We start from the raw sequence: 57,671 nt of genomic DNA, 5'->3' as shown, positions 1-57,671 counted from the left end.
AGGCTGCCGGCGCCGGCCCACGGTACGACCGGCACGCCGTGCTCGCGTAGTTGCGCGATCATCGTGTCCCGGTCCAGCCGCCACAGCCGGTACGCCACCTCGGCCCAGCCCCGGTCCTTGGGTGGCGACAGGTCGGCCGGCAGGGTGTCCACGGCGACCACGAACCGTCCCGAACGGGCCAGCCGGGCAAGCATCTGCGCGGACCGCTCCTCCAGCAGCGGGGTGAGCACCACCACCAGGGCGTCCGCGGAGAGCAGCTGCGAACCGAAGACCTGGTCGTACGGCTCGTGCGGGGAATGCTGTGCCTTGACGTCCAGCAGCCATTCCAGGACTGTCAGGTACTGCCGCCGGCCGGTGGCCGGACGCAGTCGCCGGGCGTTCGGGCCGTACTCCAGCAGCGCCACCCGGTCGCCCCGGTGCAGGTAGTGCTCGGCGATGGCGGCGGCGGCCCGGACCGTGGTGTCCAGCACCGTGGCCTTGCCCGCGATGCCGCCGGAGCGGCCCGCCTCGGCCAGCACGTCCAGCAGGACCACCACCTCGGCGTCCCGGTCGGAGAGGGTGGCCGCCACGTGCAGTTGCCGGGCCCGCAGCGACACCCGCCAGTCGATGCGACGGAGCCGGTCACCGGGGGCGAAGACCCGTACCCCGGCCAACTCTCCCCCTTCCCCGGCCCGCCGCGAGTGGTGCGCGCCGACCAGCCCGGCCGCCCGCGGCATCGCGTTGACCGCCTCGAAGGGCTCGGTTTTCGGGTACACCGGGTTGACGACCGGTTCGGCGATCACCGCGCGGGAGACCAGCAGACCCTGCGCGGCGGCGACCCGGGCACCGGCCGGGCCGAACGGGTGCCGTCCCCAGCGCAGGGCGGTGCCGGTCAGTTCCAGATCCACAGCGGTGTCCGGGTCCACCGAGGTGACGAACGGCCGGTCGGTCACCGAACGGCGGTCGCCGCTGCGCCCGCTGACCGCGCCACCAGCCAGGGTGGCCCGGTCGATGCGCAGCCAGGGCGACACCCGGGTACGCAGCACGGCCACGTCGTACGGGGTCGCGTCCGGGTTGCCGACGCTGACCCGGCCGACCAGTTCACCACCCTCCACCAGGTGCCCCTCGTCGACACTGACCCACACCCGGGGCAGCTCGGTGGGGCGATTGCGCAGCGCGTACGCCGTGCCGAGGGCGAAGGGGGCGGCCAGCACGATCAGGTCCACCCGGCCCAGCAGCACCGCCGCGACCAGCAGCAGGCCGGTGAGCAGCACCGCCCGACCGAGTGCCGCAGTGGGCGCCCAGTTGGCAGGTGCCGATCGATCCGCGAGCCTCACGTCGGGTCAGATCCCCTGCCGCCCGGCGGCGTAGCTGGGCAGTGCCCCGCTGGCCGGTGCCGGGGTCTGGTCGAGGACCTCACCGACCACGAAGGACGGATCGACCCGACGCAGCCACATCTCCGGCCGCAGGGTGATCCGGTGGGCCAGGGCCGGTGCGGCCACATCCTTGACGTCCTCCGGCACCACGAAGTCCCGCCCGGAGAGCACCGCCCGTACCCGGGCCAGCAGCAGCAGGGCCAACGAGCCGCGCGGCGAGGCGCCGACCAGCACCGAGGGATGTTCGCGGGTGGCCGCGGTCAATGCCACCATGTAGCGGCCCACCGAATCCTCCACGGTGACGTCCTCCAACGCCCCCTGCATGGCCCGCAGGGTCGCCGCGTCGACCACCGGCTTGATGTCTGCCTCCTCGCGGCGGCGGGCCATCCGGCGGCGCAGCACCTCCCACTCCTCGTCCTGGGGCGGATAACCGAAGGACACCCGCAACAGGAACCGGTCCAGCTGCGCCTCCGGCAGCGGATAGGTGCCCTCGTACTCGATGGGGTTGGCGGTGGCCAGCACGTGGAAGGGCTCGTCGAGCCGGTAGGTCACGCCCTCCACCGAGACCTGCTTCTCCTGCATCGCCTCCAGCAGGGCGGACTGGGTCTTCGGCGGCGTCCGGTTGATCTCGTCGGCGAGCAGCAGGTTGGTGAAGACCGGCCCGGCCCGGAAGGCGAAGTCTCCGCTGCGCTGGTCGTACAGGAAGGAGCCGGTGACATCGGCCGGCAACAGATCCGGGGTGAACTGCAGGCGGCGGAAGTCCAACCCGAGCGCCTGGGCGAAGCACCGGGCGGTGAGGGTCTTGCCCAGGCCGGGCAGGTCCTCCAGCAGCACGTGGCCACCGGCGAGGATGCCGGCGAGCACCAGTTCCAGGGCGTCCCGCTTGCCGACCACGACCTGGCCCACCGCGTCCAGTACCGCCCGGGCGAGGTGACCGACCTCGGTGGGGGGCATGGTCCGGGCGGCGTCGTTCATCAGATCTTCTCCAGTTCGGCGACGATCACCGCGAGGTCGCGCGGTGAGGGGGTACGACGAGGCGGGGTTTCCAGGAACATCCACAGGCGGTCACCGAGCAGGGCACGGGCCCGGGTCGGGTCCGACTCACGGGTCACGCCGTGCTTGAGGCGGAGCCGCTCGTCGGCCAGTTCCGCCAGCCGAGGCAGGACCAGCGTGGTGAACCGCTCCGGACGGGACTTCGTCCACTCCAGCGGCATTTCCCAACCGTTGATCGCGGCACGCAACGCGTCCCGGGCGTCCCAGTTGTACATGCCGTCCTCCTCGCCACCGGAACCCGAGGTGGACCGTGGGGGCTTCGGCGGCGGGGCGAGCAGGACGACGATGCGACGCACCAGCAGCAGGGTGACCACCGCAGCCACCAGCACCAGCAACGACACCCGCAGGCCGACGGCGCGGAGCCCGGCGACGAGCACCACCGTGCTGGCGGCCGCGACACCGAGGAAGGTGGCGACGGACCGTACCCGCCCGGCTGGGCGCTGCTCGGGCTGGACCGACCGGTCCTCCTCGGAGAAGCTGAGCAGGTCGTCGATGCTGGTGCTGCTCATGTCGGCACCTGCTCGACGGTGGCGGCGAGTTCACCGCGCAACCGACGCAGGGCGGCCCGCGCCTGGTCGCGGGTGTGTTCGTCGACCGGCCGGGTGGCGTAGCGGGCCTCCCGGTAGACGTTCGCGAACTCGGCGAGCACATCGGCGCTGACGATGGCCGGCACACCGGCGGAGGGGTCGCCGCGTAGCAGCCGGGTGACCAGGTCGGTCGGGGTGTCCCCGGCCAGCCGGGGCACCCCGGCCGCGGCGGCGGCCTCTTCGAGGCGTACCCAGCAGGCGATCACCGCGGTCCGGGGGTCGGTGGCGCGATCGTCCAGTTCGACCAGACCGGCGTCGACCGCGGCGACGACCTCCCGGGCGGTGCCTTCGGCGTTGCGCCGGTTGATGCCGACCGGCAGCCGCCGGGTGACCCGCCGGGCCACCGACCGCGCCACACTCCACCCCAGATAGCTGAGGGCGGCCAGCAGCGCCATCCCGAGCAGCACCACGGCCACCGTGCCGAGCCAGGCGGGCAGGGCGGTGCTGGCCTGCTCGGCGGCTTGCCGCGGCTCGGCCGGGATGGAGGGTCTGGGGTCGCCGGTCGGGTATTCCAGCACGAAGGGAGCGTCCTGCACGGCGGGCGGGATCCGGCTGGCTCCGATGGAGGAATGGGTGGCGGCCAACGCCACGGCAGCGAGCAACCCGGCCACCAGTGCGACCGACCACCACCTGCGTACGAGGTCCATCCGGCCTGCCTCCGGGCCACCGGGGCGTACGTCGGGCAGGTCAGGGGTCCTGTCCGTCATCGCCACCACCCCGCAGCCTCAGTCCACCTCGGCCAACCGTTTCGCCTCGGTGAACACATCGTCCAGCATCCCTGGTGTCAGCCGTCCCGTGAAGGTGTTCTGCTGGCTGACGTGGTAACAGCCGAGCAGTTCCGGTACGGCCGTGCCGGACCAGTGTGCCCCATGGCCGAACGACGGTCGCGGGCTGGGCGCGGCGACGCCATAGACGTCCCGCGACACCGGCCACCACGCGGCCCAGGCGAAGGCGCCCAGTGCGACCACCACCCGCAGGGTCGGTCGGATCAGCGCCACCTCTCGATGCAGCCAGGGCGCGCAGGTGTCCCGCTCGGCGGGGGTGGGCTTGTTGTCCGGTGGGGCGCAGCGGACGGCGGCGAAGATCCGGGTGTGCCGCAGGGTCAGCCCGTCGTCGGCGGCCACGCTTGTCGGCTGGTTGGCCAGCCCGGCGCGGTGCAGGGCGGCGAAGAGCACGTCGCCGGAACGGTCACCGGTGAAGATCCGCCCGGTGCGGTTGCCGCCGTGCGCCGCCGGGGCCAGCCCGAGAATGCCGATCCGCGCCGCCGGGTCGCCGAAGCCGGGCACCGGTCGACCCCAGTACTCCTGGTCGCGGAAGGCGGCCCGCTTGGTACGCGCCACCTCCTCCCGCCACTGGACCAGCCTCGGGCAGGCGAAACAGTCGCTCACCGCCGCGTCGAGGTCGGCCAGGTCGGTCGCCCGCGCGGCGCGGGCGACCACCTCGGCGGGGGTACGTGGCTCAGCCAAGCTTCGCCCGGAAGAGTTCGAGGCTGCGGGCCCAGGCGCTGGTGGCGGCGCGCTGGTCGAAGTGCTCCGGCCGGTCCTCGTTGAAGAAGGCGTGCGAGGTGCCCGGGTAGTCGTGCAGGTGGCAGGTGCCACCGGCGTTCTCGATGGCCCGGCGTACGGTCTGCACTCCCGGGTCGGCCGAGGTGCCGTCCGCCTCGGAGCAGTGCACCAGGGCGTCCTTGCCGGCGTACTCCGTCCACTCCGACCGCATGCCCTCCCAGGGCAGGCGGGGGTAGAACGCGGTGGTGGCGACGATCCGCTCGGAGAAGTTCCCGGCCCACAGGGCCAGGCTGGCCCCGGCGCAGAACCCGGCACAGCCGATCTTGCCGGTGACCTCGTGTCGGCCGGCGAGGTACTCGGCGGCTGCGGCGATCTCCCGCGCCGCCTCGTCCATCTGCGGCCCGTTCAGCATCTGCTGCGGCTCGCTCGGTTTGCCGGCCGGTTCACCGTGCCGGAAGTCCGGGGCGAGGGCGACGAAGCCCGCCTCGGCGAACCGGTCCACCACCGACCGGATGTGCGGCGCGAGCCCCCACCAGTCCTGGATGACGATCACCGCGGGACTTGCCGTACCGGTGGCAGGTATCGCGAGGTATCCCTCACCCGTACCGCCACCGCCACGGTAGGTCACCATTTCGCCCATCGGCCCGTCCTCCTAGCGGTCAGTCATCGTTGGCTGGTCGCCCAGTGGTCCTACGTGCCGGTAGCCTGCCACGCGGTGACCTCCCGCCGGAAGATGCCGAAACAGTGGCATTCACCTCCTGTTCGCATCCGCGCTGGCCGCTGCGGAAGACGTGTCAACCGGCGAGATTCCAGGAAATACCGTCCGGCATCTGCGACAGAGGTTCTGTCGAAGGCTCAGACATAGAGCTTGCGGAGCTCGCGGGCGATGTCCGAAACCTCGGTCAGGGTGCCGCTGGCCACCGACATCACGAGAGCCTCGGCCTGATCAACGTCGACATCCTGGATCGGCACCTCGTTGAGGGCCAGAAACACCCGCGCCGCCGCCCAGGCGAGACGCTTGTTCCCGTCGATCAGCGCGTGGTTCATGCAGACCGAGTGCAGCAGCGCGGCGGTCTTGGCCCAGAGGTCGGGATAAGCCTCCTGGCCGAACGCCACGGTGGCCGGGCGGACCACCGCCGAAGAGAGCAGACCGAAATCACGGACCTGCGGCGTCTCACCCAACACGATCGAGGCGATCTCCACGAGGTCGTCGACCTCGAATTAGTTGATCACTCCGCCAACCGCCGCAGCAGCTCGGCGTCACGCTCGGCAACCTCCCGCGCAAGATCCCGCACGCGGGCACGATGATTGCGCGCCGAGACGTACTCCTCGACGGCCACAACGATGGTGGCGTTCATCGACCGGTGCTCCTGCTCGGCAAGCTGCTTGAGCCGTTCGTGCAGTCCGTCAGGGAGATTGACCGTGGTGATCATATGGAAATGATACCGGCCACACGCAGGGGAAGCACCTATCTCGAGGTCGCCGCCAGGCTCCAGGCGATGCCGTCGAGGATGTCGTGCTCGGAGGCGACCACCGAATCCATGCCGGCCCGCTCCATGATCACGCGGAGGACGAGGGCCCCGGCACCGATCACGTCGGCCCGACCGGGGTGCATCACCGGGATGGCCAGCCGCTGCTCACGGGTCAGGGTCAGCAGCCGCGCGGTCACCTCGGCCACCCGGTCGTACGACACGCGGGCGTGGTGGATGCGGGTCGGGTCGTACTCGGTGAGTTCCTGGGCGATCGCGACCACGGTGGTGACCGAACCGGCGAGCCCGACCAGGGTGGACGCCTCGCGTCCCGGCACGGCGGTCAGCGCCCGGTCCACCGCGACCGCGATGTCCGCCTGCGCGGCGGCGACCTCGTCGAGGCTGGGCGGGTCGCCGTGCAGGTGCCGCTCGGTCATCCGGACGCAGCCGATGTCCATCGAGATCGCGGCGTGCACGCCCGCGTCGCGGCTGCCGACGACGAACTCCGTCGAACCGCCACCGATGTCCACCACCAGGTACGGCGACTGCGCGTCGGCGGGCAGCCCGCGCACCGCGCCGGTGAAGGAGAGCCGGGCCTCCTCGTCGCCGCTGACCACTTCGGGCGGTACCCCGAGGGTCTGCTCCACCATGGCCCGGAAGTCAGCCGCGTTCTCCGCGTCCCGGGTGGCCGAGGTGGCGCACATCCGGACCCGCTCGGCGCCCAGCTTCGCGATGTCGGCGGCGTAGTCGGTCAACGCGACCCGGGTCCGCTCGATCGCCTCCGGCGCCAGCCGGCCGGTCGCGTCGACCCCCTGCCCGAGCCGGACGATTTCCATTCGCCGACTCAGGTCGACCAGGGGCGCGGTCGAGCCCGCCGACGGGTCGGGTAGGTCGGCGACCAGCAACCGGATGGAATTGGTTCCGCAGTCGATGGCGGCCACACGCGTCGTCACGTCGGTCACCCTATAGCGCCGGCAAGCCGCGAACGCCTGCTCGCCGGTACCGGCCACGACCCGACCTGACCGCGCTCGCGGGCGTCCCGCCCCGCCGAGGTCAGAGCCGCAGCAGCATGCGGGTGTTGCCCAGGGTGTTCGGCTTGACCCGTTCCAGGTCGAGGAACTCGGCGACACCCTCGTCGTAGGAGCGCAGCAGCTGCTCGTAGACCGCGTGCGGCACCGGCGCACCGTCGATCTCGGTGAAGCCGAACGAGGCGAAGAAGCTGGTCTCGAAGGTCAGTACGAAGATCCGGGCCACGCCCAGCTCGCGGGCCGCGTCGATCAGCTCGGCGACGATCCGGTGCCCGATCCGCCGTCCCCGGCAGGACGGGTCGACGGCGACGGTACGGATCTCGGCCAGGTCCTCCCACATGACGTGCAGCGCGCCGCAGCCCACCACCCGGCCGTCGCTGACCCGGGTGGCCACCCGGAACTCCTGCACGTCCTCGTAGAGGGTCACGGTGGCCTTGCTGAGCAGCCGCCGATCGTCGGTGTAGGTGTCCACCAGCCGCCGGATGGCCCGTACGTCGGCGGTGCGGGCCCGCCGGATCACGATGTCGTCGGGCACCGCCTGGGTCGCCTCGGCGGTCACTCGCTCTCCGGCACGTCGACGCAGCGCCCGGCCGTCCACCAGGGCTCGACCAGGTCGAGGGTCTCGTCACCGAACGGGTTGACTCCGGGCCCGGCGCCGAGCGCGTGACCGAGGTGCACGTGCAGGCACTTCACCCGGCCCGGCATGCCGCCGGCCGAGATGCCGGCGATCTCCGGCACCTCGGCGATGGCGTCCCGGCGGGCCAGGTAGTCCTCGTGCGCGGCGCGGTAGCGGGCGGCCAGTTCCGGGTCGGTGGCCAGCCGGTCCGCCATCTCGCGCATCAGCCCGGCCGACTCCAGCCGGCTGCACGCGGCGGTCGCCCGGGGGCAGGTCAGGTAGTACAGGGTGGGAAACGGGGTGCCGTCGGCCAGCCGGGGGGTCGTCTCCACCACGTCGGGCAGGCCGCAGGGACAGCGGTGGGCCACCGCGCGGGTCCCCCGGGGCGGGCGGCCGAGCTGCGCGGCGACCGCGGCCAGGTCGGCCTCGGTGGCCGGCTCACGCTCGGGCGGGGGTACGGAAGCCGCCGCCGGCTCCGGCGGTGGTACGACAGTCACGGTGCCATCTCTCGTTCGGTGCTCATTCGTCCAGCTGCGCGTCGGTCTCGACGTCGGTCCGCGCGGCGTCCGCGGCCCGCACACTCGACCAGAGGGTTTCGTACCAGGCGTCCGGTTCGACAGGTGCCGTCGGTTCCCCGCTCTCGCCCGCGTCCCGGGCCGCCCCGGCCGGATCCTCCAGCAGGATCACCATCTTCTCGCCGGGCCGGTGCATGAAGAACCGCTCCCGGGCCTTCGTCTCGATGTACGCCTTGTCCTGCCACTTCTCGGCCTGGGTGGTCAGCTCGGCGATCAGCTCCCGTTGGGCCGCCTGCGCGGCCTCCATCCGTTCGATGTCCGCCTGCTGATCCAGGTAGACCCGGACCGGATAGGTGTAGGCCAGCGCCAACGCGATCAACACCGCGATGAGGACGGTGGCGCGTCCGGTGAGACCTCGGGGTCGGGGGGCGGCCAGCCGGGTCACCCCGCCGGCCGCCGCCCGCCTGGCGGCAGGCCGCTTGGCGGAGCGTACGCCCTCGGCACCGCGAGCGGCCGACGGCGCGCGACCGGCGGTACGCGACTGCGCGCGCACCCCGCCGTCGCGGACCGTGCCCCGGCCGGTGCCAGGGCGAGCCGGCCGGCGGGCCGGTCGCTGACCACCCGGCGTGCGGCGCTGGTGCATCACACCCCTCCCCCGAGGTCTCGCATCGGCTCAGGCGGAACGGTAGCGCGGGAAAGCGCCCGCGCCGGCGTACCGCGCCGCGTCGGCCAGCTCCTCCTCGATCCGCAGCAGCTGGTTGTACTTCGCCACCCGGTCCGAACGGGCCGGGGCACCGGTCTTGATCTGGCCGCAGCCGGTGGCCACCGCGAGGTCGGCGATGGTGGTGTCCTCGGTCTCGCCGGAACGGTGGCTCATCATGCACTTGAAGCCGGCCCGGTGGGCCAGGTCGACGGCGTCCAGCGTCTCGGTGAGCGAGCCGATCTGGTTGACCTTCACCAGGACGGCGTTGGCGGCCTTCTCGGCGATGCCCCGGGCGATGCGCTGCGGGTTGGTGACGAACAGATCGTCGCCGACGATCTGCACCCGGCCACCGATCGCGGCGGTGAGCGTCTGCCAGCCGGTCCAGTCGTCCTCGGCCAGCGGGTCCTCGATCGACACGATCGGGTACGCGTCGGCGAGCTTGGTGTAGTACTCGCTCATCTCCTCGGCGGTCTTGGCGACCCCCTCGAAGGTGTACGTCCCGTCGGAGAAGAACTCGGTGGCCGCCACGTCGAGGGCGAAGACGATGTCGGTGCCGAGCCGGTAGCCGGCCTTCTCCACCGCCTCGGCGATCAGGTCCAGCGCGGCGGCGTTGGTGGGCAGGTTCGGGGCGAAGCCGCCCTCGTCACCGAGCCCGGTCGACAGGTCCTTCTTCTTCAGCACCGACTTCAGCGCGTGGTAGACCTCGGCACCGGAACGCAGCGCCTCCCGGAAGCTCGGCGCACCGATCGGCGCGATCATGAACTCCTGGATGTCGACGTTGCTGTCGGCGTGCGCCCCACCGTTGAGGATGTTCATCATCGGCACCGGCAGCAGGTGCGCGTTCGGCCCACCGAGGTAGCGGAACAGGCTCAGCTCGGCGCTGCCGGCCGCGGCCTTCGCCACCGCGAGCGAGACGCCCAGGATGGCGTTGGCGCCCAGCTCGGACTTGTTGTCGGTGCCGTCGATGTCGAGCATCTTCTGGTCGATGACCCGCTGCTCGCTGGCCTCGTAGCCGATCAGCTGGTCGACGATCCGGTCCTCGATGTTGGCGACCGCCTTCTCCACTCCCTTGCCCAGGTAGCGGCCCTTGTCACCGTCGCGCAGCTCGACCGCTTCGAAGGCGCCGGTCGAGGCGCCGGAAGGCACGGCCGCCCGGGAGATCGTCCCGTCGTCCAGCCCGACCTCGACCTCGACGGTCGGGTTACCCCGCGAGTCCAGGATCTCCCGAGCCTCGATTACCTCGATGGTTGCCACTGAGTCGCTCCTCTTGTGTGGTCTCGTCCGGTATCGGCCGCGACGGTGCGGCTGAGGCAGGTGTGTTGAACGCAGCGTATCGGTCACCGCCTGCCCACACCGCGACCGGGCCGCACTGGTCCGTAGGGACGGGTCGGACATTCCCGGATTCTCGTGCGTCAACCGACAACGGGTTTGCACGAGCGGGATCCGATCGATCAGGCTGGTCACCATGCCCGCCCCCTCGGCCACCCTTCGTGCGCTCGCCGCGTCAGTCGTCGTGTTGCTCAGCGTCACGGGCTGTCAGGCTCTGGACGACGCCGGGCGGGCCATGGGGCGGACCGACATCGTCAACGATCTGGCTGCCCGGATGAATCGGGCGCTGGAGCTGACCTACTCGGCGGAGTACCAGCTCGGCGGAGGGCGGACCGCCCTCATCGCGCAGGACCCGGACCGGTCGGCGTACGAGTGGCCGGGCGGGAAGCTGACGGCCACCGCCGAGGCGACGGCCCGCTGCGACACCGAGGGCAAGCGTACGGTCTGCACCCTGCACGCCCCGCCCGCCGCCGACAGCAACCCCTCGACGGTCGTCTACGCCGCCGCCGAGCGGGAAGGTCTGGTCACCCCGCCGATGGTGATGGGGTTGCTGACCGCCGCCGGCCTGGACCCGGGCGCGGTGATCACCCAGAGCGGCACCACCGTCGCCGGTCTCCTCGCCACCTGTGTCGAGGTGCAGCAGGCCGTCGAGAACTTCTCCGCCTGCGTGACAGGTGAGGGGGCGCTGGGCAGCTTCACCGGCCGGGTCGACGGCGAACCTGTGGAACTGGCGCTGAGCCGATTCCAGGAGCAGGTCGACGGGGCGACCTTCGAGCTGCCGCAGGGCGCCGGGATCGTGGACCGCCGTCGGGCCGGCTCCTGAGCCTCAGCACCCCAACAGGGTGCGCAGGTGGCGCGGCGGTGGGCAGTTGTGGGCCAACATCGCGTCGTGCCAGTCGCGGAGCGACACCTCGGCCGGACGGGCTGCGGCAATCTCCGCCACCTCGCTGTAGCCGACGAAGTAGGTGGACAGCTGAGTGGAGGTGAGCAGGGCACGTCGCCACTTGCCCGCCGCCTCGCCCTCCTCCTGGAAGCCGCGTCCGGTAAGCAGCGCCATCGCCTCGGCCTCGGGCAGCTCCTCGGCGTGCACCAACTGGTCGAGCAGCGCGTTGAGGGTCATCCGCAGCTGCATCTTGAGCTGCTGCAGACGCACCGGCAGACCACCGAAGCCGTGCTCGGACATCACCTGCTCGGCGTAGACCGCCCAGCCCTCCACGAACGGGCCGGAACGGGTCAGCGCCCGTACCCGGGTGGAGCCCAGGTGGCGGCGGGCGTGGGCGAGCTGCAGGAAGTGCCCCGGCATCGCCTCGTGCACGGTCAGATTGCGGATCATGTGGTCGTTGTACTCGCGATAGAACGAGTCCACCCGGTGCGCCGGCCAGTCCGCCGGGGTGGGCGCGATGCAGTAGAACGTGGGCACCTCGGCCGTCTCCAGCGCACCGGGCGCGTCGCAGTAGGCCACCGCCACGCCCCTGGCGAACTCCGGCATCACCTGGATCACGCACGGGTCCTCCGGCACGGTGACCAGGTCGTGGGCGCGGACGAAGTCGCTCGCCTCGTCCATGGTGATCGAGGCCAGGTCGACGATTGTGTGATCGTCCGGATGTTCGGCGGCGAGCAGGTCCAGGGCTCGGCGTACCGCCTCGTCGTCGGCCGGGCCGCCGACCAGTTCGACCGCCGCCGCGCGGATCTCCTCGCCGACCCGGTCCAGGTTCTCCCAGGCCCGGCGCTGGATCTCGGCGGCGCTCAGCTCGGTGTCGAGGGCGTACCACAGCCGCGCCTCCCACCGGCGGCGGCCCAGTCGCGGATCGCGGCCGGGCCCCGCGTCGGCGGCCAGACCGACGCGCAGCCAGGCGACGAACTCCTCCAGCGCGGCGATCGCGCCGGTGGCCGCCGGCTCGACCTGGTCCAGCAACGCCGGTGCCTGAGCGAGCAGCGCCGGCACCTCGTCACGGATCAGCGCGGCTGCGCCGGTGAACTGCCCGACGGCCGTCTCGGCGTGCACGCGGGGCATGTCACGCAGCGTCGCGCGCGCGGTGGCCAGGGCATCCGGTACGGCGGTCAGCCGGCCGACAAGCGCGGTCAGCCGTTGCTCGGCCGGCGCGTACGGCCGGACGAGGAGCCCGTTCAGCAGTGGCCCGGGGTTGTGCACGAGCGGATTCCACTCGTGTTCGCGAATCTCGGTCAGCTCGAACAGTTGCCGGTCGACGAGCGTGGACAGCAGCGCATGATCCACCCGCTCCTCGACATCGAGGGAATCTCCGTCGGTCTCACACAGCACACTCGCCGCGTCGACGAGCATCGCCCGGTCCCCCGCGACAGCGTCAGCACTCAGATCCGGCAACCGATCATCGAACCGATGATCCCCGGCCACCCCGGCCAACCCCGGCCGACTGACCAGCAGCGCCTCGACGATCCGCTCCGCCACCACCTCGAACCGCTCCATCCCCCGACCCTACCCACCGGGCCGACCCCCCGACGCCACGCTTGTCGATCAAGAGCTTTGCGTCTGACAGGGCAGCGATTCAGACGCAAACTTCTTGATCAACTCGACGGGGTGGGGGGTTGGGGTGGGGGTTCGGGGGTGGGGAGGGTTTTGGCGTAGGTGAGGGTGGTGTGGCGGAGGGCGGATTCCGGGTTGAGGCCGGCGGCGTGGGCATTGGCCACTGTGGAGAGGAGGGTGGCGCCCAGGGTCTGTTCGGGGGTTGGTTGGGTTTCGGGGGTGGGGAGGGGAGCGATGAGGTTGGCGCGGGTGGCGCGTTCCAGGATCTGGGTGGCCAGGGAGAGGGCCGGTTGGCTCAGGGCGACGCCGTCCAGCACCGACTTACGAGCCTTCTCGGCCTGCTTGATCCGCTCCCAGTTGGCGGTGATCTCCTCCAGGCTGCCTGCCTCGGCACCGGCGAAGACGTGCGGGTTACGGCGGATCATCTTGTCGACCAGGCCACCGGCCACGTCGTCGATGGTCCACCGCTCGTCCTCGGGCAACTCCTCGGCCAGCCGAGCGTGCAGCACCACCTGGAGCAGCACGTCGCCCAACTCCTCGCGAAGCGAGTCGGTGTCCGAGGCGACGATCGCGTCGTACGCCTCGTAGCACTCCTCCAGCAGGAAGCCGGCCAGGCTCTGGTGGGTCTGCGCCCGCTTCCAGGGATCGCCGCCGGGCGAGAGCAGCCGGTCCAGCACCGCCACCGCGTCGAGCAGCCGGGCACCTGGCGGATCCCAGGAGCCGTACATCAGCTCCATCTCGGCCAGGCCCGGCTCCCGGGCCAGCCGCAGGCCGAGTTCCCGGGCCAGCGCCTCGTCACCGGCCGGGCCGGCCAACCAGACCACCGTGTCGTGCGCCGCTGCGGCGTCCAGCAGCGCCGGCACCACCGGGCCGTCCGGCACCCGCACCTGCCCGCCCGCCGACCGGATCGCCGTGGTCAGCTCACTCTCCGCCCCGGCCAACACCACAGCGGCGCGTACGACATCCCAGGCGGCTGCCGTCAGCAGACCGGCCGGCAACCGGGGTGAGGTCACCAGCAGGACGATCCGAGGCATGCTCAGCCGTGCCCGTGACCCGCGTGGTCCCCTTCGTCCGCGTGGTCCGCCAACTGCGGCTTCGGGGTGGAGACGTCGGTGACCGCCGTGGAGGCCGGCTCACCGAGCGGCACGCCCACCGCGACGATCGGAGTCGCACCCGAGAAGCTCAACACCGGGAACACCAGCGGACGGTAACGGGGGTTGACCGTCACGTCGTACGCCTCGACCGCCTCGGCCAGCGAGTTGCGGTTGGCCAGCGCGTAGCGCAGCTGCTCACCGTCGAGCTGGCCGGCGGCCTCCTCGACGGTCACCTCGGCCGGCACCGCGCCGGCCCGCTTGCCCGCGTTGACCAGCTCGGTCAGCTCCTGCTGGGTCGGGGCCACCGGCTCGCCGACCGGAATGCCGGACAGGCAGCTGTAGAGCTCGGCGGTACGCCGCACGTACTCGGTCTCGGGGTTCATGCCGACACCCTGGGCGATCTGCGCGGGATCGACGACGTTCTGGGGCCGGTAGTTCTCGGCGGCGGAGACCCGCTCGCACACCTCGCTGAGCACCAGAACGCTCACCACCTCGCTGCGCCCGGGCAGCCGCGGCTGCTGCCCCGGCATGGCCGCGTCCTCCTCGGTCGGCGCCGGGTTCTTCGTCCGCGCGTCGTCGATGAGCGCGGTGACCGCATCCTCGGTGATCGAGTGATCACCGATGTAGGCGGCGACACCGGGTTCGGAACGACACGCGGAGAGGGCAACCAGGCCGACCGCCACGCTGGCGACGGCGACAAGACGGCGAGCACGCATTCCGTCACTCTCTCATGACCGGTTCCCGCCCTGCCTGGGAGGGTTCCGCCGGAGCCGACTGGTGGGTCAGCGGGCTCCGGCAGTCGCGGATCAGCGGGCTCCGGCGGTGGCGGGTCAGCGGGCTCCGGCGGTCGCGGGCTGGGCGGCGGTGGGGGCACCGAGGACGTCGGAGAGCAACTGGGCACACCAGTCCAGCAGGGCCTGGTCGCGCAGCGGCTCCCCACCGATCCGGCGGGTCGTCGGACGCGGAACGCTCACCTGGTCCAACGCGGTCTTGTAGACCGAGTCGGGGTGGTAGCGCTTGAGCCGCATCTGCTTCGAGTCGGGCAGCGGCAGCGGGCTGAAGCGCAGGTGTTTGCCCTGCACGCTGACGTCGGTCAGGCCGTAACGGCGGGCCAGCAGCCGGAACCGCGCCACCGCGATCAGGTTCTGCACCGGGGCGGGCGGTTCGCCGTACCGGTCGGTCATCTCGGCGGCCACCTCGCGCAGCCGCTCCTCGTCGCGGGCCTCGGCGAGCTTGCGGTACATCTCCAGGCGCAGCCGTTCCACACCTACGTAGTCGTGCGGCAGGTGCGCATCCACCGGCAGGTCGATCTTGACGTCCGTCTCCTCCTCGGGCTGCTCGCCCTTGAACGCCGACACCGCCTCGCCGACCATCCGGACGTACAGGTCGAAGCCGACGCCCTCGATGTGACCGGACTGCTCGCCGCCGAGCAGGTTGCCGGCGCCCCGGATCTCCAGGTCCTTCATCGCCACGTACATGCCGGCGCCCAACTCGGTGTGCTGGGCGATGGTGGCCAGCCGCTCGTGGGCGTGCTCGGTGAGCGGCTTGTCCGGCGGGTAGAGGAAGTACGCGTACGCCCGTTCCCGCCCCCGGCCCACCCGGCCCCGGATCTGGTGCAGCTGGGCCAGGCCGAGCAGGTCGGCCCGCTCCACGATCAGGGTGTTGGCGTTCGGGATGTCGATGCCGGATTCGACGATCGTGGTGCAGACCAGGACGTCGAACTCCTTCTCCCAGAAGCCGACCATGACCTTCTCCAGGGCGTCCTCGCCCATCTGGCCGTGCGCCACCGCGACCCGCGCCTCGGGCACCAGTTCCCGCAGCTTGCGGGCGGTCCGCTCGATCGACTCGACCCGGTTGTGCAGGTAGAAGACCTGGCCGTCGCGGAGCAGCTCACGGTGGATCGCGGCGGCCACCTGCCGGTCGTCGTACGCCCCGACGGCGGTGAGCACCGGGTGCCGCTCCTCCGGCGGGGTGGCGATTGTCGACATCTCCCGGATGCCGGTGATCGCCATCTCCAGGGTTCGCGGGATCGGGGTGGCCGACATGCTCAACACGTCGACGGCGGCCCGCATCGACTTCAGGTGTTCCTTGTGCTCGACGCCGAAGCGCTGCTCCTCGTCGACGATCACCAGCCCCAGCGACTTGAACCGGGTGGAGGCCGCCAGCAGCCGGTGAGTGCCGATGACGATGTCGGCCGTGCCGTTGGCCACCATCTCCAGCGTCTGCTCGGCCTCCTTAGGGGTCTGGAACCGGGACAGCTGCCGGATGGTCACCGGGAACTGGCTCATCCGCTCGGCAAAGGTGTTGTAGTGCTGCTGCACCAGCAGGGTGGTCGGCACCAGCACGGCGACCTGCTTGCCGTCCTGCACCGCCTTGAACGCCGCGCGTACCGCGATCTCGGTCTTGCCGTAGCCGACGTCGCCGCAGATCAGCCGGTCCATCGGGACGCTCTGCTCCATGTCCCGCTTGACCTCGTCGATGGCGGCGAGCTGGTCGGGCGTCTCCTGCCAGGGAAAGGCGTCCTCCAACTCCCGCTGCCACGGCGTGTCCGGCCCGAAGTTGTGCCCCTTGGACGCCTTGCGGGCGGCGTAGAGCTGGATCAGCTGGGCGGCGATCTCCTTGACCGCCTTGCGGGCGCGGGCCTTGGACTTCTGCCAGTCCGAGCCACCCATCTTGTGCAGGGTGGGCTGCTCGCCGCCGACGTACCGGCTGAGCTGGTCGAGCTGGTCGGTGGGGACGAAGAGGCGGTCGCCCGGCTGGCCGCGCTTGCTCGGGGCGTACTCGATGACCAGGTATTCGCGGGACGCGCCGTTGACCGTGCGCTGCACCAGTTCCACGTACCGGCCGATGCCGTGCTGCTCGTGCACCACGTGGTCGCCGGCCCGCAACTCCAGCGGGTCGATGGTGTTGCGCCGCCGGCTCGGCATCTTGCGCATGTCCCGGGTCGAGGCACCCCGACCACCTGTGACGTCGTTGCCGGTGAGCAGCACGAACCGGGCCGCCTCGTCGACGAAGCCACCGGTCAGGCTGCCGCAGGTGACCAGCAGCTCGCCGGGGGCGGGCGCGGCCGGCACCTGCTCGGTCAGCCGGGCACCCAGGCCACCGTCGCGCAGCACCTCCACCGCCCGCTGGGCGGGACCGTGCCCCTCGAAGACCAGCACGATCGACAAGCCTTCGCCGGCCCACCGCTTCAGGTCGTCGACCACCCGGGCCGTCTCACCGTGGTAGAGCGGTGCCGGCTGGGCGGCGAGCGTCACCGCGATCGCGTCGTCCGGGGTGACGTCGACCGTGTCCGGTGCGTCCTCCCAGGGCTCCCGGGCAGCCGCGGCACCCGGCTCCGCCAGCCCGAAGGGGGACAGCGTCCACCAGGGCTGGCGCAGGGTCGCGGCGTGCGCGCGTACGTCGGCCAGGGTTCGGAAGGCGGCGGCGCCGAGGTCGATCGGGGCCTTGCCTCCGACGGCGGCCGCGGCCCAGCTGGCCGCCAGGAACTCGTCCGAGGTACGCACCAGGTCGTGCGCGCGGGTGCGGATCCGCTCCGGGTCGCAGAGCAGGACGTGGGTGCCCCTGGGCATGCAGTCCAGCAGCAGTTCCATGGAGTCCGTGCCGATCAGCGCCGGGGCGAGGGACTCCATTCCCTCCACCGGTACGCCGCCGGCCAGCTTGTCCAGGATCTCGGCCAGCTCCGGGTGCTGCTGCGCCAGCGCGGCGGCCCGCTCGCGTACCGCCGGGGTGAGCAGCAGTTCCCGACAGGGCGGCGCCCAGAGCTGGGCGACCTGCTCGATGGTGCGTTGGTCGGCGACGGCGAAGGTGCGGATCTCCTCCACCTCGTCGCCCCAGAACTCGACCCGCGACGGATGCTCGTCGGTGGGCGGGAAGACGTCCAGGATGCCGCCGCGCACGGCGAACTCGCCCCGCTTGGTGACCAGGTCGACCCGGGCGTACGCCATGTCGGTCAACCGGCGGGCGACCTGCTCCAGGTCGGCCTCGTCCCCGGCGGACAGCCGCACCGGCTCCAGGTCACCGAGCCCCTTGAGCTGCGGTTGCAGCAGCGACCGCACCGGCGCCACGACCACCCGCAACGGCCCGGTACGCCCGTGCGCGTCGGTGGCGTCCGGATGCGCGAGCCGGCGCAGCACCGCCAGCCGGCGGCCCACGGTGTCCGAGCGCGGCGAGAGCCGCTCGTGCGGCAGCGTCTCCCAGCTCGGGAAGATCGCCACCTGCTCGGCCGGCAGCAGCGTGCCCAGCGCGGCGACCAGGTCCTCGGCCTCGCGGCTGGTCGCCGTCACCGCCAGCACCGGCCGCCCCGCGCCGCCACCCTGCTTGTCGCCGCCCTGCTTGCCGGCGCCCTGCTTGCCGCTGCCCTGCTTGCCGGTTCCGGTGGTGGGGTCGGCCGCGACGGCGGCTACCGCGAACGGGCGCAGCGCCGGCGGGGCGGTCAGGTCGAGCCCGTCGACCTGGGCCGCACCGGAGCGCGCCAGGTCACGGACCCGCGCCAGACCGGGGTCGGCAAGGGCGGCGGCGAACAGTCCGGTGAGCGCAGTCATGATCACTTCCGAGACGCGAGGACACGACGAGCACCCCGCGTCCGAACGGACGGGGGGTCATACCGGTCGACACTATCTCTCCGGGGCGACGATCCCGCGCCGTCCACGGCTGTTGCCGTGCTCGGGCTCACCCACGCGCACCGGAGAACATTGACGCTGTCGCCTGTCTCTGATCGGCTTCCCACGCTGGACGTCCGTATCCGTCTGACACCGGAGTACCGTGACCAACCCGCCACCCGGCTATCCGCCGCAACCGCCGTACGGCGGCCAGCCGCCAGCCGCGCCCCGAGCTCGCGCTGAGCGCCGTCCCGATCGGGATCCAGTTGTGGTTGTTCGGGCGTGCCCCGGTGCTGGCGCTGAGCCCGGCCGGGCTGTGGATCCGTACCCGGCCCACCCGCGGTCAGGCGGTCTGGTTGCCCTGGGAGGCCATCGCGCAGATCTCCCGTCGCCGCTGGCTCTTCGAGAAGATGCTCGTGGTCAAGCCCTACGATCCCCGGATACTGCCGAAGGCCGGCTTCTACACGGCGCTGGACAGTGCGGCGCTGAGCGCCCTGCACGGTTCCGGCCTGGTCGCCACCCTCAACTTCGCTGACAAGTCCGAGGCGGAGATCCTCGCCGCCGTCGCTCACTTCAGCGCCAACCGCTGCCACCTCACCTGAGGGCTCTCTTGATCGACTCCGTTACGCCGTAACGGCGGCTTCCCACCCCTGCGGATCCCACCGTTTCGGCGTAACGGCGCGCCTTCCGGCCGGGCCGGGGCTTGGGCGGGTAGATCAACGCTGCCACGCCCCGACGGTACCGACGTGGGATTGATCACCGCAGCCCCGTTTCGGCGGCCCGCACACCGGCGTTCGCTCGCGGACACCACCGTCCCGACCAGCACTGATATTCGCCGATCGACAGCCCGTGACGTTAAGAAGGGGCCCTTCCTATACAGAAAGCGATAACAAGGGTCCCCTCCTTTCAGCCGGGCTGACGCGGATACGATCGGGGGAAGTCGGACAGCGCTGTCCTTCGCACTACCGTGAGGAGCGCATGGTGACCGACCAGCACGATCACGACGGCCCCGACGCCGCCCTGCGCGCCGACATCCGCAGGCTGGGCACCCTGCTCGGGCAGACCCTGGCGCGCCAGGAGGGTCGGCCGCTGCTCGACCTCGTGGAGGAGATCCGCGCCCAGGTCCGTACCGACGCCCCGGCCGCCGCCCGCCGCCTCGGCGGGTTGGACGTGACCACCGGCACGAAGCTGGCTCGCGCCTTCTCCACCTACTTCCACCTGGCCAACATCACCGAGCAGGTGCATCGGGCCCGCGACCTGCGTCGACGTCGGGCCGTGCAGGGTGGCTGGCTGGACCAGGCGGCCAAGATGATCTCCGAGCGGGGAGTGCCGGCGGAGGAGATCGCCGCGGTGGCCCGCCGGTTGGCGATCCGGCCGGTCTTCACCGCCCACCCGACCGAGGCGGCCCGCCGGTCGATCCTGTCGAAGCTGCGCGCCATCGCCGACGAGCTGGACACCGAGACCGCGAACGCGATCCTCTACGGCGCCAGCGACGAGGGCCCGGCGAACCGTCGGCTGGCCGAGCTGCTCGACCTGATGTGGCAGACCGACGAGCTGCGGCTGGATCGTCCCGACCCGACCGACGAGGCCCGCAACGCCATCTACTACCTACGCGACCTGTACGCCGAGGCCGCCCCGCAGGTGCTCGACGACCTCGCCGAGACGCTGCGCACCCTCGGCGTGGAGACCTCACCGACGGCCCGCCCGTTGACCTTCGGCACCTGGATCGGCGGCGACCGGGACGGCAACCCGTTCGTCACCCCGACGGTCACCCGCGAGGTGCTGGCCATCCAGCACGAGCACGGGCTGACCGCCACCGAGGCGGCGATGGAAGAACTGATCAACGAGGTGTCGGTGTCCCGCCGGCTGCGCGGGGTGTCGCTGGACCTGTCCGCCAGCCTCGCCGCCGACCTGGACGCGCTGCCCGAGGTGGCCCCCCGGTTCCGCCGGGTCAACGCCGAGGAGCCGTACCGGCTCAAGGCCCGGTGCGTACGCGCCAAGCTGGCAAACACCCGGGCCCGGCTGCGTCAGGGCACCCCGCACGTGCCGGGGCGGGACTACCGGGGCTCGGCCGAGCTGATCGCCGACCTGGAGCTGCTGCGCGCCTCGCTGGCCCGCAACTCCGGTCAGCTCACCGCCGTGGGGCGGCTCGCCTCGACCATCCGTACGGTCTCCGCGTTCGGCCTGCACCTGGCGACCATGGACGTGCGGGAGCACGCCGAGAAGCACCACGAGGTACTGGCCCAGCTGTACGCGGCGGTCGGCGAGGTCGACGACTACCCGTCGTTGAGCCGGCTGGAGCGCACCAAGCTGCTCGCCGACGAGCTGACCGGCCGCCGACCGCTGTCGGCTGCGGACACTCCGCTGTCCGAGTCGGCCCGCAAGACGTTCGACGTGTTCAGCACCATCCGCGAGGCGCAGGACCGGTTCGGCAGCGAGGTCATCGAGTCGTACATCATCTCGATGACCCTCGGGGTGGACGACGTGCTCGCCGCCGTGGTGCTGGCCCGCGAGGCGGGGCTCGTCGACGTGCACAGCGGGCGGGCACGCATCGGCATCGTGCCGCTGCTGGAGACTCCCGCCGAGTTGAACGCCGGTGGTGAGCTGCTCGACGAGTTGCTGTCGCTGCCCGCGTACCGGGCGCTGGTGGCGGCCCGGGGTGACGTGCAGGAGGTGATGCTGGGCTACTCCGACTCCAACAAGGAGGCCGGCATCACCACCAGCCAGTGGTCCATCCACCGGGCGCAGCGGGCGCTGCGGGACGTGGCCGCCCGGCACGGGGTGCACCTGCGACTGTTCCACGGCCGGGGCGGCACGGTGGGTCGCGGCGGTGGCCCCACCCACGACGCGATCCTGGCCCAGCCGTACGGCACCCTGGACGGCGCGATCAAGGTGACCGAGCAGGGCGAGGTGATCTCCGACAAGTACACCCTGCCGGCGCTGGCCCGGGAGAACCTGGAACTGACCGTGGCCGCCGTGCTCCAGGCCACCCTGCTGCACACCGCACCCCGGCAGCCCGCCGAGATGCTGGAGCGCTGGGACGCCACGATGGACGCGGTCTCCGAGTCGGCCTACCGGTCGTACCGCTCGCTCGTGGAGGATCCGGATCTGCCGGCGTACTTCTGGGCGTCCACGCCGACCGAGCTGCTCGGCGCGTTGAACATCGGCTCCCGTCCGGCGAAGCGCCCGAACACCGGGGCCGGGCTGTCCGGTCTGCGGGCCATCCCGTGGGTGTTCGGCTGGACCCAGACCCGGCAGATCGTGCCCGGCTGGTACGGCGTGGGCTCCGGCCTGGCCGCCGCACGCGAGGCCGGGCTGGCCGACGTGTTGGCCGAGATGCACCGCAACTGGCACTTCTTCCGCACGTTCCTGTCGAACGTGGAGATGATGCTGTCCAAGACCGACCTCGGCATCGCCCGGCGGTACGTGGAGACCCTGGTCCCGAAGAAGCTGCACCCGATCTTCGACAAGATCGAGGCGGAGTACGAGCTGACCCGGCGCGAGGTGCTGGCCGTCACCGATTCACCGGACCTGCTGGAGAACTCCCCCGTGCTGCAACGCACCCTCGCGGTGCGCGACACCTACCTGGAGCCGCTGCACCACCTCCAGGTCGCGCTGCTGCGGCAGTACCGCGACTCCGGTGCGGCCGGTCGGGCGGTGGTCACCGCACCGGGCGGCCGGCGCGCCCCCAACGACGGTACGGCGCTGGAACGTGCCCTGCTCACCACCGTCAACGGCATCGCCGCCGGCATGCGCAACACCGGCTGACGCCGGCATCATCTGGCGAAACGGCGAACCGGCCCGAGCGACAGCTTGGGCCGGTTCGCCGTTCACGAGTTCTCAGACGGTCGCCGGGAGCGCCTCCACGGCCATGGCGAGCGAGCCGAGCAGCGCGGCGTCCTGCGCGAACGCCGACAGGACGATCTCCGGCTGGTACGGCAGCGCGTGGGTCAGCCGCTCGATGAGCAACTCCCGCACCACCTCGTTGCCGGCGACGCTGCCGACCAGCACGATCCGGTGCGGGTCGAGCAGCAGGCAGCAGGTGACGAGGTGGCGGGCCAACTCGTCGACGCGCAGGCGCAGCTCGTCCCGGAACCGGCCGGGTTGGGCCGCGGCGGCGCAGAGCGCGGCGGCCTGCCCGGTCAGTCCGAGGCGCTGTGCCAACTCGTCCAGGGCCCGACCGGAGAAGGTCGCCTCCAGCATCGGCTCCAGACCGGCGGGCCAGCTGTGGTCGGTCAGACCGTAGGCGATCTCGCCGGCCGCGCCGTGGTGTCCGGCGATCACCTCGCCGCCGATCGTCACCGCTGCGGCCACGCCGGTCCCGAGCCCGATCACCAGGCCGGAATCGACGCCGCGCAACGCGCCGTGGCGCAGCTCGGCGTAGGCGGCGGCGTTGAGGTCGTTCGCCACCCGTACGGAGGCCACTCCGAGGTGGGCGCGGACCTCCTCGGCGAGGCGCAGCTGCTCCCAACCGGGGACGTTCGGTGCCAGTTCGATGGAGTGGTCGTGAACCACGCCGGGAGAGGCGATGCCGGCCGCCACGATCGTGCCGCCCGTACCGTCGGCGAGTTCCCGCGCCCGGTCGAGCGCCCGGGTCAGAGCCTGCTGCGCACCCTGCTCGGCGTTTGTCGGCAGGCGCTCGGAGACGAGCAGCCGACCATCGACGTCACCCACGCCGATCGCCATCTTCGTGCCGCCGAAGTCGATACCGAGCAGTCGCGGGTTTGCCGGTTGTTCCATGGTGATGTCAAATCGCCCTTCGGGCCGTCGGTCCAGGTGGTTCTGTGGTCGCGGTGACACAACTGCCGCTGTCACACGATGCTGTGTCTGCTGCCCGGTCACGGGCTCACCCTCGCCGCGACCGCCTCGGCCAGAGCCGCGTCGGCACGGTGCAGCCGTTCCCGCAGGGCATCCGCCCGCGCAGCCACATCGTCCATTATCGACCGCAGCTGCGCCACCTGCTCCCGTACTGCGGTCTCGCCCGGGCCGTCGGCCTGGGCGCGGCGGAGCACGAATTCGGGGCGGACGGCGGCGGCCAGCAGGTCACTGATCGCGACCTCGTCGAGCTGGTCGGCGATGCCGAGGTCGACCGCCGCGGTACGGACGTCCTCGACGGTCCAGGTGGCGGGCGCGCCGGCCCGTACCAGCCGGCCGAGCAGCGAGTGAGCGCCCCGGAACGGTACGCCGTGGCGGGCCAGCGCGTCGGCGGCGGCGGTCGTGGTGGCACCGGAGGCGACGATCTCCTCGCTGGTCGGCGGACGCAGCGGATCCAGTTCCGCGATCAGCCCGCCGAGCAGGTTGAAGAACCGGTACGCCCGGTCGTCGCTGTCCCAGAGCCGGGCCTGCACGTCGGTGGTGGCGTTGTTGGAGTCCTCCCACCAGGCGGCGCCGACGTTGTTGAGCACGCTGGCGGCGTCGGCCGCGGCAGCGCCGGCCATCGACACCAGGTGTTCCAGTACGACCGGGTTGCGCTTCTGCGGCATGATGCTGCTGCCCTGGGTGAACGAGCCGGGGGTGACCACCCAGCCCCAGGTCAGCCAGTCCATCAGGGTACGGGCCAGCCGGGCCCCGGTGGCCAGTGACTGCGCGTTGAGGGTGGCGACCCGGACCAGGTGATCGGCACCGGCCACCGCCTCGTAGGAGTTGACGACGAGCCGCTCGAAGCCGAGCAGGTCCGCCAGGCGGCGGGGCGAGATGTCCAGGTCGGTGCCGGCGAACGCGCAGGAGCCCAGGGGCGAACGGTTCATCTCGTCGAGCAGGTCGGCGTAGGCGACGCCCTCACCGGCCAGCGCCTCGGCGTAGCCGGCGAAGACGTGCCCGATGCTCGTCGGCTGGGCCGGACGTCGGTGGGTGTAGCCGGTGACCACCACGTCGGCGTGCCGATCGGCCCGGTCCAGCACGGTCCGGCCGGTCGCCAGCACCGCGTCGAGCACGGCGAGCAGCTGGTCGCGCAGCACCATCCGGAAGACCCCGGCGTCGAGGTCGTTACGGCTGCGGGCGAGTTGCACGCTGAGCTGGGAGGGCTCGACCCCGCAGGCGGCGGCGAGCCGCTTCTCCAGCGTGTAGTAGACGTCCTCGACGCTGCCGTCGTAGTCGAGGTCCTCGGGCCGGTCCTGGGCAAGGACGAGCAGACCACGCAGCATCATCGCGGCGGAGTCGGCGGGGATCAGGCCCTGCTCGGCGAGCATGACGACGTGGGCCTGGCTGGCCTTGACCATGGCCGGGTACAGGTTGGCGGCGTGATGCTCGAACACGACGCGCAGATGGTGCTGTTGGTACGTGGTCAGTGACGGGGTCATGGTGGCCTCCCAATGTGGTCCGTTGTCCTGCGCAGCCGACGAGTGGGTCACCCGACCGCCTGGTCCGACCTTCCGCTCCCGTCAGGTCGGTCGGACCAGGCCGGCCGGCCGGACCAGCCGGGCTGGTCCGTCCCTGGCGGGCTGGGTAACGGTGCTGCCAGCCACGCCTCGATCACCTCACGCAGCCGCGCGCCGGCCAGGTGGCGGATCCGTTGCCCGGCCGCCTCGCTGGCCAGCGAGACATGACCCGACCAGCCCTGCCAGGGGTCGGGTCGCGACTCGATGAGCACGTACGGGTACGGGGTGGGCAGCTTCGGCTTCGGCGGCAGGTCCGGTGTGGCGGACAGGTGCACCGCCTCGGGGTCGAAGGCGAGCACTGCCGAACTCTCGTACGCCCCGCCGTGTCCCCGGGCCGGCAGGGCACCGAAGATCTCGCCCGTCTCGTCCGGGCCGACCAGCTGGAACCAGTTGACAAGCAGCAGGCTCGCCAGGTGCCGGCCGGACACCCATTCCATCGCGGCACGGACCGTGGAGAGGTTGGCGTCGTGCCCGTTGACCACGAGCAGCCGGGGAAAGCCCGACTCCACGATGCCGGCGAGCACGTCGCTGAGGTAGCCCACGGCGATCTCGGGTCGCAGCGCCACCGTGCCCGGCCAGGGCCGGGTCTGGCCGGGGCAGGCGGCGTACGGCGCGGCGGGAAAGAGCACGGCGCGGGCCGTACCGGTGGCCAGTTCACCGGCGAACCCCTCGGCGAGCAGCAGGTCGGTGCCGAGCGGCAGGTGCGGACCGTGCCACTCGACCGCACCGACCGGCAGCACCGCGAGGTCGGCGGCCTCGGCCACGGCGGCCAGCGCGTGGCCGGGTACCCGGGTGATGGGCAGCAGTCCGCCCTCGGCCTTCCACCGTTCGATCAGTTCGTCCACTGCTCGGCCCTCCGGGTCGCGGTGCGGCTGCTCTCCAGCCGGCCGGAGAACCACATCACCACGAAGATCAGCGCCACCTGGAGCATGCCGTAGGCCGCGGCGGTGCCGAGTTCGAACGAGTACATCCGGTTGTTGATCGCCACCGAGATCGGCACGGTCGAGGAGGTGTAGATCAGCACCGAGGCGACGAACTCGCCGACACCGTGCACGAAGGCCAGCAACGCGCCGGCCAGCACGCCGGGCAGCATCAGCCGTACGGTGATGGTGTAGAAGGCCCGCAGCCAGGAGGCGCCGAGGTTACGGGCGGCCTCCTCCAGCGACGGGTCGATCAGCGCCAGCGCCGCGGAGCTGGACCGGAACACGATCGGCAGGAACCGCACGAAGTAGGCGAGCGGCAGGATCCAGAAGGTGCCGATCAGCACCTGCCCGAAGCTGAACGCGTTGCCGGTGCTGAAGGCCGAGATCAGGTTGATCGCGACGACAGTGCCCGGCAGTGCCCAGGCGATCATGACCGCCACGTCGAGCAGTCCACGGCCGATGAACTTCAGGCGCCGCACGGCGTACGCGACGAGCACACCGATCACCACACAACCGATGGCGGCGAGCAGGCTCATCTGCAGCGAGTTGAGGATCGGCTCGAACGCCTTGGGGTCGGAGAAGATGGTGACGAAGTTGTCCAGGGTGTACGTCTCCGGCAGCACCTGGGTGGTCCAGGTCCGGTTCTCGGAGAAGGCCACGAGGGCGATCGTGGCGACCGGGGCGAGCAGCACCATGGTGGCCAGTACCGAGGCGACCGGGGCGAGCCACCGGCCGATCGGGTTGGTCAGCTCCCGACGGTTCGCCGAGATGCCCTTCGACTGCGACTGGTAGCTGCGCCGACCCTCGTACCACCGCATCGCCAGCAGGAAGATGATGGAGACGATGCCCAGCACCGAGGCGTACGCCGAGGCCATCGGCAGGTCGCCGTTGGTGCGGTTGATGTAGATCTGCATCGTCATGGTCTGGCTGACGTTGAACAGCAGTGGCGCGGTGTAGGACGCCAGCGAGGTCATGAAGACCAGCAGCGACGCCGAGACCATCGCCGGGGTGAGCATCGGCAGCAGGACGGTGCGCCAGACCCGTACCCGGCCGGCGCCGAGGTTGTACGCCGCCTCCTCGACCGACGGGTCCATCCCGGCGAGCGCCGCGGCGGCCGCGAGGTAGAAGAAGGGGTACATGGTGAACGTGTGCACCACGAGCACCCCGGCGATCCCGTCGAAGGCCATGATCGGCCGCTCGGTGCCGAAGAGTGCCTGCAACCCCCGGGGCACGATGCCGATGTTGCTGTAGAGCAACTGGAACGACACGGCACCGATCAGCGGCGGCAGAGCGGCCGGCACCAGGATGATCGCCTCGATGAGCCGGCGACCGCGGAAGCTGAACCGCTTGAGCAGGAACGCCATCGCCACGCCGACGATGCCGCAGAGCAGCACGCTCGCCGCGGAGATGAACAGCGAGGTGAACAGCGACTCCCGGGCGACCCCGGAGGAGGTGAAGAACTGGAGGTAGTTGCGCGTGCCGTTCTCGCTGACGCTCTCCGAGAAGGTGGCGAACATCGGGTGCACGACGTAGCCGTAGAGCACCAGGACCAACGGCAGCACGAGCAGGTACGGGAACCACTGTGAGTTGGTGCCGCCGGCCAGGCGCTGGCGCAACCAGGCCAGCCGGGGCGGTGAAGTCTCGGGCATTACGGTCACGGCTTGACCACCCAGAGGCGTTCCCGGACCAGCCGCAGGCCCACCAGGTCACCGACGTTGATGCTCGACGGCGCATCGATGACGGCCGCCATCACCTCGGTGCCGTCGGCGTCCACGGTCAGGTTGGTGGCCATTCCGGTGAACTCGACATGGGTGACCCGACCCCGCAGGGCGGGCTCGTCCTCCCCACCGGCGATGGTGATGTGCTCGGGACGGACCGACACCAGCGCGGTGTCGCCCTCGGTGAGGCCGTGCCCCGGGGCGGCGCCGACCTCGAGGGTCGTGCCGTCGGGCATTCGCACCTCGACCCTGTTCTCACCGGCACCGGCCACCGGCAGGCTGAGCACGTTGCTGCGCCCGATGAAGCGGGCCACGAAGGCGTTCGCGGGCCGGTAGTAGATCTCCTGCGGGGAGCCGACCTGCTGGACCTTGCCGGACTGCATGACCGCGATCCGGTCCGACATCGCCATCGCCTCGGCCTGGTCGTGCGTCACGTAGATGGCGGTGTTCCCGCTCTCCCGCTGGATCCGCCGGATCTCGGTGCGGGTCTCCTCGCGCAGCTTGGCGTCCAGGTTGGACAGCGGCTCGTCGAGCAGCAGAGTGCGGGGCCGGATGACCAGGGCGCGGGCCAGGGCGACCCGCTGCTGCTGACCACCGGAGAGGGCGTCGATGCGTCGGGCGCCGTACCCGGAGAGGTGGACCTGGGCGAGCGCCTCCTCGACCCGGCGGTCCCGCTCGGCGCGGGAGACCCGGCGGACCCGGAGGCCGTACGCGACATTCTGCGCCACCGTCATGTGCGGAAAGAGCGCGTAGTTCTGGAACACCATGCCGGTGTCCCGCTTGTTCGGCGACAAGTGCGTGACGTCGTCGTCGCCGAAGTGGATCTGCCCGGAGGTCGGGAAGTAGAAGCCTGCCACCATCCGAAGGGTCGTCGTCTTGCCGCAACCACTGGGTCCGAGCAGCGTGAAGAACTCGCCGGCGCCGATGGTGACGGTGACATCGTCGACCGCCGCGGCATCGCTCGACTTGTCGAAGCGCTTGCTGACGGCAGTCAGCCGGACATCGATCATTTCTGGGTCCTTCCAGGACGGAGCCGGGTCGTGCCGGGGGGCACGACCCGGACCCCTGTCAACTCAGCCCTTGTCCTTGATCTCGGCGTTCCAGTGAGTGATCCACGCCGTCTCGTTCTTGCCGATCACGTCCCAGTCGACGTCCATCGGCTTGAGGTTGAGGTTGGCCAGCCACTCCGGCTTCTCGCCGATCTCCACCGCGGGGATCTGGAAGTAGTCCTTGGCGAGCGTGGCGCGCAGCGAGTCGTCGAAGAGGAACTCCAGGAACTTCTGCGCGGCGGCGGTGTTGCCACCCTTGACCGCGGCGACACCGTCGACGAGCACCGGAGCGCCGGAGGCCGGCATGATGTAGTCGAACGGCATGCCCTCGTTGGCCTGCAGCAGCACGTCCTGCAGGTTCCAGGCGCTCACCACGCCCTGCTCACGCGACATCTTGAGGTAGAGGTCGGCCGGGTTGGCGGCGTACTCGACGGTGTTGGCGTCGAGCTTGAGCAGCCACTCGTAGCCCGGCTGCGGGTTGGAGCCGTCCGGCGAGAGCCGCTGGATCATCGAGGAGTAGATCGAGCGCATGGTGCCGGAGGCAGCCACGTCCCGGATGATGATCTTGTCTTTCCACTTCGGGTCGATCAGGTCGTCCCAGTCCTGCGGCGCGGTCTGCGGGGTCAGCGCCTTGTTGTTGTACATGATGATCTCGGGCAGCAGGATCTCGCCGAACCAACGGCCCTGCTCGTCCTTGTAGCGCGCGTCCATCTTCGCCGCGAACGAGGGCTGCCACGACTCCAGCAGGTCCTCCGAGGCACCGGCGGCGAGACCCTGCTGGGTGCCGCCCCACCAGACGGACGCCTGCGGGTTGGCCTTCTCGGCCCGGACCCGCTCCAGGACCTCCTGGGCGCCCATGTTGAGCACCTCGACCTTGCCCTTGTACTCGGGGTTCTTGGTCGTGAACTGCTCGACGACGTAGTCGGTGACCGACTTGTCGCGGGCGCTGTAGATGACGAACTTCTCGGCCGTCGGTGTGCCGGACGAGCCGGTGTCCTTGTCGTCACTGCCGCCGCAGCCTGCGGTGACAGCCAGCATTGCGCCGATCGCGATGGCAATGGCCAAAGGACGACGTCTCATTGGTACCTCCACTTGACGGGGGGATCTATTGGAGATTTCCGATAGATAGCTGCAAATCGGGCTCCGGAGCATGCCGGAGGGTGTGGGCCGCCGGTTGCGGCACGGATCGGAGATCGAGGCCGACGGAGCGGGCCACGTCGTGGCCGGCCGCGCCGACGCGTACGGGGTCGCGAAGGTGCGGCAGGGTGCCCGTGGGAATCGGTGCTTGGGGTCGGTGGTGGTGCGGGGGTGGCGGTTCTTCCGGGTGGCGGTTCTTCCGGGGTAGGGGACGAGGGTGGCGGTTGCAGGGGTGTGGGGGTCGGGTTACGAGGGTGTGGTCAGGGCAGTGAGGGCAGCGGGACCGCAGCCGAGAGCGCGTAGCTGATCGCTCCGTGCAGTACGGCCTGGTCCCCGAGGGTGGCTCGACGCACCTCGGTGGGTGCGGGGGTCTTGGCGGCGAGAAGGCTCTGGATCTGTTCGAGCGCGGCGTCGTCAAGCTCGGCGGCGGCACCGCTGAGCAGCACCATCCCCGGGTCGATCACGCAGACACAGGAGAGGATGAGCCGCGCCCAGGCGTCGAGGACCTCGTCGAGATATTCGCGGGCCGGCTTCGACGTGGCGGCGAGCTGGATCAGCTCCCGTACCGGTGACTCGGGTCGACGGCCCGGGTGCAGCGCGACCAGCCGCTCCGTGATCGCGTTCACCGACCAGCGGGCCTCGAACTCGCCGACGCCGCTGTAGCTGCGCGCCGGCGCGGCGTCCACCGGCATGAAGCCCACCTCGCCCGCGGCTCCGCTGGCTCCGCGCCGGACCTTGCCGTCGAGCACGAGCCCGGCGCCGATGCCGTCGGCGACGTGGATCAGCAGCAGGTTGGCGACGTCGGCGCCGGCACCGGCCACGCACTCGCCGGCGGCCATCAGGTTGACGTCGTTGTCGACGACGACCGGTACGCCGAGTCGCTGTTGGACCGACTCGCCGATCGGCCACGCCTCGACCAGCCCGACCGACGGCGCGAGGCGTACCGCGCCGTTGGTGGAGACGCCCGGCACCGCGATCGCCACGCCGCGCAGTGACGGCAGGTTGTCGCCGACCAGGTCCAGGACGAACGTGCAGACGGTCTCGACCACGTCGCCGCCGAACCGTGCGGTGCGGTGCGCGATGATCGCGCCCTCGCTGTCGGCGATCTCGCAACTGATCCGGGGTGGTTCGAGCGAGACCGCCGCGACGAGTTCGGCACGCGGGTTGAACTCGAGCATCTCCCGCGGTCGCCCGGTGGTGGGTGCGCCCGGCCCTCGCTCGATGAGATAGCCCTCGGCGATGAGCTCCCGCACGAGTGCGGTCACCGTCGCTGCGGGGAGGCCGGTCATCTCGGCCAGGTCCACGCGGGACAACAGCCGCGCCTGCCGGGCAGCCAGGATCACCGAGAGACGCTTGATCTCGCGGGACCGCTCACGGCTGACCGGACTGGTCGGTGCTCTGTCAGACACAGTTTCTTCCTACTGAGAAAAAAGTGGGCCGTCAAGTAACGAGATGATCTCAGCTCCGACCTGCGGAAACGAAGCATCGATGAGGGATCACCGGCTGGCCATCGCGCCTTAACGCACAGATCGGACCGCAAGGGAGAAGTCGATCGCCTTAAATCGGGCGCAAAGGGGCCGCAAGGGTCCGATGTGGCGACAGCCCACCGCCCCTGAACAGGGGGATCGTTTTTTCGAAGAAGTAAGAAAGTCCCTCGGACCTATTGACTACCGGAGTCCAAGATTCCTAGCGTTACGGCCCGAAGGCCTTCACGGTGGACCTACCCCCACCACCGTCCGCACCGCTCACGCCGTGACGGTGCGCGTGCACGAACGACCCGTCTAGCAACCATCACTCGTGGAGACCGCAGTGGTCTCCAGTGGACAGCTGTCCGTCGTCAGGGCCGGCACGAGCCAGGTGTCAGGGGGCCTCGGCCGGGCCTGCATCCGTCCCAGACGCAAGCGCTCCCATACGAAGAGGTATGCCCATGAGATGGCGCACTCCGGCGACAATCGCCATGTGCAGTCTGCTCTCGTTGGGCCTGGCCGCTCCGGTTCAGGCTCACCCCAAGGACTCGCCCAAGCACCCGTCCCCCTCAAAGGCCCAGCCGAAGGGTCCGGACAAGAAGTCCGACAAGCCGATCGACCTGGACATCATGTTCATCGGCGCCCACCCCGACGACGAGGCCGGTCAGCTCGGCATGCTGGGATACTGGAACGAGTATCACGGTATGAAGGCCGGCGTCATCACCACCACTCGTGGCGAGGGTGGCGGTAACGCCACCGGCTTCGAGGAGGGCCCGGAGCTCGGCATCCTCCGGGAGGCCGAGGAGCGCAAGGCCGTCGCCTACGCCGGCATCGAGCACATCTACAACCTCGACGCCCTCGACTTCTGGTACACCGCCAGCGCTCCGCTGACCGCCGAGGTCTGGGGCTACGACGAGACGCTGTCCCGCATCGTGCGGGTGCTGCGGACCACCAAGCCCGAGGTCATCCTCACGATGAACCCCTCGGCCACCCAGGGCAACCACGGTAACCACCAGGAAGCCGCGATGCTGGCCGTGGACGCCTTCTACGCCGCGGCCGACCCGAAGAAGTTCCCGGAGCAGATCACCAAGGAGGGCCTCGAGCCCTGGCGGGTCTCCCGGATCTTCCAGACCGGTGGCAGCGGCTCCGGCAACATGGGTCCCTCCTGCGAGACCAGCTTCACGCCGGCTGAGGCCAGCAACGTCATCTTCGGCACCTGGCAGGGTTACGAGTCGGCGCGTCACGACGGCAACCGGTGGAACACGGTCACGACCTGGGCCCGCCGGGAGTACGTGTCGCAGGGCTGGGGCAACAGCTCCTTCCCGACGACCAACCCCGACAACATCGGCTGCAACCGGCTGACCCTGATCGACACCCGCACCCCGTTCCCGGACCCGAACGTGGGCGCCGGCACCGGTGCGCTCCAGGGCGCCACCCTCCGTGCCCCGGGCGGTCTGCCGCTCGGCACCGAGATCCACGTGCGTCCGGAGAAGTGGGAGGTGCTCGCCGGCAAGTCCATCAAGGTGGACACCGTCCTCTACGCCACCCAGGACATCAAGGGTGCCAAGGTCTCGCTGCAGGTTCCGGCCGGCTGGCGGGTCAGCGGCAACGGCAACGTCGGCACGCTGAAGAAGGGCAAGGAGGTCGTGAAGAGCTTCACGGTCACCCCGCCCGCGCAGCTCCCGGTGGGCACCCGCTTCAAGATCGAAGCGACGATGACCAGCAACAAGGACGGTAGCGGCACCAGCAGTGGACGGGTGCAGGCGACCGCTCCGGTTCGGGGCACCCTCGAGCCGCTGGAGGAGATCGCGGACTTCCGGGCGTGGACCGAGCAGAAGGGCGTCAAGCAGCTCGACGCCCTCATCGAGTCGCTGCTCAACATCCCGAGCGGCAAGAGCCGCAGCGTCCGGGTGGACCTGGCCAACCACAGCGACACCGTCCAGTCCGGCACCGTCCGGCTGAACCTGCCGGCCGGTTTCTCGGCGAACCCGCAGCAGCTGCCGTACAGCGGGCTCCAGCCCGGTGCCCGTAGCTCGGTGACCTTCACGGTGACCAACACCGACGCCACGCTGCCGACCGCCAACCGGGCGCCGGACAACGGTGCGTACCGGCTGCAGATCGAAACCACCTACAACGGTGGCAGCGCCACCGAGCCGGGTGCCTTCAACCTGGTGCCGACCACGGTGATCCCGAAGGCCAGCACCGCGCCGACCGTCGACGGTCACGGCCACAGCCACGAGTACACCGGCGAGGTCATCGACATCTCGACGCGCTGGGAGGGTACCGCCACCACGGCGGCGGACATCTCCGGCACCGCGCAGGTCACCCACACCGACGACGCCCTGTACGCCATCTTCAACATCACCGATGACGTGCTCGGCCGGTTCCTGCTGCCGGAGGACTGCAAGCGTCCGCGTCGTGCCGACGCCGTCGAGTTCGGTATCGACCCGCGGGGCAACTCGGCGAACACCTCCACGGTGTTCAACGTGGCGCTCTTCCCGGCCACCGACGACCCGGCCAACGGCAACCCGCCGTGCTTCGCCCGGGAGCGGGACAACCACCAGGGTGGCCCGGAGACCGCACCGGGTCTCGAGGTCGCCTCGGTTCTCACCGGTACCGGGTACCAGATCGAGGTCAAGGTTCCGTTCAGCGTGCTGCCGGACACCATCGACCCGAACAACATGGGCATGAACATCCTGGTCAACGACTCGGACACGCAGGACCTGTCCACGCAGACCCGGATCGGCTGGTCGACCTGGAGCGGCGTGCGGGCCGACGCGTGGCGCTGGGGTGTCGCCACCCTGCCGGGCCTGCCGGCGCGGCCGGCGGCGCCGAAGGCTCCGATCATGCCCGACACCGCGGCGCAGAGCGTCAAGTCGCCGCAGACCATCCTCCAGTCCGCCTCGGACGGGGTGGCACCGGGTGGCTACGCGGCTCTTGACGAGAAGATCCTCAAGATCAAGAAGGTCACCCAGTCCTCCTCGAAGGTCTCGGTGGAGTTGAAGGCGAAGAAGTCCGGCGTCGCCCGGGTCTTCATCTGGGACGGCGAGCGGGTCGTGGCGCAGACCGAGGTCTCGCTGAACAAGGACCGCACCCTGGTCCTGCCGCTCAACGGCGCCCTGCCGGCCGGCTCCTCGCTGCTCGTCTCGTACGAGCGTGACGGCGCCACCCTCGGTCTCGCTCACAAGCTGAAGTGACCGAACCCGGTCACCGCGTCGATCTGATGCGGTGACCGGCGATGGGCCGGGCCTTGTGCCCGGCCCATCGGCATTTCCGGCCCCACCGAGGCATCGCCCGCTCATCTTTGGCAAGCTCCGGGGATGGAGCTAGCGACCCTGGCGGTGGTCGTCGTCTGTCTCGGCGCGGGCGGCGCGGTGGGCTGGTTCGCGGCCCGGTCCCGAGCGGCCACCGAGATCGCCCGGTTGGACGCCACCCTGCGGGCCACCCGCGAGGGCGAGGGGCGACTGGAACAGTCGATGCGGGCGCTGAGCTACGAGGCGACGGCCCAGTCCCAGGAGGCGGTCGCCCGCGCGGTGGCCCCACTGCACGACACCCTGCGCCGCTACGAGCAGCGGGTGGCCGAACTGGAACGTGACCGGGTGGACGCGTACGCCGAGCTGCGTGAGCAGGTCAGGGCGATGAGCAGCGTCTCCGGCGAGCTGCGCACCGAGACCAAACAGCTGGTCGCGGCGCTGCGGGCACCGCAGGTACGCGGCCGGTGGGGCGAGCACCAGTTGCGCCGCATCGTCGAGGCGGCCGGCATGTTGGAGCACTGCGACTTCTCCGAGCAGGTCACCGCCGCCACCGACCAGCAGACCGTACGCCCCGACCTGGTGGTCCGCCTGCACGGCGGCCGTACGGTCGTGGTGGACGCCAAGGCGCCGTTCGACGCGTACCTGACCGCGATGGAGGCTCGCGACGAGCGCAGCCGCGACACTCAACTGGACGCCCACGCCAGGCACCTGCGGGGCCATGTGGACGCGCTGGCGGCGAAGTCGTACTGGACGGCATTCGAGTCGACGCCGGAGTTCGTGGTGCTGTTCGTGCCGGCCGATCCGTTCCTCGACGTGGCTCTGCAGCGTGATCCCACACTTCTGGAGCACGCATTCGCCCGCAACGTGGTGCTGGCCACCCCGGCCACTTTGATCGCAATGCTGCGCACCGTGGCCTGGTCGTGGCGGCAGGAGCAGCTGGCCCGCAACGCCGTGGCGGTGCATTCCCTGGCCCGTGAACTGTACGGTCGTCTTTCCACGCTCGGCGATCATGTCGGCAAACTCGGTGCCTCGCTCGGCGGTGCGGTGACCGCGTACAACCGCGCGGTAGGGTCGCTGGAGGCGCGGGTGTTGGTGAGCGCCCGCAAGCTGGCTGAGCTGGGTGTGTCTGATCAGGAGCTGACCACGCCGGCGCAGGTGGAGCTGGCCCCCCGCCAGCCCCAGGCGCCTGAGTTGCTGGTCGAGGATTCCATCTCGGATGGTCGAAGTCGGTCAACCTAATCGGGCTCTTATCACCTTCGATGTGACATTGCGCGTCTCGCTTATCACGAGATGGTCACAACGTACCTGTCGGTAGTGACATTGACGGTCGACACCGCGAAGGATTTCGCTCACGCGTGCCTGCATCTGAGGGCGCCTGAGTTCTCTGGAGGAAAGAGAACGTGAGTAAACCCCGAAACCTGAGCCGGCGTACCTCCGCCGCGCTCTTCGCCTCGGTCATGGCGGCTGGCGCCGTGTCCGTGGTGGGCGGTGCCGCCACCGCGAGCGCCGCTCCTGCCGGAACCGACCCGGCCCAGGTCACCCCCGCCGAGGCCCTGGGCGAGCACGACGCCAAGTTGCTCGCCGAGGCGGAGGCCAAGAAGGCCCCGACCGTCACGATGATCGTCGCCACCGACAAGGGTAAGGCGAAGGACGTCGCCGACGACCTCAAGGATCTGGGCGCTGCGGTCACCGAGCGCTACGACACCATCGGTTACGTGCTGGCCAAGGTGCCGACCAGCAAGGCGGTCAAGGCCGCCACCCTGCCCGGCGTCGCCGCTGTCGACCTGGACGAGAAGATCCAGCTGCCCGACCCCAAGCCGGAGGTCGTCCAGGGCGGCAAGAAGGGCGACAAGCAGGGCAGCACCCTCAGTGGTCCGGGTGCCAAGACCCCCGCCGACAACCCCTACATGCCGACCGGCGAGACCGGCGCGGTCAAGTTCGTCAAGTCCAACAAGAAGTGGGACGGCCGGGGCGTCACCATCGGCATCATGGACTCCGGTGTGGACCTGGAGCACCCGGCGCTGCAGAAGACCACCACCGGCGAACGGAAGATCGTCGACTGGGTCACCGCCACCGATCCCCTGGAGGACGCCAGCTGGCGCCCGATGCTCAACCAGGTGACCGGCCCGTCGTTCACCCTCGCCGGCCGCACCTGGACCGCGCCGGCGGGCACCTACCGGTTCAACCTGTTCAGTGAGTCGATCACGAACAACAGCGAGCCGGCCGGTGACGTCAACCGCGACGGCGACCGCACCGACCAGTGGGGCGTCCTGTACGACCCGGTGACCAACAACATCTGGGTCGACACCGACCAGGACGGCGACTTCACCGACGAGGCCCTGATGCGGCCGTACAAGGAGAAGTTCGACGTCGGCTACTTCGGCACCGACGACCCGGCTACTCCGGTCAAGGAGCGCATGTCGTTCGTCGTCGAGTACCGCAAGAACGTCGACACCACGCCGGCCGGTGGCCCGGGCCTGGTCGACTACGTCAACATCGGCATCATCGAGAGCGCGCACGGCACCCACGTGGCCGGCATCACCGCCGCCAACAGCATGATGGGCAACAGCGCGTTCAACGGTGCCGCTCCCGGCGCCAAGATCGTTTCCTCCCGTGCCTGCTCCTGGGGTGGTGGCTGCACCTACGCCGCACTCACCACCGGCATGGCCGATCTGGTGATCAACCGTGGGGTCGACGTCATCAACATGTCGATCGGTGGTCTGCCGGCGCTCAACGACGGCAACAACGCCCGCGCCACCCTCTACAACAACCTGATCACCACGTACGGGGTGCAGATGTTCATCTCGGCCGGTAACTCCGGCCCGGGTGTGAACACCATCGGCGACCCGTCGGCGTCGAGCAACGTGGTGAGCGTGGCCGCCAGTGTCAGCAAGGACACCTGGCTGGCCAACTACGGCTCCGTGGTCAAGAAGAAGAACGCGCTGTTCAACTTCTCCTCGCGCGGCCCGCGTGAGGACGGCGGCGCCAAGCCGAACATCGCCGCGCCGGGTTCGGCCATCTCCACCACCCCGGTCTGGCAGGCCGGCGGCCCGGTCGCCGAGGCCGGCTACGCGCTGCCGCCGGGCTACAGCATGTTCAACGGTACGTCGATGGCCTCCCCGCAGGCCGCCGGTGCCGCCGCACTGCTGCTCTCGGCCGCCAAGGCGAACCACCTGGGGGTCACCCCGGAGGCGCTGCGTCGGGCGATCTACACCTCGGCCAAGCCGATCGCCGACACCCCCACCTACGGTCAGGGCTACGGCATGTTCGACGTGCCGGGTGCCTGGAAGCTGCTGCGCAAGGGCGTCCAGACCCGCTCGTACACCGCTGACGCGCCGGTCTGCACCCCGCTCTCCGGCCAGCTGGCCACCCCGAACCAGGGCACCGGCATCTACAACCGCTGCGACTCCGCAAACGGTGGTCACAAGATCAACCAGTCGAAGTCGTACCAGGTGAAGCTGACCCGGACCAGCGGTCCGGCCGGCAACATCAAGCACTCCATCGGCCTGCGTGGCAACAACGGCACCTTCTCCGCGCCGAAGAACGTCACCCTGCCGCTGAACAAGACCGTCACCATCACGGTCACCGCCAAGCCGAAGACGGCCGGTGCGCACAGCACCATCGTCACCCTGGACGACAAGGCCACCAACACGATCGACTTCGAGTTCTCCGCCGTCGTGGTGGCCTCGAACGACGTCGCGAAGCCCAACTTCGCCTACTCGGCGCAGGGCTCGGTGGACCGCAACCACACCACGTCGTACTTCGTGACGGTGCCGCCGGGTGCCGGTGCGCTGCAGGTGAACCTCTCCGGCATCGCCACCGCGTCGCAGACCCGCTTCATCGCGATCAACCCGTACGGCGTTCCGGTGGAGAGCACCTCCAGCCTGGCGTGCTTCACCAACCACGTCAGCACGGTCGTCTGCAACCCGTTCGAGCGTGACTACGCCGACCCGATGCCCGGCATCTGGGAGATCGAGGTGGAGTCCCGTCGTACCTCGCCGTCGCTGAACAACCCGTTCCAGATCCAGGCGCGGGTGCAGGGCGTCGCGGTCGAGCCGGCCGTGGTCGAACTGCCGTCGGTCACCACCGGTGCCCCGACCCCGGTGACCTGGTCGCTGAAGAACACCTTCGGCCCGGTCACGGTCACCGGTCAGGGCGGTTCGCTGTCCAGCACGCACACCGAGCGCCCGACCATCGTGGAGCTCGCCGTGCAGGAGTTCACTGTCGAGGTTCCGGCGGGTGCCACCAGCTTCACCGCCCGCATCGGCAACGTCTCCAACGCCAGCGCCGACCTCGACCTGTTCGTCTACCGGGGCACCACCCTGGTGGCGTACAACGCCGACGGCGACTCGGAGGAGTTCGTCACCCTCAACAACCCGGCGGCCGGCACCTACACGGTCGTCGTGGAGGCGTACTCGGTCGACGGCGCGGGCGGCAGCACCGCGTACGACTACCGGGACTCGTACTCCTCCCCGGCGCTCGGCACCCTGACGGCGCCGAGCAGCAGCCTCACCCTGGCGCACGGCGCCACCGGCACCCTCACGGGTACGGTGACCGCCCAGTCCGCCCCGCCCGCGGGCCGGACGCTCTCCGGTGAGCTGGCCGTGGTGACCAGCGAAGGCGCGGTCGTCGGCCGCGGCGCGGTCAACATCGGCGCGGTGAACTGACGCACCACCACCGCACCAGGGAGCCCGCCTCCGGATCTACCGGAGGCGGGCTCCCGCCCGTTCACCCTCGAACCTGACCCGCTGCGGACTTCCTCCCCGGCCGCCGACCTACCCGGCAGCGGGCCCCGGTTGCCCCCTCGACCGTTCCGTACGCCTGGCGCGGAGTCCGGCCACGAGCAGCAGGTAGCCCGCCAGCTCGGCGGCGGCGGTCAGAGCCGGCATCGTGACCAGGGCCGGACCGGCCATGGCGCCGGTTAACAACGTCCCCCGGTTCGGGGACAGCGGCAGCAGGGTGTACGGGGCGAGAGCCGCATCGAACTGGAACAGCGCGGCCACCAGCAACAGAACCGCACCACCGGCGGCCAACCGATGGCCCCGACGAACGAGCAGCGCAGCGAGCAGGACGGCGGCGAGCGCAAGCGCGAGTGGCGCGAGCACCGCGACGGCAGCCACGCGAGGCTGCCCGCCGTGGTAGCCCGCCAACCGGAACACCACGTACCCCACCACTGCCGCGGCGGCCAGCAGGGCCCCGACCGACAGCCGTCCGCTCGGGCGGCGGTCGGTCTGCGGCCAACTTACGACGGCCAGTAGCAGCACGAAGAACAGTGCTGCCCAGGTCAGCGCGAGCCCGGTCCACAGTCCGTCGGTGAACTCGGGAGGCGGACCGGGCTCAAGGACCTGCCACCGGTAGCCGCCTTCGGCAGGATCGACGGGCATCGTCCACCATGCGTCGACGGCCACCACGATCAGCCCGACCGGCACCACCCAGCGCGGCGACGGCAACCCGGCAAGCAGCGCGTACGCCAGAAGCACGGCCACCGCGAGGACCTCGGCGTAGCGCAGGATCGGTGCGGCCGTGAGCACGCCAACCACGTGTACGGCGGCCAGAAGCCCCGCCAACGGCAGGAGCAGTGATCGTGAACGCATCAATGCATCCTGCCGTCCGACCACGACAGTGAGGCCGCCCGGCAGTCGCCGGGCGGCTACCTCAGGCGCGCTTGGCGGACGCCACCTGGAACGGGGTGCCCTGCTGGCAGGTGGTCATCAGGCCGGGTGCGGGTCGACCGGTCACCGTCACCGACGCGCCGGCGGTGAGCACCTCGCGCGGGCCGCCCAGCAGCAGATAGCCGTCGAGCAGCAGGCAACCTGGCTCGACGCCGGACTCGACCCGACCGGTCAGGGTCATCTCGCTTGTGGACGTCGGCTGCGGCTGGCCGCCCGGCTGCTTGCCGGGCTTGGTGAGTGGGGCGGTCGGGTCCACCGGGTCGACGGGCGGGGGTACCGCGCCGGTCGGGTCCGGGGTGGGCAGATCGGTCACGGATGGCGCTCCCGTCGGGGCGGCGGAGCCGTCCCCGGCGTCCTGACCGGCGCAGGCGACGAGCGCGGTGCAGACGATCAGCGCCGCGGCGGCGATCCGAAGGGTCCTCATGCCTGACTCTGACGCGGTAGCGGGGCGTTTCGTTCCATCATCTCGGGTCGGTCCGCTCAGCTGCGGGCCGCCGCGGCGGCCTTCATGTCGCGCTTGAGCTCCTGCGGCAGCGAGAAGGTGAGTCGCTCGTTGGCGGTCACCACCTCCTCCACGTCGGTGTAGCCGCGCTCGGCGAGATGGGTCAGCACCTCCTGGACCAACTCGTCGGGAACGCTGGCTCCCGAGGTCAGACCCACCGTCTGCGCGCCGACCAGCCAGGCGTCGTCGATCTCGTGGGCGAAGTCGACCAGGTGCCCGGCGCGGGCGCCCGCGTCCAGGGCCACCTCGACGAGGCGTACGGAGTTCGACGAGTTGCGCGAGCCGACCACGATCACCACGTCACACTCGGCGGCGATCTCCTTGACCACGTGCTGGCGGTTGCTCGTCGCGTAGCAGATGTCGTCGCTGGGCGGCGACTGGAGCATCGGCAGCCGCTTCTTGAGCCGGGCCACCGTCTCCATCGTCTCGTCCACCGACAGGGTGGTCTGCGACAGCCAGACGACCTTGTTCGGGTCGCGCACGGTGATCCGGTCGGCGTCCTCCGGACCGTCCACCAGTTGGATGTGCTGTGGGGCCTCGCCGGCGGTGCCGATGACCTCTTCGTGGCCCTCGTGACCGATGAGCAGGATGTCGTAGTCCTCGGCGGCGAACCGCTTCGCCTCCTGGTGCACCTTGGTCACCAGCGGGCAGGTCGCGTCGATGGCCTTGAGCGACCGCTCCTTCGCCTGCTCGTAGACCTCGGGTGCCACGCCGTGGGCCGAGAAGATCACGGTGGCGCCCTCGGGCACCTCCTCGTTCTCCTCCACGAAGATCGCGCCCTTGGCCTCCAGCGTCCGCACCACGTGCTTGTTGTGCACGATCTGCTTACGCACGTAGATCGGCGCACCGTAGAGCTTGAGTGCCTCCTCGACGGTCTGCACCGCCCGGTCGACGCCCGCGCAGTAACCGCGGGGCTTGGCCAAAAGCACGCGCTTACCGGTCCCAGCCTCAGTCACCCACCCATCCTACGCGTCCCTGCTCTCCCCCGCCCCCGACCTGTTGATCATGAGCTTGGCGGCGGTTGTCGATCTTCGAACGGCCATCGACCTCACGATCGACCGAGACGGGTGGGGCGGGAGTGAGGGGTGGGGGAACTAGGGTGAGGGGGTGGGGGACGGTGGGGTGGCGGCGAGCAGTTCGGAAGAGCCGTGGCCGGTGCGGGTGGTGAGCCAGAAGATCGGCGCCTGGGTCGCTCGGCTGGGTTGGGTGTGGGTCGACGGGCAGGTGGCGCAGATCAGCCGGCGACCCGGTGCCAGCACGGTCTTCCTGACTCTGCGTGACCCGTCGGCCGAGTTGAGCCTCACCGTCACGACCAACCGCGACGTGCTCGACTCCGGTGCCCCCGAGCTGCGTGAGGGCGCCCGGATCGTGGTGCACGCCAAACCGGAGTTCTACGCCGCCCGGGGCACCCTGAGCCTGCGGGCCGACGAGATCCGGCAGGTGGGGCTCGGCGAGCTGCTGGCCCGGCTGGAGAAGCTCAAGAAGCTGCTCGCCGCCGAGGGGTTGTTCGACCGGGCCCGCAAGCGTCGCCCTCCGTTCCTGCCGCAGCGCGTCGGGCTGATCACCGGCCGGGCCAGCGCCGCCGAGCGGGACGTGCTCACCAACGCCCGCCGCCGCTGGCCGGCCGTGGAGTTCCGCACCGTGAACGTCGCCGTGCAGGGGCCCGGCGCCGTGCCGCAGATCATCGACGCGCTGAAGGTGCTGGACAGCGACCCGAGCGTCGACGTGATCATCCTGGCTCGGGGTGGCGGCGGCATCGAGGACCTGCTGCCCTTCTCCGACGAGGCGTTGTGCCGCGCCGTGCACGCCTGCCGCACGCCGGTGGTCAGCGCGATCGGCCACGAGACGGACGCGCCGCTTGTCGACTACGTGGCCGACGTACGCGCCTCGACGCCCACCGACGCCGCCAAGCGGGTGGTACCCGACCTGGCCGAGGAGATCCGGCTGATCAACCAGGCCCGCCACCGGCTGCACCGGGCGGTACACAACCTCGTCGACCGGGAGACCCACCGCATCGACGCGCTCCGGTCCCGGCCGGTGCTGGCCCGCCCGCAGGTGATGGTCGAGCAGCGGGCCGCCGATCTGGCCGCCCTGCGCCAGCGCGCCGAACGTAACCTGCGCCACCGACTCGCCGCCGCCGACGACGACCTGCGGCACACCCTGGCCCGACTGCGGGCGCTCTCCCCCGCCGCCACCCTCGACCGCGGGTACGCCATCGTGCAGCGCGCCGACGGTCACGTCGTACGCGCGTCGGACGAGGTGGCGAAGGGCGACCCCCTGCGCGTACGCCTCGCCGACGGTGACCTCGCCGTGACGGTGAACGGCTCCTGACGGCGGCCCGCGACGCCCGGCTGTGCAGCCCGACCTCGGGTCCCGACGCCAACGGCCCATGACCGAGCAGACCGCGCGAAGTAGCTAAGCTTCGTCCCCATGACCAACCAGCCGTACGACACCACGGAGGCGGAGGCAGCGGGTACCTCGACGGGGCACGGTGACGAACCTCGCCGCCCGCGTCGACGGATCACCGTCACCCGCAGTCGTGCGGTCGCGGCGTGGGCCGTCCTGCTGGTGGCCGCCTGTCTCGCGTTCGGCCTGCCGACCGATCCGGGGTACGCCTTCCTCTGGTTGTGGGCGCTCGCGGTGGCCTGGCGCATCGACCAGCCCGTACGGTCGCACCTGGCCTTCGCGCGGGACTGGCTGCCGGTGATCGCCCTGCTCACCGTCTACAACCTCTCCCGTGGTTTCGCGGACAACATCCGGGAGCCGCACGTCACCGAACTCATCAACGCTGACCTGCGGATGTTCGGGTGGCTGACCGACGGCAAGGTCCCGACGGTCTGGCTGCAGCAGGAGCTGTACGACCCGAGCCGGGTCCAGTGGTGGGAGGTGCTCGTCTCGTACGTGTACTTCTCGCACTTCGTGGTCGCGCTCGGTGTCGCCATCGCGCTCTGGCTCACCGCACGACCTCGGTGGGCGGCGTTCATGCGGCGGTGGTTCGTGCTCAGCCTCGCCGGCTTGATCACGTACTTCCTGTACCCGGCCGCGCCCCCCTGGTGGGCGGCGGTCCACGGATACCTGGAGCCGGTGGAGCGCCTGAGCCTGCGCGGCGGGGCCGAGTTCGGCATGCACGGCGCGTTCAGTCTCATCCGGCTGGGCCAGCTGGCCTCGAACCCGGTGGCGGCCATCCCCTCGCTGCACACCGCGTTCGCCCTGTTCGTGGTGCTCTTCTTCGTCGGGCGCATCCGCAAGCGCTACGTCGCCATCCTGCTGCTCTATCCCCTGGCGATGACGTTCACCCTCGTCTACTCGGGCGAGCACTACGTCATCGACGTGCTGATCGGCTGGGCGTACGTGCTGGGCACCTTCGCGATCGTCAGCTTCGGCGAGCGGTGGTGGCGACGGCGACGGCTGCGGCAACGCGCCACGACCCCCACACCCACGCCGGACGACGGTGACGCCGCCGCCGACCAGAGAGAGCACAGCGAGCCGAAACAGTCCGCCGCTTCCTGACCCGCCCCGCGCCCAGGCCCCACCCACCGAAGGGAGTTGCTGTGCTCGACAGAATGGCCAAGCTCTCCGGCGGGCCGGCCGCGGGCTTCGGTCGGATTCTCGTACCGCTGATGTGGGTGGCAGTCTGCGTCGCGGCGGCCGCACAGGCGTGGGCGGGCCTCAGCCGACCCTGGGCCGACCGGCTCAGCGACCTTCAGGTCTACATCGGCGGTGTCAGGACCTGGTCGGCGGGCGGCAGCCTCTACGATTTCGCCGCAGCCGGCACCGGTGCCCCCTTCACCTACCCGCCGCTTGCCGGGCTCGTCTTCCTGCCACTCGGCCACCTGAACACCACGGCGGTGATGGTGGGGTGGACGATCCTCACGGTTGCCGCGGTCGTGGCCATCGCAAGGATCACGGCAGGCGCCGCCGCCCGCACCTGGCGGATCCGCAGGGATGTGGCCATGCCGGCCGTCGCCCTGCTCCTCTTCCTCTCCGCGCCCATCAGCAGCAACCTGCGATTCGGGCAGATCAGCGTCTTCCTGGTCCTGTTCGTGCTGGTCGACGCGTTGAAGGTGGTCCCCGAGCGCTACCGGGGGGTGGCCACCGGGCTGGCCGCCGCGCTGAAGCTGACACCACTGATCTTCATCCCGTACCTCTGGCTGGCCGGACAACGCGCGGCCGCCGTGAAGGCGCTCGGCACGTTCGTGGCCGCCACCCTGCTCGGCTGGCTGGTCCTGTTCGACGAGTCGGTGCGCTACTGGACGAAGGAACTGCTGGACGTCGAGCGGGTCGGCAACATCGCCACCGGCGGGAACCAGTCACTCAACGGGGCGCTGCTCCGGCTGGACCTGCCCGACTCCATCCGGTCCGGCACCGTCCTGCTGCTCGGCGGCGTCATCGTCCTGATCGCCCTGGTGCGGGCCACCCGACTGTCCCGGCGGGAGAACCTGCTGGCTGCGACGCTGATCGTCGGTGCCGCAGGTCTGGTCTTCTCACCGGTCTCCTGGACCCATCACCAGGTCTGGCTGGTGCTGGCCGCCGTCCTGCCGATAAGTGTCGCGGTCTGGAAGCGTCGGGCGTGGGCCGTGCTCGTGGCGATCGTGATGGTCGCTCCGGTGACCTCGATCGGCGCCGGGCTGCCGGGCGGCGTGGTGTGGGGGAACGCCCGGCTCATCCTGGCCGTGGCGATCGCGTGCCTGGTGCCGTTCATCGGGCGCGAGCGCGGTGACGACGCGCAGCCCGACGGGAAAACGAATCCGACGGACGAGTCGGGCGCCGTTCCCGGTCAGCGCCCCGTAGGCTCCCAGACGCTCTCTCGGTGATCACCGACAGAGGCACCGCGGGTCAGGAAGCCGACGGTGTCGGCCACGGTCAAGGAGATGCTCCGATGAGCGAGCAGACGAAGGACGTACCGCTCAACTACGAACAGGCCCGCTCCGAACTCGCGTCGGTGGTGGAACGGCTGGAGGCCGGCGGCACGTCGCTGGAGGAGTCGCTGGCGCTCTGGGAGCGGGGCGAGGAACTCGCGGTGATCTGCCAGCGTTGGCTCGACGGGGCCCGCGCCCGCATCGACGCCACCCGGCAGGACCCCACCGGCTGAGCGCCTCACACACACGACGCGGCGGGGGCGCTCGGCCTCCACGCATGACGCGGCGGGGGCACCTGACCCCCGCCGCGCGATCCCGCTTCGCTCAGTTGAACAGGTTGTACAGCTCCGGCGGAGCCTCGACGACCTGGTCGGCCGGAGGCTGCTGAGCGGCGGTCGCGTTGCCGTAGTCGCTGTACGTCACCCGGATCTCCTGGGCCGCCGTTTCACCAGTGCCGGGAACCTGGAGGACCAGCTCGGTGAGTCGACCCTGGGCGTCGGTGGTGGCGGTGAACGGCACCGAGTTCGCCTGCGCGCCGAGCGCCGTGATCATGCTCTGGTCGAGCGATCCCGCCTCGGCGGCCTTCGACAGGTCGATGGTGCCGGCGTACGCCCCGTCGCCGGTACGGCGTACCTCGGTGACGGCCTGGGTGAGCACCGCGCTGCCGGCCGGGTCGACCTTCTCGAAGTCGAAGCCGAGGCTGCGGTTGCCCTGGATGCGGGTCTGGTCGAGGTGCTGGTACTTGCCGAGGCTGAGCTTGTCCCGCCCCGGCACGCTGGACGCGGCCGCGCCCTGAAGATCCAGCTTGACCCAGCTGTCCGGCTTGGCGTGGATCAGGTCGAGGGTCATCGCGAGGTCGTCGGTCGGTTCGCCGATGTTCACCCGCATCTGGGCGCTCTGGCTCGGCTGGTGCACCTGCCCCTCGGCGGTGGAGCCGACACCTGACATGCGGAACCGGAAGTTGCCGTTGCTGATCTCCCGGGTCGAGTCCAGCAACGCCTGCTTCGCCTCGGCGTCACCCGCCGCCCCGCTCGCGCTCGCGCTCGCAGTGGCGGACGGCGTACCGGTGGGCCCGGCCGTGCTGTCGCCGGTGCAGGCGGCGACTCCGGGCGTAAGCAACGCGGCGGCCATCAGGCCGGCGCTCAGTCGTCGTACGGTCATCGGTGTCTCCCAGCAGGGTCACCCGACGCATCTCGCGCGCCGGCGGCTGTCTTCCTCTGTTCCCTGCCGGGCGGTCGGGCAATCACCTCGGCTGCCGTCACCCGACGGTGGGCGGAAACGCCGAACGGGGGCGGAACGAATCCGCCCCCGTTCGGGTGATGACCGGTCAGACCTACTTGAACATCTCGTACGTCTGCTCGTTGGCCTCGACGACCTGGTCCGCCGGCGGCTTCTGGACGGCCTTGGCCGCGCCGTAGTCGGCGTACTTGATCGTGACGTCCTGCGCCTTGGTCTCACCGGCGGCGGGGACGGAGATGACCAGCTCGATCAGCCGACCCTGGTCGTCGAGCTTCGCGGTGAACGGGATCTGCTTGGCCTGGTCGCCCAGCGCCTTGATCATGTCCTCGTCGGCGGCGACCGAGTCCGTCGCCGCGGTCATGTCGACCTTGCCGCTGTACGTGCCCGGCCCGGTCTCCTGCACGTCCGACAGCCCCTTGAACATCTCGGCGGCGTTTGCCGGATCGCTGCCGTCCTTGAGCATGTCGAGGTTCTTGGCGTCGCCGGCCTTGGCGGCGTCGATGTACTGGTACTTGTCCTTCATCTCCGCCATGCCGGGCAGCCCGGCGAGCAGGTCACCCAGATCCATCTTCACCCAGGTCTCGGAGTCGATCTGGATGACGTCGAACTCCATGGTGAAGGTCTCGTCACCGGCCGTCATGGCCATCTGAGCGCTGTTGCTCGGCTTGTGGATGCTGCCACTGCCGTTGATCGACTCGGAGGCGACGGTGAAGGAGAAGTTGCCCTCGGCCAGCCCCTTGGTGGAGGCGACAAGCGCCTCCTTCGGGTCCTTCGGGATGGCGGGAGCGGAGGAGCCCGACGCGGTGGGCGAGTCGGTGGCGCCGGAGTTGCAGGCGGCCACGCCGGGAACGAGCAGCGCGGCAGCGACAACGCCCACGCTCCAGCGTCGAATATTCACAGACAATCTCTTCTCAAAATCGGGAAAACCGGACGGGTCAGATCCGTCCGACAAACGACCGTCCGGGAGCGTAACGGATCGGAGGGACATTTCGGGGACCCTGAAATCAGCCCACGGCGCGGGCCATCTCCCGCAGCTCGTTGTCCCGGGCGTCGCCGATCACGATCACGGTCCGCTCCGGCTGGAGCAGCACCAGTGCCTGCTCGTTGCCCCGCGCGGTGTACCGCTGCCAGGTGCCGCCACCGAGATCGGCCTGCCCCTGCGGCTGTCCCCGTTCGGTGAGCTCGGTGGGCAGCAACTGCTCCGGCGGCACGTTGCTCTGCACCAACTGCAGGCCGCGCCCTTCCGGAGTGACATATCCCACCCGGAGAGTGGCCCCGCCCTCGACCGCGCGGTACGAGGCCCGCACCGTCCGCCAGCCGTCGCCCAGCCCGGCCGGCTCGCTCACCGGGAACTCCGCGGCCGCCCGCGCCTGCTCGAAAGCGGGGGCCGGGTCGACGGAGGTCGGCTGGTCACCGCCGAGGAAACCCCGGTAGAAGGCGAGCAGCAGGGCGATCGGCACCAGCAGCACCAGCAGCGAAATCGCCATGTCACGCGGCGAGCGGGTGGAGGCCGGCTTCGCGGCACCCGCAGACGGGCCCGGCAAGGGCTGTCCGGTGCCCGGGCCACCGCTGCGATCGGCGGTCGGCCGGTCCTCACCCGGGGTCTGGTCTGCGGGTTCGCGGTCGGCATGCTGTGCGGGTTCCACCCCGCCATTCTGGCAGTTGCCCGACCGGCGGTATCCGGCCCATCACCGCCCCGCCCCGGCTCCGCGTCCGCCATCGTGTGAGGATCAGGAACGAAGCCGGCAGCTGCCCACCGTCGGCCCGGTCAACCCCGCACCGCCGCGAGGAGGAGCCGTTCAGATGACGACCACCAGGACCCGTACCCCACAAGATCTCGACCGCAACCTTGCTCTCGACCTCGTCCGGGTCACCGAGGCCGCAGCGATGGCTGCCGGCCGGTGGGTCGGTCGGGGCGACAAGGAGGGCGGCGACGGCGCCGCCGTCGACGCGATGCGCAAGCTGATCAACTCGATTCCGATGCGCGGGATCGTGGTGATCGGCGAAGGCGAGAAGGACAACGCGCCGATGCTCTTCAACGGTGAAGAGGTAGGTGACGGCACCGGACCCGAGGTGGACGTCGCGGTCGACCCGATCGACGGCACCACGCTGATGAGCAAGGGGATGCCGAACGCCCTGGCGGTGCTCGCCGTCGCCGAGCGGGGTGCGATGTTCGACCCGAGTGCGGTCTTCTACATGGAGAAGCTCGCCGTCGGGCCGGCCTACGCCGACGTCGTCGATATCAACGCCGGTGTCGCCGAGAACCTGCGCCGGATCGCCAAGGTCAAGGGCACCAGCGTCTCCGAGGTGACGGTCTGTGTGCTCGACCGGCCCCGCCACGACGGCCTGGTCGACGACATCCGCCGGGCGGGTGCCGGCATCCGCTTCATCTCCGACGGCGACATCGCCGGTGCCATCGCCGCCGCCCGCGGGGAGTCCGACGTCGACGTCCTGATGGGCATCGGCGGCACCCCCGAGGGGATCACCGCCGCCTGCGCGCTGAAGTGCATGGGCGGGATGATGCAGGCCAAGCTCTGGCCCCAGGACGAGGCCGAACGGGAGAAGGCGCTGGCTGCCGGGCACGACCTGGACCGGGTGCTCACCACCGACGACCTGGTCACCGGCGACAACTGCTTCTTCGTGGCCACCGGCGTCACCTCCGGCGACCTGCTGCGCGGGGTGCGCTACCGGGCCGGCGGGGCGTACACCCAGTCGATCGTCATGCGCTCGAAGAGCGGCACGATCCGGGTGATCGACTCGTACCACCGGTTGGAGAAGCTGGCGCTCTACTCGGCTGTCGACTTCGACGGCCGGCCGCTGGCCGAGCAGGCGTGAGCGGGTACGGCGAGCGGACCTTCAGGCGCGGTGGCCGGCCGTTTCGTACCGCTGGCGGGCGGAGCGGGGCGGCGGCGTGAGCGTGGCCGGCACGGCGCCCCGGACGGCGAGGTCGGCGGGACGCCGGGCCGGCGCGGTGGCACTGGCGGCCGTCGCCGGCATGGCGGTGGCCGTCCAGTCGCGCATCAACGGCGAGCTGGGCGTACGCCTCGACGACGGCCTCGCCGCGGCGACCATCTCCTTCGGGGTGGGTCTGCTGCTGCTGTTGGTGCTGGTGCCCGCCACCCGTAGCGGGCGGCAGGGGCTCAGCGCGCTGCGCGCCGCCCTGGGCGCAGGCACCATCCGCCCGTGGCAGTGCATCGGCGGGGCGTGTGGCGCGCTGCTGGTGTTCACGCAGGGAGCCACCGTCGGCACCCTCGGCGTGGCCGTGTTCACGGTGGCGGTGGTCGCCGGCCAGTCGGCGAGCAGCCTCGTGGTCGACCGGGCGGGTGTCGGCCCGGGCGGACGCCAGCCGGTGACCGGCGCCCGGCTGGCCGGCGCGCTGCTGACCGTGGCGGCGGTGCTGCTGGCCGTCGGTGGCCGGGGACTGGAGCCGGCCGCGCTCGGGCTGACCCTGCTGCCACTGGTCGCCGGGATCGCGGTCGCCTGGCAGCAGGCGGTCAACGGTTGGGTCCGGGTGGTCTCCGGCAGCACGTTGACCGCGACGGGGGTGAACTTCGTCGCCGGGACGACTGTCCTGCTCATCGCCTTCGTCGTCAGCGTCGTGGTGCGCGGGGCACCCTCCGGTGACCTGCCGACCGAACCATGGCTCTACCTGGGCGGGCTGGTCGGCGTGTTGTTCATCGCGATCGCCGCGTCGGTGGTCCGCCTCATCGGCGTACTCGTGCTCGGGCTGGCGACCATCGCCGGTCAGGTCATCGGCGCGGTGCTGCTCGACGTGCTGCTTCCGACGGCCGCGTCGCAGCCGAGCCTGAGAACCGTCCTCGGTGCGCTGCTCACCCTGGTCGCCGTCGCCGTGGCCACGCTTGGCGGACGGATGCTGCCCACCCGCCGACGACCGTCCTGAGGCGTACGACTCAGGGCATGGTCATCGGCGACGTGGAGCCGTACGGATCGTCCAGCTCGGGCCGACGACGACGGAAGATGATCGCCGCCACGATGCCGCCCAGCAGGCCGAAGAGATGGCCCTGCCAGGAGATCCGCTCGTCGGTCGGCAGGACGAGCGCCAGTTGGCCGCCGTAGAGGAGGCCGACCAGCAGGAAGACGGCGAAGTTCCACCAGCTTCGCTCGAAGATGCCGCGGGTCAGCAGGATGCCGAGATAACCGAAGATGACCCCGCTCGCCCCGACGACGATCGTGTTGGGCGACCCGGTGAACCAGACACCCAGGCCACTGGCCAGCACGATCACCAGCGTGGACCAGAGGAACCGTCGGGCACCGGCGGCCAGGACGAAGGTGCCGAGCAGGATCAGCGGGATGCTGTTGCTGTAGAGGTGCTCGAAGCCGTGATGCAGGAACGGTGAGAAGAAGACACCGTCCAGCCCCTCGATGCGCTGCGGGATGATGCCGGCCGCGGCGTCGAAGCCGGCGCCGAGCCACTGGTCGAGGCCCTCGATCAGGAAGAGCACCGGCACCACGGCGCACATGGCGACGAAGGCTCGGCCGATTGACGAGTAGAAGGCCTCGGTGCCGAACCGGTGCGGGTCGCCGTTGACAGGGTGCAGGCTCACCCGTCAACAGCTATCAGCAAACGCCGGTAGCCGCCACTTTCGGTCGCCCCGGATCCACGCCGGCAGCGCATTCACCTGCTCGGTGGCGCCGCCGGAGACGGTGAGGACGTGCGCCACGGGTAGCCGGCCGCAGCGGCTACCCGTGCTTTCACCGGGGCTGGACCTGGTGGTACGGGTGCGTGGTCATGGTGAGCTGGCCGCCGATGACGGCCGGATCGGTCGCGGTCAGATCGGCGGCCTCGCCTGGCGGCAGAGCGAGGACCAGGGCACCGACGAGATCGCCGGTCAGTCGCTCGTCATGTCGCCAGATCGGACCGGCGACCACGGCCGTGCCGGCGTCCACCTGACGCCTGATCCAGGCGAAATGGCCTATCGCATTGCGCTGTGCTGCCAACGGCTGGGAGTGGTCCCAGCCCGGACCGGGGTGCACCAGAACGAGACTGGTGGTGGGAAGTTGATCCATCAGGTCAGGATGACAGCAGCGGCAGGCGGCCGTCGACATCCGTCACCATCACCAGCCGGGCTGACGGGTCCGTGCCCAGCCACGCCCACTGCAACGTGATGGCGGTGCCGGCCAGACCGACGAGTTCGTGATGGGGTGCGTCGTCGACGCGGCCGGCGGACCAGGCGGCGGTCGCGGCACCGCTCGCCGCGCACAGCGCCGCGACAACGTCGTGCACCGCCTGGCCGGGGACGGCGTACCACGAAGCCACCGACCGCGTACGGGCCACCAACTGACCGGCGACGGCCGGCCAGTCGTCCCACAGGCTGTTGGCCTGGATCGCCCAGCAGGCGATGTTGGGCACGGTTGGGGCGGCCGGGCTGGCCGCCAACACCTCCCATGCCGGGTCGACCACCCACGCGGGAACGGCCAGGCCTGCGACCAACTGTGAGAGATGGGCGGGGTCCGGCGGCGCGGGTGCCGCGTACGGCGGCCGGTTCAGCCGGTCCAGGTGTCGGCGGGCAGCAGCGTCGAGGTCGAGCACCTCGGCAACCCGGGCGAGAGTACGGGGTGACGACCGGTTACCGGCCTCGATGGCCTGCCAGGCCCGGCTGGTGATCCCTGCCTGGCACGCAGCGGCGGCCTGGGTCAATCCCACGCTGCGGCGAACGGCAGCCAGCCAGGCCCCCGCGGGCTGGGCCGGGGTCATGCCCGCAGTCGCGTGCAGACCGGACAGTTGTCAGGCCCGCTGTCGACCGACGGCGACGGCGGCGTGTAGCCGGGCGGAAACTGGAACACGACGAGGCGTCGGCCGTCCTCCGGTGCCATCGGAGCGAGGATCACCATGTCCAGCGGCACACCGGGATCGTCGAGGTCGGCACCGGGCTCCCGGAAGAAGCGGCGTGCGGTGGGCGGGTCGACACTGATCATCGAGGTGGCGGCCCATCGGGCGGCGAACTCGGGGTAGCCGAGCAGATCGTCGAGAAGTGCCGAGAATCCCGGGTTGCCGGCCATCGGCGCGTACAGGGCGCGGAAGCGGGCCACGAATTCGTCCGCGAAGCGCGGCCAATCGACGAAGACGTGCTGGGCGTGCACGTTGCCGAAGATCCACTTGGCGATGTTGCGTTCTGCGGTGGGTACGGATCCGAAGTCGACGAACCACTGGGCGACAGCGCGGTTGGCCGCGAGCACCTGCCAGGCCGCATCGGTGACGTAAGCCGGGCAGGCCATCTGCTCGCACATCTGGGTCAGGCCGGCGTCGGGATCGGTCGCGTAGCTCTGCGCCGGCCGGGACGTGCCGGTCGCCGTCACCCACAGCGTACGGCGCTCGTCGGCGTCCAGGCGCAACACCTCCGCGACCCGCTCCAGCAGGTCGGCGCTGGGTCGGCCACGACTGCCGCGTTCGAGGTCCACATACGCGCGCAGGCCGTACCCCACCGCCTCGGCGACGTCCTCCTGGGTCAGGCCGCCACTGCGGCGGCGGTGCAACCGGGGCGGTAGCCCGATGTCCTCGCGTGTCAGACGACCGCGCCAGTGCCGCAGCACCTGACCCACGATTTCGCTCACGATCACACCTCCGAACGCCGCACGGTACGCACCACACGATGTGAGGCTTCGTGTGCCGGGAGCGCCTGGTGGATCTCCACCCCGCCAGACAGAGTGAGTACGACCACGGGGGCGGCGGTTGGGTCCGACGCGGCCCGGATGCATCCGCATCGGGCCCAACTCCGGGTGGTACGCCCCATCCCCCTGGCTCGATCAACGCGCATCGGCGGGAACGAGGCGTCTGTCCTCGTTCCCGCCGATGCGCTGACCGGTCAGTACCAGCCGGTGTTCTGCGAGTGGTTCCAGGCGCTGCACGGGGTGCCGTAGCGCCCCTTGATGTAGCCCAGTCCCCACTTGATCTGCGTGACGGGGTTGGTCTCCCAGTCCGAGCCGACCGTGGCCATCTTGTTGCCCGGGCGGGCCTGCGGGATGCCGTGTGCTCCGGAGGAGTTGTTGTGGGCCCGCGGGTTCCAGCCGCTCTCCTTGTTCCAGAGCTTGTCCAGACAGGGGAACTGATCGATCTTGAAGCCCGCGTCGATCATGAGGGCACAGCCGGTCTTCCGGTTTCCGCTGTACTCCGCGCAGGACTCCGGGATCGGCCCGTCGTACGGCTTGAGGGCCCGGGCCCGAGCGGCGGCGGCCTCCTTGGCGGCCTTCTCCTCGGCGGCCTTCTTGCGTGCCGCCTCTTCGGCCTTGCGGGCCTTCTCGGCGGCGGCGCGGGCGCGCTTGCGGGTCTCGACGGCCTGCTGGCGAGCGGCCCGCACCTGGCGGGAGACCTGCTGCTCCTGCCGGTAGTCGACGTCGATCTGGGTGACACTGCCGGCCACCTGCGCGCCCGGATCCGGGCGCGGCGTCTGGCGGTCATCGCTGAGGTAGAAGCCGCCGGCCACGCCCCCAGAGAGCAGCACGACAGCAACGCCACGGGCGGCGAACCGGCTCCACAGCCGACTCACGTGGTGATCCCTTCGTCGGGGTCAGGGACGCGGAGTGACCGGCCCACCGGGCCGAAGCACACCGCGAGCGCCCGCGACCGGCTCGCCGGTCACCGTAGACACACCGCCGTCATGTCCGGTGGCTGTCCGCTCCCTGGCGGGAGTGGCGAACGGCCACCGTTGATGCCCGCGGTGCGTGGGCGCCCGTTGGACACCATCGCGCACAGTGAGGCCGATGGGAAACGACCAGACTCAATTGTGACGTGCGTCACTCAAAAAATGGGTGGGAACACGCCCTAAAGGCTCATCATTGCGGGATGTCCTCCAGCAGATCGGTCACCATCGCCGCGATCGGAGATCGCTCCGAACGGCTGAGCGTGACATGCGCGAAGAGCTGATGACCCTTCAGCGCCTCGATCACCGCGGTGACGCCGTCGTGCCGGCCGACCCGGAGGTTGTCCCGCTGCGCGACGTCGTGGGTGAGCACGACCCGGGATCCCTGACCGATCCGGGAGAGCACCGTCAGCAGCACGCCACGCTCCAGGGACTGCGCCTCGTCGACGATGACGAAGGCGTCGTGCAGGCTGCGCCCGCGGATGTGGGTCAGCGGCAGCACCTCCAGCAGACCCCGTGAGGTGACCTCCTCCAGCACGTTCTCGTGCACCACCGCGCCGAGCGTGTCGAAGACCGCCTGCGCCCAGGGCGACATCTTCTCCGACTCGGAGCCCGGCAGGTAGCCGAGTTCCTGGCCCCCTACGGCGTACAGCGGGCGGAAGACGATCACCTTCTTGTGTCGGCGGCGTTCCATCACCGCCTCCAGGCCGGCGCAGAGCGCCAGGGCCGACTTGCCGGTGCCGGCCCGGCCACCGAGCGAGACGATGCCGATCGACTCGTCGAGCAGCAGGTCGAGTGCGATCCGCTGCTCGGCGGAGCGGCCGTGTACGCCGAACGCCTCCCGGTCACCACGGACCAACCGGACGGTCTTGTCCGGCAGCACCCGACCGAGAGCCGAACCGCGGGTGGAGTGCAACACCAGACCGGTGTGACACGGCAGGCCGGCAGCGGCGTCCGCGTCGATGCTCTCCCCGCCGTAGAGCCGGGCGATGTCCTCCTCGGCCAGATCCAGCTCGGCCATCCCCGTCCAGGTCGGATCGCTCGCCTGACCGTGCCGGTACTCGTCGGCCCGGAGCCCGACCGAGGCGGCCTTGACCCGCAGCGGCATGTCCTTGCTGACAAGCGTCACCTCCCGCCCTTCGGCGGCGAGGTTCAACGCGACGGAGAGGATCCGGGCATCGTTGGACTCGTTGCGGAAGCCCGGTGGCAGCACCCCGTCGTCGGTGTGGTTGAGCTCCACCCGCAGCGTGCCACCGTCGTCGTTGGCGGGCACCGGACGGTCCAGCCGTCCGTGACGTACGCGCAGCTCGTCCAACATGCGCAGGGATTTCCGGGCGAACCAGCCCAACTCGGGATGGTGTCGCTTGCCCTCCAGTTCGGAGATCACCACCAGCGGCAGGACCACCTCGTGCTCGGCGAAACGGTGGAACGCCGCCGGGTCGCTGAGCAGGACGGAGGTGTCCAGGACGAAGGATTGCCCCGCTGGTCGGGGCTCCCTGGTGTCGGCCGACGCGGTAGCCGCGGTGCGGCGGCTCCGAGTGGTGCGGCGGGTCGTGGCAGTCGCGGCCGGGCTCTGCTCGGCCCCGGCGGTCGTACGGCGAGTGGTCACAGGCCTGCTCCGGCGGATGGGCACCCGGCCACCCGCGGTCCGCCTCCTCCGGTGCCCGACGGACACGGGGCGGATGCGGGCCCCGTGCGCGAGGTCGCAGGCCGGGCGGGCCGGCTGGCTCGGGACAATCCCGCGCCATGCCTAGACGCTAGCTCCCCGCAACCGTCCCGGCTAGAGCATGATTCAGAACGTCCCACCGGTGACGAGCCTGGGCCGGGCGGGGTGAACCGGCCGGGATGCATGCCCCCTGCGCGCACCCCGGCCGGTGGGACCACCGCCACCGGTCTGGCCGTGATCCCGCGCGGCACACGCCCGATCGAGCGGTACGCCGCGTTTCTGGACGGGCCCGCGAGCCCGTCGACCGGTCTCAGCCGGTTCGTCGCACGAGGGTGCCGGTCGGGTGCCGCCCGGTTACCGAGGCGGTCGGCGTCGTGAACGACGATCCGGTGTACGTGGTGCCGGGCTGAGCCACGGCGGCCGGCACCCGGGCGTTTGCCGGTGTGGTGGTGACCGCCAGGGCGGTGGCGATCGCGGCCTGGGCGTCGCGTCGTCGGCGGTTCCAGGCGCCGCGGTCACCGTCGAAGTAGCCCTGCCGATATCCGAAGCGGTAGCCGATCCGGTAGCTGAGCTGCCCGTGCAGCCGTCCGGCCGCGTAGCTCGTCGCAGCGAGCACGAGCACCAGGAAGATCGCGAGGAAGGGACTCATCCGGCCGCTCCGGTGCCTCGCACGTTGCTCATCGTTCCTCCGGCTCGACGGTGGTCGGGTCGGTCACCAGCAGGCGGTCGAGGTCGTCGGTGCCGACCTCCTCGACCAGCTCGACGCTGATCCGGCAGCCGTCCAGGACCACTTCGGCCACCGACGACCGGCGGATCTCGCCGCCGGCGTCATAGACCCGGACGCTCAGTTCCGGGCAGCCGAGGTGAGTTCGCCAGGCGTTCCACTCGGTCCGGTCGCCGACACTGAGCGAGAGGTAGCGACAGCCCCGGGCCAGGTAAAGACGCCAGGGCGCGCTGAGCCCTGCGGCGACACCCTCCGCGATCAGGCCGAAGGCCTGCGCACGGGTTGCGAGTTCGGTCACCGCACCTCCCGTGCACCGGGCGCGTGACGCAGGTGAGCACTTATCGTCTCAGGCACGTGACACACCGTAGGTTGTCCCATGGGCGTGACAGTATCAGCTTTTCGTGCGTTTGCCCCCGCACCTACGGACATCTATCCTGCCCAGGTGACACCCCTCAGGAAGAATGTCGGAACCCTGATTGACCAGTCAGCGTCGGCGTCACGTAAGCGTGACAAAGGCGTGCCGAGGACGCCTACTCAGGTCCAACGGTCGTACGGTCACGAGGTGACCGAGACCGCCAATGCACGGAAGATCGCCTTCGCCACCTTCGTCCGACGGGCCCTCGACGAGGCCCGTGCCACAAGGGCATGGAGCGGCACCGAGGTCTCCCGGCGCACCGGCGTCTCACGGCAGACGATCAACCGCTGGGTACGCGGCGACTGGGCCAGCGATCCGGAGGCCGAGCGGGTGGTGGCGTTCTGCGAAGGTCTCGGCCTCGACCCGACGCCGGCCTTCGCGGCACTCGGCTGGGATCGGACCTCCTCCCGACACCGGTCCACCTCGACGCCCCCGCCGATGGACCCCGACGTGGAGGCGCTGCTCCGACGCCTGGTCGACCCCGACGTGTCGGACGCGGAGAAGTTCCACATCAGAGAAACCATTCGTTACCTCGCATACCGGCCGACCCTTCCGACCGGTGTCCGAAAGCGAGGGGAAGCGGCCAGCTAGTTCTCAGATGGCGAAAGAACAGCAGGTCAGCCTCATTCGTTTCGCTTCGGGGCGGGATCGGGCACGCTAGCGTCCGTATCTGTACTGCTTGGGCTCGTCGTCGGCGGGGGGACGGGACAAGGC

Annotated in this window: 50 protein-coding genes and 1 pseudogene (1 of these 51 cut by a window edge); 13 read left to right on the top strand and 38 right to left on the bottom strand. The window is 70.5% G+C overall.

Features of this window, described 5'->3' with window-relative positions:
* From Vgi01_RS03705 to eno, 13 genes and pseudogenes are all read right to left on the bottom strand, one after another.
* A protein-coding gene (locus Vgi01_RS03705) for a DUF58 domain-containing protein (RefSeq protein WP_204290125.1) crosses the window boundary here: on the bottom strand, nucleotides 1-1,316 show its 5' portion. It extends 61 nt beyond the left edge of the window; 1,316 of the gene's 1,377 nt are visible here — the first part of the coding sequence; it begins with the start codon at nucleotides 1,314-1,316; the stop codon falls past the left edge of the window.
* A gap of 6 nt (nucleotides 1,317-1,322) precedes the next feature.
* The gene (locus tag Vgi01_RS03700; RefSeq protein WP_102656527.1) at nucleotides 1,323-2,330 is read right to left on the bottom strand and encodes an AAA family ATPase; all 1,008 of its coding nucleotides are present in this window, start codon (nucleotides 2,328-2,330) and stop codon (nucleotides 1,323-1,325) included.
* Complete coding sequence (locus Vgi01_RS03695) at nucleotides 2,330-2,917, bottom strand: hypothetical protein (RefSeq protein WP_102656528.1); 588 nt, start codon at nucleotides 2,915-2,917, stop codon at nucleotides 2,330-2,332. Before Vgi01_RS03695 ends, Vgi01_RS03700 begins: the two co-directional genes overlap by 1 nt.
* Nucleotides 2,914-3,702, bottom strand: coding sequence for a DUF4129 domain-containing protein (locus Vgi01_RS03690; RefSeq protein WP_239088786.1), 789 nt, complete (start codon nucleotides 3,700-3,702; stop codon nucleotides 2,914-2,916). Before Vgi01_RS03690 ends, Vgi01_RS03695 begins: the two co-directional genes overlap by 4 nt.
* An 18-nt stretch (nucleotides 3,703-3,720) precedes the next feature.
* On the bottom strand, nucleotides 3,721-4,461 hold the full coding sequence (locus Vgi01_RS03685) for a uracil-DNA glycosylase (protein ID WP_308441764.1): 741 nt from the start codon (nucleotides 4,459-4,461) through the stop codon (nucleotides 3,721-3,723).
* Nucleotides 4,454-5,140, bottom strand: a complete 687-nt coding sequence (locus Vgi01_RS03680; protein ID WP_204290124.1) for a dienelactone hydrolase family protein — start codon at nucleotides 5,138-5,140, stop codon at nucleotides 4,454-4,456. The genes Vgi01_RS03685 and Vgi01_RS03680 overlap by 8 nt, the downstream gene beginning before the upstream one ends.
* 215 nt (nucleotides 5,141-5,355) lie before the next feature.
* Nucleotides 5,356-5,706: pseudogene (locus tag Vgi01_RS03675) on the bottom strand (type II toxin-antitoxin system death-on-curing family toxin); the annotation flags it as partial.
* A gap of 23 nt (nucleotides 5,707-5,729) precedes the next feature.
* Complete coding sequence (locus tag Vgi01_RS03670) at nucleotides 5,730-5,933, bottom strand: ribbon-helix-helix domain-containing protein (protein ID WP_204290123.1); 204 nt, start codon at nucleotides 5,931-5,933, stop codon at nucleotides 5,730-5,732.
* A 35-nt stretch (nucleotides 5,934-5,968) separates the two neighbouring features.
* The gene (locus tag Vgi01_RS03665) at nucleotides 5,969-6,910 is read right to left on the bottom strand and encodes a Ppx/GppA phosphatase family protein (RefSeq protein ID WP_204290132.1); all 942 of its coding nucleotides are present in this window, start codon (nucleotides 6,908-6,910) and stop codon (nucleotides 5,969-5,971) included.
* Between the two features lie 112 nt (nucleotides 6,911-7,022).
* Complete coding sequence (locus tag Vgi01_RS03660) at nucleotides 7,023-7,556, bottom strand: amino-acid N-acetyltransferase (RefSeq protein ID WP_233196616.1); 534 nt, start codon at nucleotides 7,554-7,556, stop codon at nucleotides 7,023-7,025.
* Nucleotides 7,553-8,110: a DUF501 domain-containing protein gene (locus Vgi01_RS03655; protein WP_204290122.1), complete on the bottom strand. Its 558-nt coding sequence runs from the start codon at nucleotides 8,108-8,110 to the stop codon at nucleotides 7,553-7,555. The genes Vgi01_RS03660 and Vgi01_RS03655 overlap by 4 nt, the downstream gene beginning before the upstream one ends.
* A gap of 22 nt (nucleotides 8,111-8,132) precedes the next feature.
* Nucleotides 8,133-8,771: an FtsB family cell division protein gene (locus tag Vgi01_RS03650; protein WP_102656536.1), complete on the bottom strand. Its 639-nt coding sequence runs from the start codon at nucleotides 8,769-8,771 to the stop codon at nucleotides 8,133-8,135.
* A 30-nt stretch (nucleotides 8,772-8,801) separates the two neighbouring features.
* Nucleotides 8,802-10,085, bottom strand: a complete 1,284-nt coding sequence (gene eno / locus Vgi01_RS03645; protein ID WP_102656537.1) for a phosphopyruvate hydratase — start codon at nucleotides 10,083-10,085, stop codon at nucleotides 8,802-8,804.
* Between the two features lie 211 nt (nucleotides 10,086-10,296).
* On the opposite strand from eno, the gene Vgi01_RS03640 reads away from it, so the two are divergent.
* Nucleotides 10,297-10,983 (top strand): hypothetical protein, encoded by a 687-nt coding sequence (locus Vgi01_RS03640; protein ID WP_102656538.1) that lies wholly within the window; start codon nucleotides 10,297-10,299, stop codon nucleotides 10,981-10,983.
* 3 nt (nucleotides 10,984-10,986) lie between these two features.
* Here Vgi01_RS03640 and Vgi01_RS03635 read toward each other — a convergent pair whose 3' ends face one another.
* The 4 genes from Vgi01_RS03635 to mfd form a co-directional block, all read right to left on the bottom strand.
* Nucleotides 10,987-12,606, bottom strand: a complete 1,620-nt coding sequence (locus Vgi01_RS03635; protein ID WP_204290121.1) for a DUF885 domain-containing protein — start codon at nucleotides 12,604-12,606, stop codon at nucleotides 10,987-10,989.
* A 98-nt stretch (nucleotides 12,607-12,704) separates the two neighbouring features.
* Nucleotides 12,705-13,697: a nucleoside triphosphate pyrophosphohydrolase gene (locus Vgi01_RS03630; RefSeq protein ID WP_204290120.1), complete on the bottom strand. Its 993-nt coding sequence runs from the start codon at nucleotides 13,695-13,697 to the stop codon at nucleotides 12,705-12,707.
* Between the two features lie 2 nt (nucleotides 13,698-13,699).
* Nucleotides 13,700-14,473, bottom strand: coding sequence for a hypothetical protein (locus tag Vgi01_RS03625; protein ID WP_204290119.1), 774 nt, complete (start codon nucleotides 14,471-14,473; stop codon nucleotides 13,700-13,702).
* Between the two features lie 114 nt (nucleotides 14,474-14,587).
* Entirely contained in the window at nucleotides 14,588-18,301 is a 3,714-nt protein-coding gene (gene mfd, locus Vgi01_RS03620; protein WP_204290118.1) for a transcription-repair coupling factor, read from the bottom strand.
* Between the two features lie 329 nt (nucleotides 18,302-18,630).
* Here mfd and Vgi01_RS03615 point away from each other — a divergent pair, with 329 nt between their 5' ends.
* Together Vgi01_RS03615 and ppc are read left to right on the top strand one after the other, a co-directional pair.
* Nucleotides 18,631-18,960 (top strand): hypothetical protein, encoded by a 330-nt coding sequence (locus Vgi01_RS03615; protein ID WP_204290117.1) that lies wholly within the window; start codon nucleotides 18,631-18,633, stop codon nucleotides 18,958-18,960.
* A gap of 379 nt (nucleotides 18,961-19,339) precedes the next feature.
* Nucleotides 19,340-22,126 carry a phosphoenolpyruvate carboxylase gene (gene ppc, locus Vgi01_RS03610; protein WP_102656632.1) on the top strand — a complete coding sequence of 929 codons (2,787 nt, stop codon included), beginning with the start codon at nucleotides 19,340-19,342 and terminating at the stop codon, nucleotides 22,124-22,126.
* A gap of 72 nt (nucleotides 22,127-22,198) precedes the next feature.
* Here ppc and Vgi01_RS03605 read toward each other — a convergent pair whose 3' ends face one another.
* From Vgi01_RS03605 to Vgi01_RS03575, 7 genes are all read right to left on the bottom strand, one after another.
* A complete protein-coding gene (locus Vgi01_RS03605; protein WP_102656543.1) occupies nucleotides 22,199-23,098 on the bottom strand; it encodes an ROK family protein in 900 nt (299 codons plus the stop codon).
* Between the two features lie 98 nt (nucleotides 23,099-23,196).
* Entirely contained in the window at nucleotides 23,197-24,657 is a 1,461-nt protein-coding gene (locus Vgi01_RS03600) for an argininosuccinate lyase (RefSeq protein WP_102656633.1), read from the bottom strand.
* A 47-nt stretch (nucleotides 24,658-24,704) separates the two neighbouring features.
* A complete protein-coding gene (locus Vgi01_RS03595; RefSeq protein WP_102656544.1) occupies nucleotides 24,705-25,580 on the bottom strand; it encodes a creatininase family protein in 876 nt (291 codons plus the stop codon).
* A complete protein-coding gene (locus tag Vgi01_RS03590) occupies nucleotides 25,568-27,307 on the bottom strand; it encodes an ABC transporter permease (protein WP_102656545.1) in 1,740 nt (579 codons plus the stop codon). The genes Vgi01_RS03595 and Vgi01_RS03590 overlap by 13 nt, the downstream gene beginning before the upstream one ends.
* Nucleotides 27,308-27,312: 5 nt before the next feature.
* Nucleotides 27,313-28,386: an ABC transporter ATP-binding protein gene (locus Vgi01_RS03585; RefSeq protein WP_102656546.1), complete on the bottom strand. Its 1,074-nt coding sequence runs from the start codon at nucleotides 28,384-28,386 to the stop codon at nucleotides 27,313-27,315.
* A gap of 63 nt (nucleotides 28,387-28,449) precedes the next feature.
* Entirely contained in the window at nucleotides 28,450-29,505 is a 1,056-nt protein-coding gene (locus Vgi01_RS03580; RefSeq protein ID WP_102656547.1) for an extracellular solute-binding protein, read from the bottom strand.
* 317 nt (nucleotides 29,506-29,822) lie between these two features.
* Complete coding sequence (locus Vgi01_RS03575) at nucleotides 29,823-30,971, bottom strand: ROK family transcriptional regulator (protein WP_102656548.1); 1,149 nt, start codon at nucleotides 30,969-30,971, stop codon at nucleotides 29,823-29,825.
* A 518-nt stretch (nucleotides 30,972-31,489) separates the two neighbouring features.
* Here Vgi01_RS03575 and Vgi01_RS03570 point away from each other — a divergent pair.
* From Vgi01_RS03570 to Vgi01_RS03560, 3 genes are all read left to right on the top strand, one after another.
* Complete coding sequence (locus Vgi01_RS03570; protein ID WP_102656549.1) at nucleotides 31,490-34,225, top strand: sugar-binding protein; 2,736 nt, start codon at nucleotides 31,490-31,492, stop codon at nucleotides 34,223-34,225.
* Between the two features lie 123 nt (nucleotides 34,226-34,348).
* Entirely contained in the window at nucleotides 34,349-35,521 is a 1,173-nt protein-coding gene (locus tag Vgi01_RS03565; RefSeq protein ID WP_102656550.1) for a DNA recombination protein RmuC, read from the top strand.
* 161 nt (nucleotides 35,522-35,682) lie between these two features.
* On the top strand, nucleotides 35,683-38,949 hold the full coding sequence (locus Vgi01_RS03560) for a S8 family serine peptidase (RefSeq protein ID WP_204290116.1): 3,267 nt from the start codon (nucleotides 35,683-35,685) through the stop codon (nucleotides 38,947-38,949).
* Nucleotides 38,950-39,057: 108 nt separating this feature from the next.
* Here Vgi01_RS03560 and Vgi01_RS03555 read toward each other — a convergent pair whose 3' ends face one another.
* From Vgi01_RS03555 to Vgi01_RS03545, 3 genes are all read right to left on the bottom strand, one after another.
* Entirely contained in the window at nucleotides 39,058-39,876 is an 819-nt protein-coding gene (locus Vgi01_RS03555; RefSeq protein ID WP_102656552.1) for a hypothetical protein, read from the bottom strand.
* A gap of 61 nt (nucleotides 39,877-39,937) precedes the next feature.
* Complete coding sequence (locus tag Vgi01_RS03550; RefSeq protein ID WP_102656553.1) at nucleotides 39,938-40,378, bottom strand: hypothetical protein; 441 nt, start codon at nucleotides 40,376-40,378, stop codon at nucleotides 39,938-39,940.
* A 56-nt stretch (nucleotides 40,379-40,434) separates the two neighbouring features.
* Nucleotides 40,435-41,412 carry a 4-hydroxy-3-methylbut-2-enyl diphosphate reductase gene (locus tag Vgi01_RS03545; protein WP_102656554.1) on the bottom strand — a complete coding sequence of 326 codons (978 nt, stop codon included), beginning with the start codon at nucleotides 41,410-41,412 and terminating at the stop codon, nucleotides 40,435-40,437.
* Between the two features lie 151 nt (nucleotides 41,413-41,563).
* Here Vgi01_RS03545 and xseA point away from each other — a divergent pair, with 151 nt between their 5' ends.
* The 4 genes from xseA to Vgi01_RS03525 all read left to right on the top strand — a co-directional run bounded on the left by xseA (nucleotide 41,564) and on the right by Vgi01_RS03525 (nucleotide 45,548).
* Entirely contained in the window at nucleotides 41,564-42,787 is a 1,224-nt protein-coding gene (gene xseA, locus Vgi01_RS03540) for an exodeoxyribonuclease VII large subunit (protein WP_204290115.1), read from the top strand.
* A gap of 99 nt (nucleotides 42,788-42,886) precedes the next feature.
* Nucleotides 42,887-43,966: a phosphatase PAP2 family protein gene (locus tag Vgi01_RS03535; RefSeq protein ID WP_204290114.1), complete on the top strand. Its 1,080-nt coding sequence runs from the start codon at nucleotides 42,887-42,889 to the stop codon at nucleotides 43,964-43,966.
* Nucleotides 43,967-44,007: 41 nt separating this feature from the next.
* Nucleotides 44,008-45,270, top strand: a complete 1,263-nt coding sequence (locus Vgi01_RS03530) for a glycosyltransferase 87 family protein (RefSeq protein ID WP_204290113.1) — start codon at nucleotides 44,008-44,010, stop codon at nucleotides 45,268-45,270.
* A gap of 65 nt (nucleotides 45,271-45,335) precedes the next feature.
* Nucleotides 45,336-45,548, top strand: coding sequence for an exodeoxyribonuclease VII small subunit (locus Vgi01_RS03525; RefSeq protein WP_102656558.1), 213 nt, complete (start codon nucleotides 45,336-45,338; stop codon nucleotides 45,546-45,548).
* Between the two features lie 91 nt (nucleotides 45,549-45,639).
* On the opposite strand, the gene Vgi01_RS03520 is transcribed toward Vgi01_RS03525, so the two are convergent.
* From Vgi01_RS03520 to Vgi01_RS03510, 3 genes are all read right to left on the bottom strand, one after another.
* Nucleotides 45,640-46,476, bottom strand: coding sequence for a hypothetical protein (locus tag Vgi01_RS03520; RefSeq protein ID WP_102656559.1), 837 nt, complete (start codon nucleotides 46,474-46,476; stop codon nucleotides 45,640-45,642).
* Between the two features lie 172 nt (nucleotides 46,477-46,648).
* Nucleotides 46,649-47,452: a hypothetical protein gene (locus Vgi01_RS03515; RefSeq protein ID WP_233196617.1), complete on the bottom strand. Its 804-nt coding sequence runs from the start codon at nucleotides 47,450-47,452 to the stop codon at nucleotides 46,649-46,651.
* Nucleotides 47,453-47,558: 106 nt separating this feature from the next.
* A complete protein-coding gene (locus tag Vgi01_RS03510; RefSeq protein WP_102656561.1) occupies nucleotides 47,559-48,200 on the bottom strand; it encodes a DUF4245 domain-containing protein in 642 nt (213 codons plus the stop codon).
* Between the two features lie 157 nt (nucleotides 48,201-48,357).
* Here Vgi01_RS03510 and glpX point away from each other — a divergent pair, with 157 nt between their 5' ends.
* The gene (gene glpX, locus Vgi01_RS03505) at nucleotides 48,358-49,389 is read left to right on the top strand and encodes a class II fructose-bisphosphatase (RefSeq protein WP_102656562.1); all 1,032 of its coding nucleotides are present in this window, start codon (nucleotides 48,358-48,360) and stop codon (nucleotides 49,387-49,389) included.
* 82 nt (nucleotides 49,390-49,471) lie between these two features.
* Nucleotides 49,472-50,455 carry a DMT family transporter gene (locus Vgi01_RS03500; RefSeq protein ID WP_373306847.1) on the top strand — a complete coding sequence of 328 codons (984 nt, stop codon included), beginning with the start codon at nucleotides 49,472-49,474 and terminating at the stop codon, nucleotides 50,453-50,455.
* Nucleotides 50,456-50,465: 10 nt separating this feature from the next.
* On the opposite strand, the gene Vgi01_RS03495 is transcribed toward Vgi01_RS03500, so the two are convergent.
* The 8 genes from Vgi01_RS03495 to Vgi01_RS03460 all read right to left on the bottom strand — a co-directional run bounded on the left by Vgi01_RS03495 (nucleotide 50,466) and on the right by Vgi01_RS03460 (nucleotide 56,840).
* The gene (locus Vgi01_RS03495; protein WP_013731593.1) at nucleotides 50,466-51,119 is read right to left on the bottom strand and encodes a rhomboid family intramembrane serine protease; all 654 of its coding nucleotides are present in this window, start codon (nucleotides 51,117-51,119) and stop codon (nucleotides 50,466-50,468) included.
* Nucleotides 51,120-51,267: 148 nt separating this feature from the next.
* Complete coding sequence (locus Vgi01_RS03490; protein WP_204290112.1) at nucleotides 51,268-51,582, bottom strand: YciI family protein; 315 nt, start codon at nucleotides 51,580-51,582, stop codon at nucleotides 51,268-51,270.
* A 4-nt stretch (nucleotides 51,583-51,586) separates the two neighbouring features.
* Entirely contained in the window at nucleotides 51,587-52,270 is a 684-nt protein-coding gene (locus tag Vgi01_RS03485; protein ID WP_102656565.1) for a helix-turn-helix domain-containing protein, read from the bottom strand.
* On the bottom strand, nucleotides 52,267-53,127 hold the full coding sequence (locus Vgi01_RS03480; protein ID WP_239088784.1) for a helix-turn-helix transcriptional regulator: 861 nt from the start codon (nucleotides 53,125-53,127) through the stop codon (nucleotides 52,267-52,269). The genes Vgi01_RS03485 and Vgi01_RS03480 overlap by 4 nt, the downstream gene beginning before the upstream one ends.
* Before the next feature lie 251 nt (nucleotides 53,128-53,378).
* Nucleotides 53,379-54,059: an aggregation-promoting factor C-terminal-like domain-containing protein gene (locus tag Vgi01_RS03475; RefSeq protein ID WP_102656566.1), complete on the bottom strand. Its 681-nt coding sequence runs from the start codon at nucleotides 54,057-54,059 to the stop codon at nucleotides 53,379-53,381.
* Nucleotides 54,060-54,345: 286 nt separating this feature from the next.
* Complete coding sequence (gene phoH2 / locus Vgi01_RS03470; protein ID WP_102656567.1) at nucleotides 54,346-55,761, bottom strand: RNA 5'-3' helicase PhoH2; 1,416 nt, start codon at nucleotides 55,759-55,761, stop codon at nucleotides 54,346-54,348.
* Nucleotides 55,762-56,128: 367 nt separating this feature from the next.
* Complete coding sequence (locus Vgi01_RS03465; RefSeq protein ID WP_102656568.1) at nucleotides 56,129-56,467, bottom strand: hypothetical protein; 339 nt, start codon at nucleotides 56,465-56,467, stop codon at nucleotides 56,129-56,131.
* A 28-nt stretch (nucleotides 56,468-56,495) separates the two neighbouring features.
* Nucleotides 56,496-56,840, bottom strand: coding sequence for a hypothetical protein (locus Vgi01_RS03460; protein WP_102656569.1), 345 nt, complete (start codon nucleotides 56,838-56,840; stop codon nucleotides 56,496-56,498).
* A gap of 264 nt (nucleotides 56,841-57,104) precedes the next feature.
* Between Vgi01_RS03460 and Vgi01_RS03455 the strand changes: the two genes are divergently transcribed.
* Complete coding sequence (locus Vgi01_RS03455; RefSeq protein WP_102656570.1) at nucleotides 57,105-57,548, top strand: helix-turn-helix domain-containing protein; 444 nt, start codon at nucleotides 57,105-57,107, stop codon at nucleotides 57,546-57,548.
* Nucleotides 57,549-57,671: the final 123 nt, after the last annotated feature.

The sequence above is a fragment of the Micromonospora gifhornensis genome, from assembly GCF_016863515.1.
In the GTDB taxonomy this organism is placed as follows: Bacteria; Actinomycetota; Actinomycetes; order Mycobacteriales; family Micromonosporaceae; genus Micromonospora; species Micromonospora gifhornensis.
This window is presented reverse-complemented; position numbering and strand designations above follow the sequence as displayed.

What these genes read in the sequence shown, in the direction of transcription:
- Vgi01_RS03580 (WP_102656547.1), bottom strand. Translation starts at nt 29,505, where the DNA reads ATGAGACGTCGTCCTTTGGCCATTGCCATCGCGATCGGCGCAATGCTG.
- Vgi01_RS03690 (WP_239088786.1), bottom strand. Translation starts at nt 3,702, where the DNA reads ATGACGGACAGGACCCCTGACCTGCCCGACGTACGCCCCGGTGGCCCG.
- Vgi01_RS03555 (WP_102656552.1), bottom strand. Translation starts at nt 39,876, where the DNA reads ATGCGTTCACGATCACTGCTCCTGCCGTTGGCGGGGCTTCTGGCCGCC.
- Vgi01_RS03605 (WP_102656543.1), bottom strand. Translation starts at nt 23,098, where the DNA reads ATGGAACAACCGGCAAACCCGCGACTGCTCGGTATCGACTTCGGCGGC.
- Vgi01_RS03630 (WP_204290120.1), bottom strand. Translation starts at nt 13,697, where the DNA reads ATGCCTCGGATCGTCCTGCTGGTGACCTCACCCCGGTTGCCGGCCGGT.
- Vgi01_RS03695 (WP_102656528.1), bottom strand. Translation starts at nt 2,917, where the DNA reads ATGAGCAGCACCAGCATCGACGACCTGCTCAGCTTCTCCGAGGAGGAC.
- Vgi01_RS03585 (WP_102656546.1), bottom strand. Translation starts at nt 28,386, where the DNA reads ATGATCGATGTCCGGCTGACTGCCGTCAGCAAGCGCTTCGACAAGTCG.
- Vgi01_RS03625 (WP_204290119.1), bottom strand. Translation starts at nt 14,473, where the DNA reads ATGCGTGCTCGCCGTCTTGTCGCCGTCGCCAGCGTGGCGGTCGGCCTG.
- Vgi01_RS03465 (WP_102656568.1), bottom strand. Translation starts at nt 56,467, where the DNA reads ATGAGTCCCTTCCTCGCGATCTTCCTGGTGCTCGTGCTCGCTGCGACG.
- mfd (WP_204290118.1), bottom strand. Translation starts at nt 18,301, where the DNA reads ATGACTGCGCTCACCGGACTGTTCGCCGCCGCCCTTGCCGACCCCGGT.
- Vgi01_RS03680 (WP_204290124.1), bottom strand. Translation starts at nt 5,140, where the DNA reads ATGGGCGAAATGGTGACCTACCGTGGCGGTGGCGGTACGGGTGAGGGA.
- Vgi01_RS03565 (WP_102656550.1), top strand. Translation starts at nt 34,349, where the DNA reads ATGGAGCTAGCGACCCTGGCGGTGGTCGTCGTCTGTCTCGGCGCGGGC.
- Vgi01_RS03570 (WP_102656549.1), top strand. Translation starts at nt 31,490, where the DNA reads ATGAGATGGCGCACTCCGGCGACAATCGCCATGTGCAGTCTGCTCTCG.
- Vgi01_RS03485 (WP_102656565.1), bottom strand. Translation starts at nt 52,270, where the DNA reads ATGACCCCGGCCCAGCCCGCGGGGGCCTGGCTGGCTGCCGTTCGCCGC.
- Vgi01_RS03670 (WP_204290123.1), bottom strand. Translation starts at nt 5,933, where the DNA reads ATGATCACCACGGTCAATCTCCCTGACGGACTGCACGAACGGCTCAAG.
- Vgi01_RS03635 (WP_204290121.1), bottom strand. Translation starts at nt 12,606, where the DNA reads ATGGAGCGGTTCGAGGTGGTGGCGGAGCGGATCGTCGAGGCGCTGCTG.
- Vgi01_RS03520 (WP_102656559.1), bottom strand. Translation starts at nt 46,476, where the DNA reads ATGACCGTACGACGACTGAGCGCCGGCCTGATGGCCGCCGCGTTGCTT.
- Vgi01_RS03640 (WP_102656538.1), top strand. Translation starts at nt 10,297, where the DNA reads ATGCCCGCCCCCTCGGCCACCCTTCGTGCGCTCGCCGCGTCAGTCGTC.
- glpX (WP_102656562.1), top strand. Translation starts at nt 48,358, where the DNA reads ATGACGACCACCAGGACCCGTACCCCACAAGATCTCGACCGCAACCTT.
- Vgi01_RS03650 (WP_102656536.1), bottom strand. Translation starts at nt 8,771, where the DNA reads ATGCACCAGCGCCGCACGCCGGGTGGTCAGCGACCGGCCCGCCGGCCG.
- Vgi01_RS03490 (WP_204290112.1), bottom strand. Translation starts at nt 51,582, where the DNA reads ATGGATCAACTTCCCACCACCAGTCTCGTTCTGGTGCACCCCGGTCCG.
- Vgi01_RS03590 (WP_102656545.1), bottom strand. Translation starts at nt 27,307, where the DNA reads ATGCCCGAGACTTCACCGCCCCGGCTGGCCTGGTTGCGCCAGCGCCTG.
- Vgi01_RS03535 (WP_204290114.1), top strand. Translation starts at nt 42,887, where the DNA reads ATGACCAACCAGCCGTACGACACCACGGAGGCGGAGGCAGCGGGTACC.
- Vgi01_RS03550 (WP_102656553.1), bottom strand. Translation starts at nt 40,378, where the DNA reads ATGAGGACCCTTCGGATCGCCGCCGCGGCGCTGATCGTCTGCACCGCG.
- Vgi01_RS03525 (WP_102656558.1), top strand. Translation starts at nt 45,336, where the DNA reads ATGAGCGAGCAGACGAAGGACGTACCGCTCAACTACGAACAGGCCCGC.
- Vgi01_RS03600 (WP_102656633.1), bottom strand. Translation starts at nt 24,657, where the DNA reads ATGACCCCGTCACTGACCACGTACCAACAGCACCATCTGCGCGTCGTG.
- Vgi01_RS03700 (WP_102656527.1), bottom strand. Translation starts at nt 2,330, where the DNA reads ATGAACGACGCCGCCCGGACCATGCCCCCCACCGAGGTCGGTCACCTC.